Source organism: Prochlorococcus marinus XMU1404, assembly GCF_017696175.1.
In the GTDB taxonomy this organism is placed as follows: domain Bacteria; phylum Cyanobacteriota; class Cyanobacteriia; order PCC-6307; family Cyanobiaceae; genus Prochlorococcus_A; species Prochlorococcus_A marinus_X.
On record NZ_JAAORE010000002.1, the window covers coordinates 338,004 to 393,546 of the forward strand.

Consider the following 55,543-nt stretch of genomic DNA (forward strand, 5'->3'; position numbering starts at 1 on the left):
TACTTCTGGGAAAAAGTAATTTTAAAAAAATTTGGAAGTATGGAATTATTTTTCGAAAAGTGGAGATCGTATTGTAAAGAAAATCCTACTATTGATGATGAGATAATTGGATCTATTAGAAAGCTCGAGACTGAAGATTGGTTTGTATTCATAGCAAGTCAAATAGAGAAATCATGCTTAAACCTAATAGAAAAAAACTACTCAAGTAAAAACAAGGAAAACTACAAAAAAGGTATTAGATTTGAAAATCATTGTATGGAAATTCTCAAACAAAATGGCTGGGAAGTAAAAGAAACCCCTAATACAGGAGATCAAGGGGTTGACTTAATTGCTTCAATAAATGATTTGAGAATATGTATTCAATGCAAAGATCATGAAAAAGCTATTGGAAATAAGGCAGTTCAAGAAATTTCAGCTGGTAAATTATTTTGGAAAGGTACACATGCAATAATAGTTTCAAAATCTGGCTTTACAAAGTCTGCTTATCAACTAGCAAAATCAAATAAAGTGGAACTAATCAATGAATATCAATTAAAAGATTTAGAAAAGTTTATTGTTTAAATAGTTTATATCAATTGTGTTAAGCCCTCTTTGTAAAGCAAAAGTGTTGTAAAAATTCCTGAGGCCCACATTAAACCTCTAGCTGTTGGGATATTAAATACATATGCACCAATATATAAAAAACGAAAAATGGGATGAATAAATGCTGCAATTATTGCAATATTAGAGTCAGTTAAAGTAATCAAACATAGAAGACATGCGGGTGCATGTAGGGAAATACTTTCCCAACAATTTTGATGACACCAAACTGCTCTTTTTCCAAAAGAAGGTAATTCATCGAATAAAGCCCTTGGAGCAGTCATATTTTCAACAGAATATCCCGCTTTAACTCTCCCTATAGTTAATGGAATAATTGATAATAAAACAACACCAACTGATAGACAAAGACTCCAGGCAAAAGCTACTTGCATATGATTTAAATAATATTATTAGCTTAATAATTGAAGCTCGTTATCGTGATAAATGAAAAATCATTACCATAGATAAAACTTTGCAAAAAATGCTGTAATTTATATAAATAAAATCATTTATGGATATTTCAAAGATAGTTTTAATTTTTGGCATAAGTTTACTAATATATTTTGCTTTTCTATTTTTAGGATTTTTTCTTAAGAATAAAAATCTAAAGGCCCAGAATCTAAAAAAAGAAGAATAGATTAATAATGCCCCCCAAATTTACTATCTTCTGAATATTTTTATATCTTTTTGGATATATTTCATGGAAATAAAATTTGATCCAAATAATAATAAGGGATATTTGAAATTAAATAAGACCGTTGCTGGTATATGAAAAAATTTTATAAATTTCTTAAAAGTTTTCTATTCATATCACTTTGGCTTATTTTAACCTCATTTTTAACCCAATATTGGAATACCTTTCATTGGGAATATATTTACTTAAACTTCAGAATTATATTTGATAAAGAATTTTGGTTTGTTTTAGAAAAAATTCTTTTAGGATTTGATATTGGTTACTGGTTAGAAGAAGCATTAAAATTCTTAAGTTATGAAATACCTAAAGAATCTTTTAAATATTTTCCAATTTATTTCGTATTAAAGTCTATTTGGATAAAGAATTAATTTATATTTTTAAAGGAGAATATTTTAAAAAAGGACTATTAGAACTACTCCACCTAAGCACCCAAACACCCTGTAAATCATTTCTATCTTTGCTAAAGGAAAAATTATGATCAATTTCAAGTTTTTCGGCAATTGTCTGTATACTCTCTGAATTTGGAGATTTAAGAAGTAAATTTAATAAATCATCTTCGGATTCCATTTAATAATCGCTGAGCAAATAGATAAGGATAAATACTTACCTCCATGTGCTATATTCTACCCAGAATATGTTGATTTGATGACAAAGAGTTATTGGCTAAAGAAAATTTCAATTCCAAATGCTGATTTATTTCTGGAATATATAAGGACAGTATTGCCTTGGATTAAATCTGTGGGAGGAGTAATAGTAAAAAGAGATTTGATACAAGAATCAACTTCAAATGAATGGGATGGAGGGCAGCTTGGACTAGTAATAGAATTCGAATCAAAATTTGCCGCAAAAAAAGCATTTTATTCTGAAGTATTTCAAAAATATCTGCAGTCCAGAAATTTAATGGAACTAGTTACTATAAGTACTCTTTAAACAATCAATAGCGATCTCACACAAACAACTTATAAATACTTATAAGTATTTATTACTATTAAATTATTTATGTAATATTTATAACTTCACTAGCAATAATATATTTTGCAAAATTTAAGTGTAAAAGTAATTCGTTAATCAAATGAACTATTCAACAGAAAAAGATGATTATTTGATGACAACTCCATATACAAAAAAAATTCAGCAAAAATTTGAAAAGGTTAAATCTTTTTTAGAGCAAAACGGATTTAATCCTTCATCAGAGAGCTTAATGCAAGATATAGTTAGTTCAGAAGAATATATTGCTAAAAATGGCTTATAAAATATCAGAATATATTTAGAGTCCTTAAATAATAAAAACCGCCTATTAGAAAAGGTAATAATATTCCAATAAATAAATATATGGATTTTTTTGATTCGCCTTCTGATATGGGGTTAATTTCCGGTTCAATTGCGAAACCATTCTGTCTACCACCGCTTTCGGTTGTATAACCTTTTTTATTCATAAGAAAAATAATCTATGCAGATTATCTCATGTAAAAACTTATTTAAAAAGATTTTTTACATTTAGAATTAAACTAATTTTTAGATCTAATAATTGATTTCAATCTGAGATTTCAATTTGGCAGCTTTTTTTAAAAGGCCTACAACTTCCTTACGGCCAGTTGCAAACTCGGCCTTGTTGAGTAAGTCACTATATTTTTTTGTGATTTCTCTATGATTCATTTTTAATATTATCCTATGTAAATTATAAAGTTACTAAAAAAAATTTTTGTATAAAGGATATCAAAATAGAGTCTAAGTACCTTTACCTATTTAAACCAACCTTTTTTCTTTGGCTTAATCTCTTCTTTAACAACTTCTTTTTTTCTCCCAAATAATCCCTTTTTTTGGACTGGTAAATTCTCTTCAACAGGTTTAGATTTTCTGTTGAATAATCCTTTTTTAGGCTCTTTTTTTATTGATTCTTTTGTTTCTGAAATCTTTGTTTTTTTAGGATTTAATTTTGAATTTTTAGGTTTATTATCTGCAAATAATGTTTGATATACAAAAAAACCAAAAACAGCAAAGAAGCCTAATGCCTGTACTAAAGCAGTTCCAAGATTATCAAACATTTAGGCCTCAACTTTGTATAGTGATTCATTTTCTTTCGTATCTATACATTTTTTATCATCAGACAAGCATTCCATTTCTGCCTTCTTCTCAGTATGAGAACTGCAGCCACCTGCATTCGCATTAGATATTGAAAACAAAGTTAGTACCCCTAAAATTAAGGCACATGAGGTGTTAATAAGTTTCATTAGTTTTATTTTTATTATGGAAAAATAATTTCGCAATTGCGAAGATAATCTTCTTTTCTGCTAAAAGTATCTCCTTTTTATATATCTATTTGTAGTAATTAACTAAATCGATAATTAATATTGCTAGTAATGAAAAACCTAAAATGAAAGGTAAATAAGGATATTTATTTAAAATTTTATATAGTTGATTTTTCGATATTTGTTTTTCCTTTTTCTTTTCTCTAGGTGGTAAGCCTAACTCTTCCCTTCTCTTAGCTTCTCCCATAATTTTTTATACTATTTAAGACTATTTTATATACTTAGTAGTAGTAGTGTATTGTTATAGATTTAAATTATTAACGGTTAATTTAGTTTAAATTTTAGATATATTAAAAATATATAAAAAAATTACATGATAGAAGTAGTTTGGTCAGTAAATATAATGATTGCAATTCTGATTATTGGTGTTGCCTGGGTTCTTTATTACATATTTACTTATGATCAAAAATTTACTTCCTAGATAAATGTCAGATAAAGATCTAAGTAATTTTCTAAAAAAAATAGAGCAACTTAATCAAATTGCTGAGCTAATAAAAAATAATCCTAGTAAAAAGTTATCCCTTTCAAAATGCAAGAATCATGATGAAGTAATTAGATTAACCACTGAATGGGGTTTTGATATTGGTAAAAGGTGGGGAGAATATTAATTGATTTTATTACCTGCATTATTAAAATTACCATCAACTTCAAATTAAATTCCTAAGATAAATTAGTATTTCTTGTATTTGGAGTTATGAAAGAAATTGGAGAGATAAAGTCAAATATATACAAAATAGCTGCTGTTACAGATAGAGGGCAAAGATTAAATAAATTAATTTCTCCTATGTATGAGGAAAAAGCTAATGAAATGGATGCATTGATTGATGCTCTTAAAGACTTTAGTTTTGAAATATCAGAAAAATTATTGTCTGGAGAGTGGGAATTGATTTTTTCTAATGTTGAATTATTTCGAAGTTCTCCTTTCTTCCTTGCTATTGAAAAGGCATTAAATGATGAATTTAAAAGTAATCTTTTTTTTAAATTACATCAATTGCAAGTAGGATCCTTTGGCATATCAACTATTGGGAGAATTGCTCAAAAGATTGATTTTGACAAAAAAGAATTTATATCTACTTTTGACACTACAATATTTGGGCTTACAACAATTCCTATCTTAGGTTGGTTCAAACTATTGCCTACTTTTGGTGGAAGAGTAATAACCCTAGCAAGTAATTTGGTTTTAAGAAATAATTTACTTGATATGAACTTACAAAAGACAAAAGTTTCCAAAGTTGATGGACTTAATAAGATTCCATTATTTAGTGAATTACTTATGGATAGATGGTATCCAGTTAAAGAGGTATGGAATAAGTTACCTTGGAATAAGGAGTCGCCAAATTGCCAGATTTCAATTATATATTTAGACGATGAAATGAGAATTATGCAGGATATGTATGGGTCTATTTTTATTTATATAAGGCCTTCAATTTCCTTGTTGAATTCAAATACAATCTCTAATAATTAATTAAAACAATGAATAATATTTTTGTAATTTATGAATAAATCCATTAAAAATTTATTTTAAAGATTAATTAATAAAAACATCTCACATCTTAAATAGAAATAGGTTATGTTCATAATGAACATTTTTTTATTATGCTCAGAAATCAAGAAAAAAATTCAGTTGTTAGAGGAATATTCCTAATAGGAGGTTGGGGCTTAGGTCTAGACAGATTCTACGAAGGAGATAAAAAAGGTGGCTTTTTATCAATCATTGGTTGGAGTATCACATTTTTTAGCTTTATCTTTTTTAAATGTTCAGGTTATGAATATGTTGAGGGTGTGAAAAATTATTCAGATTATTCCCCTAACCCTTTAATAGTATTACCTTTACTGGCAGGAGCATATGGTGGCTTTCTAATAATTAAGAAGGCATTTAGATTAGCAAAGCAATTTGAGAATGCTGAATAATAATACCAGCAGGCAAAATCAAGATAATAATCCAGATCCTTTCAAATAAAATTTAAATAAAAGAATTATTAAAAGGTTTACTATTGCTAAGGCTACTAAACCATTTCTGTTTTTTACATCTAATTTCTTGACTAAATTAGAAAGATAAACGACTGGATTTTCTGGCTCTTTATTATCCAAATTTTATTTAAATATTAATTAGACAAGAAAATATCACAGTTTCATTTGAAGAATCAAAATTGTAAAGATGATTATCCAAAAAGAAATAAATAATTTCTAATCCATAATTCCTGCATTTCTTAAAAACGCTTTACCCATATTGCCAATTACAAAAAATAGAGACAAATTAATTAAAAGGATTATTAATAATGCCAACATTTTATAGTTTGGATTAGTTGAAATGCCATCAAATCCATTATTAAGAAATCTTTTAAAAAGTGATTTGTCAATTTTAAGTTTTTGTTGCTTGGAATCAAGTTTTACTTTTTCTTCTGATAAATCTTGATTACTTGCTTTCTCTAGAAATTCTGTAAATGCCTTAACATTATCCTCTTTTTTAGCCCCCTCATTAAGATCTTTATTCTCTTCATTCAGATTGGGAGACGATTCGATTGAATTATTTTCCTCAGGATTAAGTTTTGAATCTTCCAAATTAGTAGTAAATGCTAGGAGTATATTACACCATAAAAAAAACCCACCCGATCAAATGAGGAGAGGGTTAGCTAAGATTAAAGTTCCTACCTTGATAATAATTTATTTTAATTAAATTTGCGGTATTAGAATTATGGGGTTTTAAATTGTTTTATAGTCAAGGTGATTTTTTCAAATATGTTAGATAAGAATACCAAAAAAGCATGTAAAGATGATCCCTCAATAAGAGAAATTAAAATTAGAAATATAGAGCATGCTATTGAACAAGCAGAATTGATGATAAAAGAATCAAAAATGAACCAAGAAGAATTAATCTTCTTAAAAAGAAAAATATCGGACTCAAGACAGGATTTAGAGATACTTTATTTAATGAAAAATCAATGAATATAATATTTATTTATCCTTAGAAATGATTTAATTTTGCTAAGAAAATTAATTTGTATATTTGAAGACTTATAAAGTTTAAAGGGAATGTAAAAATTCTTAAAAAGGTTTCAGTTATGTCTAAAAATAATCTACATATTCCTTTAAAAGTTGTTCCATACATCTTTATTTCAATTACTGCGATAGTGATAACCGCAGTTACATACGTAATTACTTAGTTCTATCTGCTATGTAAAGTTTTAGATGTTAAATAAATTAAAATATTTGTAAAAACCAATTATATGAATAAAATCAAAATAGCGATTTTCACAATATCAATAATCATATTATCTCTTATTGGAATTAAAAAATTAATTTATATAAATCAAGTTAAAGATTTAAAAAATAAAGAAGAATCAATCTTAAATGAATCTATACGTGTTTTAAATGAATGCTTCGATCTAGAAAATAAAAATAAAAGAACTCTTAAAAAATCAATTGAATTAATTGAGTATTGCTTAGAGGAATATGGATATAAAAACTGATTTCAAGATTTGATGATGAATTTCCTTAATACTCCACTAATATGCAAGTAATCACTTGTTTTTGATCAATAATCTTGTTTCGTTCCATAAAATTTTTTTTTAATAATATTTTGCTAATTTAATTTTTTAAAATGACTAAAGTAAAATGTTCTTATTTAGGAAATTTAAACTGTGAGGCTATTCATCTACAATCTGGAAGTCTTATTAGAACGGATGCACCTTTAGATCACTGTGGTAAAGGTGAAAGTTTTTCCCCAACTGATTTATTAGCAACATCTTTAGGTACTTGTCTGCTAACCATTATGGCAATTAAAGCTAAATCGAAAGGATTTGATTTAAAAGGTATATATTTAAATATTGAAAAACTAATGACACAAAATAGCGAGAGGAAAATAAAAGAACTAATAATAGATATTTACATACCAGAGCGCACTTCTATTAAAACTATTGATTTTTTGAAAAAAGCTTCGAAAGAATGTCCAGTTACAAGAAATTTATCTCAAGAAATAGATATTAAAATTAGTTGGCATCATGATTAAATATCAAAAATAGTAATCACATAAAAAAAAAATGAAATACTCTATTGGAATAATCATTCTGTTATTTGGAATATATGTAATGACAGATTTGGCATTAAAGACTAGGTATAAAAGGAAAAGACTTTCAAAAGGAAAAAAGTAAATCTTTTAAATTTTACTATTGAAAATTCAGGAAATAGATTTATTTTTGTACTAACAATTAAGACACATTTTAGCTTTATTTTTTCACTATTTTTTGGTCAATCAAACTTAGCAAAGGGATCATGAAATTTACATTTATTCCAACAGTGCACCATGTATAAGTAATTAGAAAAATTATTTTTATAAATAAATTAGGGGGTAAGTTGAAAAATATTTTGAAAAACCCTCCAATGAATAATACCAATATTCCAATTTGAAAAAGACCTTTGATTATCCATTTAAGTCCATTTTTTTTAATGTTTATGTAAAACCAATAAAAAACAAAAATAGATAACAAAAAATATATAAAATTTATGATCATCTTTTTAGAGAAAATCTAATAAATTTGCCATTATCAAGGCATGATTATAATTATCACTTTTTAATATGCCGATTTTTTTTAATGACAGAAAAGTTATACAAAAAACAATAAAAATAAATTAATTTTTTGAACATTTATTCTTAAAACATTTTCGATTTTAATAAATCAACTCTTTTTTGATTCACTCCCAAATCACTTTCTCCAACTCTTGATTCTGATCTTATTAATAAAATGTTTGATTCAGGTAGAAAGGATACTTCTAAGTCGTCTACATACTTCATCCATTTACTGGTTGCCTCAGCATGGAGATAATCGCCATCAATTTCTACAATCTCAGTTCTTGGAGTGTTTTCGATAAATGTTTTTATCTCTTCAAAAGGTTTCGCAATATTGTTAACCTCCCATTCTTCTCGAACACAATGAGCAATCTCTACACAAGGTTTTAGCTCTATATGTGAGGCAAATGATGAAGAAGGGAATAAAAAGCTTGCACAAATTAAAATTGCTAAAAAAAGTATTTTCATAAACAGAGGAATTTAGTAGATCATAATCTAACTAATCAAGTGACTAATTTGTAATAGTGGTTCTTTTTATTTTTGGAGTAAACATACAATTATTTATATCCAATAATTAAATATATATTTCTAATAATTCATAAAAAAAAGATCTCTCTGAGAGAGATCTTTTAAAAATTGATTTAAAACAAGTGTTTCCTTGTTTCCACTGAATTAAATCAATTCCTCCTACACACATAATAAATTTTACATTAAATAAGAAAAATGTAATCCCTGCTGGACCTCTATCTTAACTGTCACATCAATAAAATACAAAAAGTACCCAAACATTGCTGTCGAGTACTTTTAAAGTTATCAGAAAAAAGTGTGTGAGGAGTTTCTGATATATTTAATCTACTCTGTGGCTAATTTAAAAGGCTACAGTATAAATTACTAATTATTTCAATTCTTCAAAAAAATTAGCTGTTGATGAAAAGAATAATCAGAAACATAAATAATTCATGAAAAGCATTTATAAAAAAATCATTTTTATTATATTGGCATTTGCTCTTTTTTCATTAATAGTGGGTGTTGTCAAATATTCACTTACTTATATTGAAAATAATCCTGAAAAATACTTACCTACACAAAAGTAAGACAAAAATTAAGTATAAATTCACTTCAAAAAATCTATAAAGTGTATTAAATATGTTCTACATACACAGCTTGTGTCATGAAAATAAAAAACACTTCAGTTCTTAATCAGAATAATTTTCATATAAGTCAATTTAAAAATAAGCATAAATATCAAATACTTGAAAATTACTGGAAGAAAAGAAAGAAAGAATGTGAAAAAAATCTTTCTAAATTTTGCTAAACGATGATTATGAATTTTATTTTTTCTTTTTTATTAGCATCTGTTATGTGGGTACAAGTTCCACAGTGGGAAGCTGACTGGTCAAAATGTGCTGTAGATGTTCCTGATTCATCATGTCACTGGTACGTAGCTGCTCCCGATAATACGTTTGGGGAAGGATTTAATTGGGAAAACGCTCCTTGGTTTGATGCTAATGGATTACAGGATGTAGCTAAGATTGAGAAAGAATCTGTAGTAGAAAAACTTCAAAATAACTAAAGTTTCTATTTCATCAATTAACTTTTAAAAGTATTTAAATCTAGTTGCTTAGTGGTTAAATTTTGATTAATTAAAAAATTTTTATGCGATTCAAAGTAAGTCTCCAAAAAAATGGAAAGGAATTTGATGAAGTTGTTATAGCTAATAATAAAAAAGAGGCTATGGAAGTAGCTTTAAAAAACAATCCAGAAGCTCAAGCATTAAACTCTGATTGGACATTTAAGATTTAATTATTTGCGAAGTTTAGGAATCAAAAGAGATGCGACACAAATAACACTAATTGCAGGCCCAGGCGACAAATTAAAAACTATAGAGAGAAAAAAGCCCAGAAGTGAGATGCATAATCCAAAAAATGAAGATCTCATCATTGCAATTCTTAAACTATGAGCCTTATTTAGCCCTAACAGAGTTGGGGTAGAAAGAAGAGCAATAACAAGAATTACTCCCACTGCCGACATTGAACTAACAATTACTAATGCAGTTGTAAAACTCAAAGCAAGATTTAATAAAGAAACGTTTATACCACTGGCGGATGCACCTTCTGGATCTAATCCCACATAAACAACCTTTTCATATCCAAAAGTCATTAAAAGTATAAATACTAAAAAAGCAATTATTGTTCTAAGCAAATCTCCAAAATTTGCTGTCAATAAGTCGCCAAATAATACTGCTTCCAAATCAATCCTTATTCCGAGTAGAGGGATAATTAGGACTCCAAACCCAAGCATTCCAGCGAGAATAGTATTCATAACTGCTTCATAATTTTCACTTTTTCTATTAGTTAAACTTTCCGCAATTACAGAACCTAAAAGACCGCTGATAACACCACCAATTGAGGGGTGAATGCCAACCGCTAAGGCTAAAGCAAGTCCAGGCAAAACACAATGAGAGATTAAATTAACTTGTAATAATCTCTTATGAGTGATTAATACAGTTCCCATTGCTGGACATAAGATCCCTGAGAAAATAGTTATTATTAATGGGACAAGCCACCAGTTGTTATTAATAAAAGACATTATTCGAATGATTCGGTATGATCAAAAATACGGGACAAAAAAAGATTTCGGAAACAATGGTAACTAAGTCTGACATTACCAAAAGACAAGAACAACTTCTTGAAGAACTTAATAAATGCGAGGATGAATTGAGTGGTCAAGAGTTGCATAGACAATTGATAGAAAGCGGAAAGGCTATGGGACTGACGACTGTTTACAGGAATCTTCAAGCTCTGATAAAGCATGGCTTAATACGTTCTAGACATCTCCCAACAGGAGAGGTTCTCTACACTCCCGTAGATAGAGATATTCATCATTTGACCTGTGTTCAATGTGGTGAGACATCAAAAATGGAAGGATGCCCGGTAAAAGATATTCAGACACCCAAAACAAACCCAAAGCAATTCCAATTGTTGTTTCATACCCTCGAATATTTCGGGCTTTGCCAAAACTGTTATCAAGCTCAGAATTAAAAAGGAACATTTTCTAATTACAGAAATTATTTTTCTTTATAGAGCTAATGTTTATTGCATCTAATTTATCTTTTATTAGATCAGGACTACCAACTGCCAAAACACTTTTATCAAGAACTATTACTTGATCATAGTTATTTAAAGACTCGCCCCAATCATGGCTACTTACAAGCAAAGAAAGTCCCGCATCCGCAAGTTGCCGAACAATTTTCAGAAAATCCTCTTTTGCGGGGGGATCCAATGCCGCACAAGGTTCATCAAGAAGAAATATTTTTGCAGGGGACATCAGAGTTTTTGCTAATAGAGCTCTTTGTTGCTGTCCTCCTGAAAGAGAATCGAGTCTTCTATTAGCCAAATTTGCAATGCCTACTCTTTGCAATGTCGCCTCTAATTCACAACATTTATTAATCCAAGAATTTGGATATGCCAGAAGAGTCTTAATTTGAAAGGGGTTATTACTTCTTGATTTTGAATACTTAATTTGACCAAGAGATACCAATTTTTCAACTGTAATGGGAAACTTCCAATTCATAGAACTTCTTTGAGGCATAAGTGCCACTAAAGCTCTAGATCTATATAAATTTTCACCGTCAATTTTTATTTCGCCTTTATCTGGAGTATTTTGTCCTTGCAATATTCTCAAAAGAGTGGATTTACCAGCACCGTTTGGGCCAACTAACGCTGTTAGAGTCCCAGGTTTAATCTCAACCGATACCTTATTTAAAACTGGCTTACTTTTTTTTGTGTATGCAAAGGTTAAATTTTCAGCGACTAAAGTAGCCATTAATTAATTTTTAAAAAAGTAACTTTATAAGCTTACCAATAATACAAGTTTCATATTATTTTCATAACATTTGATACCTCTGATTGCCAGGCACAATGAAAATGATTATCATTTTTAAGTATTTAATAATTTTTTATGTCAATTTTTAAAAGACTTTTATCAAATAAAACAGGTTCAAGTAAGTCAATTATTAAAACTTCCGTAATCGCTGGAACGATTATATTTTCTGGTTTTGGGCAGGATGTCATGGCTAAAGGGAAGTCATACGTAGCAGTAGAACCACTAGTTTGTGATTTAGTTAAATCAATTGCATTACCATCTGACGAAGTTACATGCTTAGTAGATAGAAAACAGGATGTTCATGACTTAAAGATCAATCCAAGGCAAGCTCAATTACTAAATAGCGCAGACAAAGTATTTACTCTTGGGAAAGAAATGACTCCAAGTATGAGAAATTGGGAAAATAAAAAGGATACTGTTGTTGTAGGTGTTAGTGCAATAGACGTAGATGATCATTCTGATCATGGCGGTCAAGATGACCACTCAGACCATGGTGGACATGACGATCATGCTGAACATTCAGCCAAGGTAGATGATCATTCTGATCATGGTGGACATGATGATCATGCTGAGGGTGCTTTCGAATGGGCAGGTAAATTCCAACTTTCTAAGGGTTCTTACAAATGGTCATTTGAAAAAGTCGATGGCGAATATGCAGATCCTGCAATGAAGATGGTGATTCTCAAATCAAATGATATAGAAGGGTCTGAAGATTTAGCTAAAGAATTATTAGGATCTAAAGACTCAATAAGCAGAAAAAATAATGGTACTTTGATTGCAAGTAATAAAGCTTTTGTTCTTAACTTTGATCAAAGAAAAGAAAGCACTGTTTTTAATGTGGATATCAAAGAAGATGGTGAATATATATTTTTTACTGAACACATGCCTTTTGAGTTTGAAGCAACTCAACACTTCTTTAAAGACGTTTTAAATAGTGATGTCGAGCCAATAGCACAAGTACCAGATGAAGGAGAGGGGCATCATCACCATCATGACCATGGAGGTCTAGATCCACATGTATGGCATGATCCACATAACATCATAAAAATGGGAGATGTTATAAGCAAAAGTTTAAAGAAAGATATTTCAGTTTTTAATAGAGGGGACAGAAAATTAATTAATGAAAGATTCGAAAAAGCTGATTCAATCTTAGAAGGCTTAGATCGTTGGATCGTCGAACAAGTAAGCTCTATTCCTGAGGAAAACAGAGTAATTGTTTCTAAACACAAAGCAATGGAATACTACGGTGATGCTTTTGGTTTTGAAACTATTAGTTTACTTGACTTTCTTGGAGACTCCTCAAGCTTAAGACCAGATAACATAAGTTCTACTTTGAAAATGTTAGATGAAGAGAAAGTTCAGGCAATATTTCCTGAACAGATTCCAGCATCTAAGTTATTAAGAAACTTAAGTAGGCAAAGTTCGGTCCCTTTAGCTTCTAATCAAATATTCGTTGATGGATTGATGATGGACGGGAATACGGTTTCAGTAGCTGTTCACAACACTTGCACAATTGTTGATTCATTAGGAGGAAGTTGTGATAAAGAATCTGGCTCCAATCTTGAGTCTGAATGGTACAAACTTTCAGATTAAATTTTTCCATTAAAAACGGTTATCATTGCCAATTTTTACTATTATTAAACTATTATTTATTTTGTAAAAATTAGTAAATGAGCATCAAAGATAGAGTTCCCGTAACAATCCTCACTGGATTCCTTGGTTCAGGGAAAACGACTCTTCTTAATAGAATATTAAGTGAAGAGCACGGGAAAAGAATAGCCGTAATTGAGAATGAATACGGAGAAGTGGGTATAGATCAAGGGCTCGTAATTAATGCCGATGAAGAAGTATTTGAGATGTCAAATGGGTGCATTTGTTGTACTGTTCGGGGAGATTTAATAAGAGTCCTTGGCAACCTTATGAAAAGAAGAGATAAGTTTGACTATGTTTTAGTAGAAACCACAGGATTAGCAGATCCAGGCCCAGTTGCTCAGACTTTTTTCATGGATGAAGAAATCAGTTCCGAATTTACTCTCGATGGAATTGTGACTTTAGTTGATGCTGCACATATTGATCAGCAATTAGGAAGAAGTGATGAAAGTGCAGAACAAGTTGCGTTTGCAGATGTTCTTGTCCTAAATAAAACTGATTTAGTTTCTGATGATGCTCTAGATACTCTTGAATCGAGATTGAGAGATATGAACCGAATGACTCGAATCATTCGAGCCGAGAATGCCCAAGTACCCATCGAAACAGTCCTAAATCTAAGTGCATTTGATCTCGATCAAATCCTTAAACGCAGACCAACATTTCTTGAACCAGAATATCCTTTTGAATGGACAGGTGTTTACGACCTTGCTGCAGGTAAATATGAATTAATGCTAGAAGAAGGTCCCGATCCAGAAATGTCATTAGTAGCTTTCGCTAATCAAGGTGAGAGTGAAGAAGAACTTAAAGATGGTGCTGAATCCTGCGTAAGACTTTATGCAGAAAAAGCTAAAAGCTTAGAACCTGGGAATATTATTCCATTTGGAGAACATATAAACCTTAAATTGGAGGATAAAGGAAATAAATCCTTCATCCTGAACATAGAAAAGCCTACAAAAATAGGTTTGTTTACACAGCACACCGCTGAAGAATTCAATATGAAAATCATTAAAAGTGAAGACAATAATTCAAAAGAGATCCCATTTAATATTGAAAGATTCTGGCAAGCCGAGCACGAGCACGATGATGAAGTAACGTCAATTGCAATTGAACGATTTGGAGATGTTGATCCAGAAAAACTTAATACTTGGTTGGGCAGACTTCTTTCTGAAAAAGGGGTGGATATATTTAGAACTAAAGGTTTCATTAGCTACTCAGGGAACCCACAGAGAATAGTTTTCCAAGGGGTGCATATGTTATTTACAGCACAACCTGATAAAGAATGGGGTAACGAACCCCGTAGAAACCAACTTGTTTTTATAGGTAGGAATTTGGACGAGAAAGAGATGCGAGAAGGTTTTGAAAAATGCCTGATATAGAATCATTTAGCCCAAGAGGTATGTTCCACGAGGGATGGACAGCTGAAGTTAATGATTATGCCATAGTTTGTGGTTGGGCTATTAAAGGAAAGTTATTCATTGTTGGGGATGTAGCAGGAGGTATTTTTGCCTTTGAAGGAGATACTGGGAAAATTATTTGGAAAAAAGAAAATACACACTCTGCTGGTCTATTAGCAATGTCCATTCATCCAGAAGGAGAGATTTTTGCAACTTCCGGTCAAGATGGAAATATTCAAATATATAATTGCCACGAAGGTAAAGTAATTAAAACTCTCGATCTTGGCAAGGCTTGGGTGGAGCATCTTAAGTGGTCAAATGATGGCTTATTTCTTGCAGCAGCTTCTTCAAAAAAAGTATATGTTTTTAATGAAATTGGTGAAGAGAAATGGACCTCAGAAGAACATCCAAGCACAGTAAGTGCAATAAAATGGTCAAATAATAATGAGCTAGCTACAGCATGCTATGGGAGAGTGACATTCTTTGACATATTAAATAATAAAACGAATCAAAAGCTCGAGTGGCAAGGATCATTAGTCTCAATGGAATTAAGTCCTGATGGTGATATAGTCGCTTGCGGGAGTCAAGACAATTCAGTTCATTTTTGGAGAAGATCAACAGGAATGGATGCTGAAATGACAGGATACCCAGGAAAACCTAGTCACCTTTCTTTTGATGACAGTGGAAAATTACTGGCAACTAGTGGCAGTGAAAGAATTACAGTGTGGAGCTTTATAGGTGACGGTCCCGAGGGAACTATGCCGGGAGAGCTATGGCACCATACCGAACCTATTTCTAGCCTAGCCTTTTCAAATAAAGGCATGCTTGTAGCTTCCGGATCTAGAGATGGTTCTGTTGTCGCAAGTTTTCTAAAAAAAGACGGTAATGGAGATCCTGTTGGGGCTGCATTCGCAGGCGATTTAGTGGGTGCACTTTCGTGGAGACCTGATGATTGTGCACTAGCTGCAGTTAACGCAAAAGGTGTGGTAAATGTTTGGAAATTTAAAGTTCGTACTAATTCTTTTTGAAGGAATTTAAGCAGGAAAATAAAAATCATTCAAACTACCAATAGTTTGCTTTTAAATGTCTTTCCATACAAATGATTTCACAGTCATTATCTATTCCTTTTGGGTGAATATCGCAATATGAAAGACATTGAAAATATTCGTCTATAGGATTAGGTTTATCATTTTTACTAACTTCTTTCGAATGATTCATAAAAGAGTTCCTCAATTATTTAAAATCAAGATAGTCGAATTAAATATTAAAAGAAATAAGCAAAACTTACTAAAAATATCCCAAAAAAATTAACGCAATAGATTACTACTTTCGGACATTTTTAATAAAAAAGCAATGCGTATAAAAACGGATTGTCTTTAGAGAAATATTTTCCTAATTTTATATTGTTGAGTTCTAGGAGGTCTTTCAAAATGATCGATAGCCTGCCTGAAATTTCGGAATAAACCGAACTAATTTAATTAACTGCTCCAATTATTTTTTATTAATGTCTAAGCTTACTTCTTCTGCATCGTTTAGGTGCCCTTTAAGAAACAAGCTTAATTCTAGAGTTTTTGCCCCAGTTAAAGACAATTAGTTGATTTTGGTGAGCATTAGCTTAACAGAAGTTAGCAACAAGGATCCATGATTTAGGTGCGTTATTAACTTCAGTAAAAAATATAAGTAAGAGATAAAAGAGGGCTTAAATAAGCCCTCTTTTTTTCATAATTATGACTTTCTTCTAGTTTTATGGATAATGATGATTAAAAGAATAAAATTAAAAAATGGTTCGATATTATTGCCCATATTGCAATCCTAAATATCAATTTCAAAAACAATCCTCAAAAGGTACTTTGATTTGTGGCTTGTGCGGAGAGGATCTTGTAAAAAAACCATTTATTAGGTTGAACCAGATAATTGCTTTAGTTGCTGCATCATCATTACTTCTACCATTAATATATACTTTTATTTTTTTAATTAAAAATCAAATAAATCCTCCTAATAAAAATTACCAAGCAAATAGTACTTTTTTGATAATTATCAAAGAAACAATTTGATAAAAAAATTTAAAAATCTCGAGAGGTCATCCTCTACATAGTGATTTATTTAAACAAGAATTTTTACTTTCAATATTTATTTGATCATCAAGATTAATAAATTTGTTTTTGTTGTTAATTACTTTAACTTTTTGCCCACAATGCTCTTTGCAACCACCATTAATAGGATTATGTGCATATAAATTAGAAATATCTATTAGAAATAAAATAAAAATTATTTTATAAATTTGATAAAAATAAGACTTCACTTTTAATATCATTTCGCCAGAATTAATAAATAAATAATATCAGTTAATTCCAAGGAGTGTTTATAAGTCCCCAGATATCGAAAAAGAAAAATAAAACTGCAATAACTACAAGATCCCATGCTCTTTCCCTAAAAGCCCAAGGCGCAATAAAAACTTCCCCAAGTCCGTGAAGAGCCGCCCCTACTGGTAGATGATCAAGAACCAGCAAACTGTGAGAGAGGATAAAAAGAAAGCTTGCGAAATATCTAAAAAAAACAAATTGCCAATTACTAGAAGTCATAACTTTTAGATTTTTAAGAAATATACTTCAATGATCAAAATAATGAAATAGATCGATTCGAGAGATATTATTTTTGGTAGCCATAAATACGAATAAAGATCTGAAGCTCAAGTAAAAATTATTAAAAGAAAAAATATATGTTTTCAAGTTATCGTCCTAAAAATAGTTTTGATGAGTACTTTAAGGATAATGTGAACTCTGCTAGAGAAATATTAATTCCACTTCTTTCTTCTTTAGACAATATGGGTCTCGAAGAATTGAATAGAAATCATTCTGCAGCAAAAAAATTATTACTAAGACATGGTGCAACTTTTAGATTAAATGATACTGGGTTAAAGGGGACTGAGAGAATACTACCTTTTGATCCGCTTCCAAGAATAATAAGTAAAGATGATTGGGAAAAATTAGAAAAAGGTTTAAAACAAAGGCTTGAGGCAATTGATTTATTCCTAGACGATATTTATAATTCCCAAAACATAATAAATGACGGAATAATCCCTAGAGAGTTAATAGAAAGTTCAGAAGGTTGGAGACCTCAGATGATAGGTTTTAAAACCCCATTAAATAAATGGTGTCAAATTTCAGGACTAGATTTAATAAGGGACAGAGAAGGGGATTGGCATGTTTTAGAAGATAATTTAAGGTGCCCTTCTGGGGTTGCTTATTTTTTAGAAAACAGATTAGTTATGAAAAATATTTTCCCTAATCTTTTCTCTGGAAGAATAGTAAAACCAATTGATGAATATCCATCATATCTATTAAAAACTCTTCAAGAACTTGCTGTTTGGACTGATACTCCAAAGATAGTTTTATTAACTCCTGGAATTTTTAACAGTGCGTATTTTGAACATAGTTATTTAGCTCAAGAAATGGGTATCCAACTAGTTCAGGGTCATGATTTAGTTTGTAATGATGATTATGTATATTTAAAAACCACCTCTGGATTAAAAAGAGTAGATGTCATTTACAGGCGAATTGATGATGATTTTTTAGATCCTCTCAATTTTAGAAAAGATTCCTGCCTTGGTGTTCCAGGATTACTCGATGTTTTCAAGGCTGGCCATGTTGCTTTAGCAAATGCACCTGGGACTGGAATAGCAGATGACAAAATGATTTATTCTTTTGTTCCAAAAATAATTAAATATTATCTTGATGAAGAAATGATTATTAAAAATGTAGAAACATTTATTTGCCACTACCAAAAAGATCGAGAATATGTTCTAGAAAATTTATCAAAACTTGTCGTTAAATCTGTTTCTGAAGCTGGTGGATATGGAATGTTAATTGGGCCTCACTCAACCGGAAATGAGATAGATGAATTCGCTAATAAAATTAAACAAAATCCTAGAAATTTTATTGCTCAACCAACATTAGAATTATCCACTGTGCCATCGTTATGCGATGGAGAGCTTTATCCATGTCACGTTGATTTAAGACCATATATATTAAGAGGAAAAGATTCATGGGTAAGCCCAGGTGGGCTAACGAGGGTAGCCTTAAAAAAAGGATCTTTAGTCGTAAACTCTTCTCAAGGTGGAGGATGCAAAGATACTTGGGTAGTAGGTAAATAATATGCTTTTAAGTCGTGTAGCGGAATCTCTTTATTGGATAAATCGTTATTTAGAACGCGCAGAAAATATATCTCGATTTGTGGAAGTAAGTGAAGCAATGTCATTAGATTGTCCACCAGGGAGTGCAGAACCATGGCTCCCTTTAATTGAAGCCTCAAGTGACAGAGAATCTTTTGATAAAAGATTCCCAGAGAAGAAACCTGATGACGTTATTAATTTTTTAATAAGAGATCGTTTGAATCCAAACAGCATAATTTCTTGCATTCAAATGGCAAGAGAAAATGCAAGACAAATCAGAGACGTCTTAACCACAGAAATGTGGGAACAAATTAATATTTTGTATTGGAATATGCAAGAAGGAGAGGCAATATGGAATAAACCAAAACAAGAACAATTAAGTGAAATAAGGAGGGAGTGCCAGCTTTTTTATGGAATTACAGATGCCACTCTCAGCAAGGACCTTGCCTGGAGATTTAGTATTCTTGGAAGATTAATTGAGAGAGCTGACAAAACATCGAGAATTCTAGATGTTAAATATTATTTACTTTTACCCAGCTTAGATGAACTTGGAGGAGTTCTTGATGAGTTGCAATGGATTGCACTTTTACGATCAGCTGGTGCTTATCAAATGTTTAGGAAAGCAGAACAAAATTCTATAAAGCCTAATTCAGTTGCAAGATTTCTTTTACTTGATCCAATTTTTCCAAGATCAGTAAGATACTGTCTTGATGGGATAAGCAATACTCTTAAGATGATTGATACCTCTCCACCACAAGAAAATCCTTCAGAATTAGAATGCATGAGAGGATTGCTTAAAGCAAAGTGGAGTTATATCAGAATTGAAGATATAATCAATGATGGTTTACATGAGGCAATCGACTCATTGCAAATTGATTTAAATAAATTAAATGATCTCATTCAAGAAAAATATTTTATTAATTAAGAAATTTATTAATGAGAATTAAATACATTCACAAACTTGAATATAAATATGAAGACGCTGTTCAATTAGGCGAGCATAGATTATGTATCAAACCAAGATCAAATGGATTCCAAAAATTGAAGGATTTTGAATTAAAAATAACTCCAGAACCAGAAATTATTTATCCATTACTAGCTGCCAGTGGAGAAGAAATTAATAGAATCAGATTCAATGGATTTACAGATAACTTAATTATTGAATCAATAAGCGAAGTTGAGACTATTAAACATCCAAACATTATCGATGGTGTTAAAAATAGAGATTTAACATTACCTTTTTGTAGAAGTATTATTAATAGAGATTTACAGGGAGCACTCGAAGGGTGGATGCCAAATGGGCAACACGACCCTTCTGCCGTTGAACTTGCTCAGGAAGCTTTGGCAGGAAGTATTAATAACGCCTTATCATTCACCTACCAACTAATAGAGATCATTCAAGATAGAGTTAAATATACTAAAAGGCACACAGGTCCTGCATGGCCAGCGAGTAGAACACTTAGAGAACGTATAGGTTCATGCAGAGATTTAGCAATGCTCATGGTTGAAGCTTGTAGGTCTATTGGTATCCCTAGTAGGTTTGTAAGTGGTTATCATTTCGAAGATCCGTTGCCTTCTGATCTGGATTTACATGCTTGGGCTGAGTTATATATTCCAGGTGCAGGTTGGAGAGGTTTTGATCCAAGCGGAAAAGGATTAATAGATGAAAGATATTTAACATTGGTATCCTCTTCCAAATCTAATTTAACTTCTGTAATTACAGGAAACTTTATAGGAAAAAATAATCTAGAAAATTCTTTATCATGGGAAATCAAACCTATTGAAATAAAATAAAACTTAAAATATATATTTAATATTTAACCTCCTAAAAAACAATAAGAAAAGATAAATAAAAGTATGTTTCCTTTTTAGTGTTAATTGATACGTTCTAAGAGATATATATCTGTTTTCATTTGTTTAATCTTTAAAAAAAATTGAATTCAAGTTTAGAAATTCCAGTAATCAAACCAAACAAATCAAAAATGTTTGAATTGATAAGTTATGAAAAATTTCGCGACACAAAAGATGTCAGATTTTTTGATATTAGTATTAATGAATCAAATTATAGAGATCTAGTTATTCACAGTGGGGCTGCAGTTAGTCCGCCAAATGATGAAGATTTTGAAAATTGGCAATTTTACATTCATCACAATCAAGAAGATAATCTATTGGCTATCTCTGGGGGTAGAACTTTTTTTCTTGTTAATTTTGGGTGGGATTATCCTTTTTATAAAGTTAGATTAGAATCTTGCGGCTACATTCTAAAAATACCTAGAGGAACTTTTCATAGATCAGTATCTGACGAAAATGGTTCCATAGTTTTAAATCAAGCCATTAGAGATAAATCCGGGACTGTAGAATCTGAATTCAAGGTTACGAATAGCAAAGATAACAAAAAACTTCTAGATTGTATAACTAATTTAGAGCCTAGATTTAAAATTTATAGTATTAAATAATCTTAAAAAGGAGTTCCAAATTTAGATATCAATTTTAAAATTTATCTAATTGTTATAAAATAAGATAATTCAAAGTTTTAATATGAAATTTTTTAGTTTTCTAAGATATTTTTTATGCATAATTTGTTCTTTCTTAGTTTTTTCATCTCCAGTTTTTGCTGGGGCGAATGTTGCTGTTAAGGGAGAAGGAGATGAAGTCCCAAGTTATGTAAGATCTAATATTACAGGATTTGATTTCCATGGAGAGGATCTTCATTTGTCTTCTATAGCTGGAGCAGTTGCTAGAGACGCAGATTTTAGTGATGTTGATTTACATGGAACTACATTAACCCTATCTGATTTAAAAGGTTCTAATTTAAATGGAATCGACTTGACCGATACTCTTTCTGATAGAGTTAATTTCCAAAAAACAGATCTTAGAAATGCTGTTTTAATAAATATGATTGCATCAGGCAGCAGTTTTGCAGGTGCTCAAATAGAAGGAGCAGATTTTTCTTACGCCATACTTGACAGCGAGGATCAAAGAAATCTTTGTCAAATTGCTGATGGGATCAATCCAACAACAGGAGTTTCAACAAGAGAAAGTCTTGAATGTAGTTAACGATAAATATTATAAGTAAACTTTCTTACCATTATTAAATTTATAAATCCTTTGTTCATCGTCTTGAAATATCATTTCTCCATTTAATTTGGATTTTTTAAATTTTGAAAGTCTTGCTCTGTGTATATTGGATTTTCTATTTATATTTTCTTCATTATCATATGCTCCAATATAAATATTTATATTTGGATTTGAGAAGGTTTTTTCTTCTTCCCTTAGAAAGATTCTTTCAATATTTGTTTGCGTGCTCTGCAGTTTATTTTTAAATTTGTCTAATTTTAAGTTCTTTGGTTTTTTAGATTTAACTTTTTTGTAGACTAAAAAAATAATTCCTGAAATAAGAAAAATTACAAATATATTCATTACCTAATTAATTTTTATTTTGATATCTACGCCTAAGTTACTTTTAGTCGTTAATATTTCTTTTTTTAAGATTCCATAAGTAAAAATTCCAGATAAAGTTTTCAAAGATTTAAAAACTAGAAAAACAGTAAATAAAAAGAAAAAAATAAGGTTTTCTACAAGAATATTTTTATTTTTATTATCTAAGTTGCTCATGAAAGTGTTAGTTCAATTATTTTTTATCATTATTTGCATATGGGCCGAAAAATTCACTAGCATCTCTTCCCATTACTTTAGCAAGATTTAAACTTTTATCTATATCCCATTTAGATGCCATTCCATAAAGAAAACCAGCAGCAAAAGAATCGCCACATCCATAAGAATCAACCTTTAATTTTTTATTTTTAAGAGCCTTATATCTTCCTCCCGGAAATATTAAACCTCCCTTCTCTCCCTCGGTTTTAATAGTATATTTGGGTTTTAACGATAATTCAGAAAATGAAAAATCTTCACCGGGATCAAGATTACTGCCTATTAATCCATCTAAAAGGACATTTGATTTATTAATTGTATTTAATCCTACCCTTGGTGTTGTACACAGTATTGAAGCTGATCTAGCCATTTTAAAAATCTCTGAATCAGATGCAGTAATAAAAATTCCGTCCATTTTTTTTAAAATGTCCCATTCTAACTTGTCTTTATAAGTTGGAGCTAACCTTTCTCCAATAACTGTTATTGCTCTTTCACCTTGAGAGTCAATTAAACTAAACCCTCTTCTGGTTGCTTTATCACGCCAAGCCACATGCAACTTAATTCCCATTTTTGAGAGAATCTTGAAACACTTATCTCCATAATCATCATTACCTAATGAAGTAAAAAAATGAATTTGGTTTAAAGTTAAATCAGAAAGTATTTTCGCAATAATAGAGCCCCCGCCAGCTGGATATTCAATAGACTTTGTAGAATGAGAGATGATTCCTGGCTTCGGCAATTTATCTACTCTTAAGAAATTTATCCACTCAATATGGCCAACTACAGCCAAATTTAAATTCCCTTTTTTAAATTTATATCCTTCAAATTTATTTTTCTTTTCAACAGCCATAAGCTTTTAAATACTATTATTAAAAGAAATATTTTGAAAAAGTGAATTTATTAAACATTCTAAAAGATAACAAACAGATCCTATCTTATCTTTACCTTTTTCTATCTATTTTAGGAGCTATCCTTCCAATGATGTCAAATTTCGAATTTGCCAAAGAATATGGAAATAGTTTTGATATCAATAACTTCATTTCCTTAGCTAACGCAAACCCTGCAGCTCAGTCAATTTCTAGAGACTTATTAGTGGGAGCTAGCGCTATTTTCATATGGATAGTGAACGAATCAAAAAAATTGAATATGAAGAACATGTGGGTTGTTTATATTGGAACTTTTCTTATAGCTTTTGCATTTTCTGCACCTTTTTTCTTATTTCTAAGAGAAAGAAGAATTATTGAATTAGAAAAAAATTAACTTTTAAAGATTAATTAAAATAATTTCCTAAATAAAATTGCAAATATAATAAAGCAACAAATTGAAATGGCAAGCCAGATTATTGAAGCATAACCAAATATATCTAAAATGCGTCCCGAAATAAATGGTCCAAAAAAATAACCCATTGCGAAACATTGTGATAATATTGCAAGCGCAAAACCTTTCTTGTTTGAAGGAGCTATTCTGAAAACAACATCTGTTGATGTTGGAAGAAATGAAGCAGTACCTAAACTAACTAATATCAATGCCAAAGAAATAAAATAAAAAGCTAGTATATTTAAATAACTAGATATGAATAATAAAAATGAAGCAAAAGAGAAGTTTATCAAACTAAATTTCAATCCAAATAATCTTTCTTTCTTTGATATCCAAGAACCTACAGGCCATTGTAAAAACAACAATAAAATTAACTGAATAGAAATTATAAGACTAGTAATTTCTTTACTTAATGGATTCCGATATACTCCACCTTTAACAAGATCTAAAGGCAAAGTTACTTGAATCAAAGCTAAAGAAGTGGTTATCAATAAAATAGATAAAATTATCATTGTTGAATTTTTATTCCATTTCAATTGTCCCTGATTAATTGGATCTACTATTTTTTTTTGAAATTTTTCTAAGTTTCTTTTAATAGAAGAACTATTTCTAGAAATTAAATATGTGATAACTAACATGCAAAATATATCATTAATAAAAATTGATTTGGAATACAAAAAGTTCGTCATAAAACCACCTAAGAATACCCCTAGAAATATTCCTAAAGCCTCCGAACTTCTAACAAGAGCATAAGCTTTGCGTGTATCCGTGGGATGGCAAAAATAGGGAACCCCAAACTCGGCTGCAGGCCAATATATACCTGCAGCCGCCCCAACAAATGACTGTCCAATTATGTAAAAAAAAGTATCTTTTGAAAAGATGAGGCATAAGCTAGCAGCAATACTTAGTATTGATGAAGCTATTAATGGAAATTGTATCTCCCCTGTTTTATTTAGATAATTGCCTGTGATAAGTCTCGTTACGGTACCTATTATTGCTGAGATGGTAAACCCCAAGCCAATATCTGTTGCCGTTAATCCAATATTATTAAAAATTAGTGAAGTTAAATAAATAACACCTCCTGCACCAAATGCAGAGTAGAATCTTATTTTGGTTATTAACCTCAAATGATATGGAAATTGAATCCACCAATTTTTGCTAATTTGAAAACTATTTGGACTGATCACAAGTGAAAAACTTTTTTATAATTTTTTTAGGTTTTTGTGGTTTATTTTTTAATAATGGTTCAAAGGCTGCTGAAAAAATAAATATTAAGTTTGAAGAGATGAAAATCCCTCTTACTATAGAACAATTATCAAAATTAGAAAAATACAAAGATGATTCAACAGAATTAATAGATTGGTTAAAAAAAAATGATTTAATAAGATTTTTTGAATTTTCCAAATTTTTAAAATTTCCAGTTTTCAAGGAAGAAGGATTAAATAGAGAAGTATTAAGAAGTTGGATAGGGCGTAAAATTCTCACGGAGTTAAGCAAAACTATTACAGTTCCAAATGATAATAATGGGACAGAAATTTATAACACTATAGAAAATTTATTAGATGAAAAAAAAGAAATTTCAATTTTAGAAATCATAAAGGCATTACCTTCTGAAGATATTTCACTAGATTTTGATAATTTAATCTTAATAATTTCATCTTGGAAAAATGAATTATCAAAGCAACAAGATCTTATATCCAAATTAAATAATCTTGAAAGAACGAACAAAAATAACTTTAAAAATACTAAAGAAAAATCATTTCAAAATCTAATAAAGATTGACAAAAAAATTTATGCTCCTCATCGATCAAAACCTTTTCAAATTGAAATATGGAAAAGTAATAAAACGAATGATAAAGAACTGATAATTTTTATGCCAGGACTTGGAGGTGAAATTAATAATTTCAAATGGATAGGCAATGAATTAGCAAAAAGGGGGTGGCCAATAGCCTTCTTAGATCATAGAGGAAGTAATTTAGAATCCTTCGTAGAAGTACTTGAAGGTAAGGAAGCAATCCCAGGAAGTGCAGACTTTTTCTTATATAGAATTAAAGATTTAGATGCTTTAATAAAAGCTCATGAAAATGGGGAATTTGGTTTTCCTAATGATTCTTATATTTTGATGGGGCATTCACTTGGTGCTTTAATAGCACTTTTGTATGAAGGTAATAAACCGACAGATCAACTAGAAGAAAAATGTGATTCGGCATTAAAAGACCTTGCGGTAACAAATTTATCTAAATTACTTCAATGTCAATTGAGCGAAATACCATTCCCTGAGAAAAATAATACTAATAAGGCCAGTGCGATAATAGGTTTTAATGCATTTGGCAGTCTATTATGGCCAACAGAAAAAGATTCTGGTATTAAAATACCAACTCTCCTTATAGGAGGTACATATGATCTGATTACGCCTTTAATAAATGAACAATTTGTAGTTTTTTCCGCTTTAAATAATTTATCAAATAGGTTTCTAATTATTGAAGGCGCAAGTCATTTTTCTCCCATAAGAATTAATGATGGTTATAAAGAAAATAATGATGTCTTCAAAATAAGTGAATTTTTTATTGGTTCAGATCCAATATTAGTTCAAGATTTATCTGCAAAATTTATAGTTGAATTTTTAAAAAATATTAAGGACCAAAAGATCCCTACCGTAGTCAAAAACCAAAGAGATTTCGGACTTGATTTCCATCTTTTAGATCTTGAAACTATTAAAGAAGTTTCTAAAAATTAGTACTCTATTCTTGGGTCTAAATAGGCAATTAAAATATCCACGAACAGATTTAAAGAAACTATAAGCATGGAAGTAAAAATTACAATCCCTTGAACCAAAGTATAGTCTCTCTGAGAAATAGCTTCATGTAATCTTAAAGCTATACCTGGCCATGAAAAAGTTACTTCGAACAATAGAGCACCGCCTGCTAATGAGGCCAAAGTCAAGCCAGAAATAGTGACAATTGGCAATAGAGCATTGGGCAATGCATGGTTTAAAAAGATCTTTTTACTTGATATTCCTCTAGATTTAGCAGCATTTACGTAATCACTTTTTAATGTCTTATCCAAATTCACTCTTAATGATCTACTGAATATACCACTTAATAAAAAGCCAAGGGTAATAGAAGGAAGTGCGAGATGATAAAGGCTATCTTTCAAAGCAATAAAATTATTTGAAAGAATACTATCTAAAACTAGAAAACCTGTAATTTGAGGTTGTTGCTGAAATATTGGAAATCTACCCCCAATTGGGGAAATATTAAAAAATACAGAAAATATTAATTGCGCTAACATTGCACCCCAAAAAGGTGGGATAGCATATGTGGCAATTCCTAATATTCTCGCAATATAATCAGTCTTTTTACCTCTATTTCTCAAGCCAATAAATCCCAATGGGAATCCTATTAATGTGGCACTTAATATTGAAAAGAATCCAAGCTCAAGACTTGCAGGCAATGACTTAAGAATAATATTAAGGACTGGCTCTTCGGTACTAAGAGATTGACCAAAATCTAAGTGCAATATATTTTTAATATATAAAAAATATTGATTTATTAAAGGTTGATTTAGCCCCAACTTATTTCTTAGAATTTCCCTTGAAACCTCATCGGCACCAGATCCAAGTATGGCATCAACAGGATCCCCTGGAGCAACTCTCAATAAAATAAAAACTAATGAAGAAATTATCCATATCATTATTGGTATTAATGAAATTTTTAATAAGGAATAATTTAGTAGTTTATTTAAATTTCTACTCATCAATTAACCTAAGATCACTCAATGAAATTATTCCTGCGCCATTAAAAATAGGTTTTGATATTTTATTTTGAGACCATGCTTTTTGAGAGGATATCCAAATAGGAATATAAGGGATTGATTTTGCTGCTATTTTTTCAATTTCAACAAGTTTTTCTAATCTTTTAATTCCACTTATTTTTTCACTCTCAATAAATAAACTTTCCACTTTATTAGATCCCCAAAAACTTCCGCTATAAACTGATTCTCCTTTTTTACATATTCCCTCAACTATTTTATTACAACTTAAAAGAGGTGTGAGATAGGCTTCTGGGTCTGAATAAGCACCCGTCCAATCGAGAATAACTGCTGTATAAATTCCTAAACTTAGATTCTTATAAACTGTAGTAGATTCAACCCCATTGAGTTCAATGTAAATACAATCTTTCAAAGAATTTTTAATTTCTTCCTGCCATGTCAGGGCAATAAGCTTATCAGCTGGCACATTAGATCTATAAGTAAGAGGTATTTTCAGAATATTTCCATTACAATAATTTTCTTTTTGCAATAACCTTCTCGCTTCTAAATAATCATATTTAGGCCACAGTTCTTGATTATCTTTTTTTAATATCGGAGGAATAATTGATCTAGATGGTTTCCTTAATCCATAACTTATTTTCTCACTAATTAATTTTCTATTAAGACTTTTTGCCAAAGCCAGTCTTAAATTAAGATTACTTAAGGGATAAGAACTAGTTTTAAGGCTTATAAAACTTAATTCAATGAAAGGGCTATTACCTTCTTTAAACTTTTTATTTTTACTTAAATTATTTAGACTTTTTCTCTGAATATCATCAATTGAGTTTGATAAGAGCACGTCAATTTGTTTACTTTTTAAAGCCCCAAAAAGAGATGATGAATTTGAATATCCCACAAAATTAATGCCCTTATTTAAAGGTTTTTCGCCCCAATAATTCAAATGCGGATCAATTGATTGAACTTCATTAGAAAAACTGGTTAACACATACTTACCAGTCCCAACGAATTTTTCATTTAGAAACTTGTCAGAATATTCTTTGTAAAATGAGGGAGATATTGGAGTTAAATTTACTGATGTAAGTAAACCATTTAAAGAACTTGATGGTTTATTCAAATTTATTATGACTGAATATTCACTTGGTGTTTCTATTGATTTAATCTTATTTCCTAAAATATAGTTCATCGTTCCAATTTTTTTGAATCTATCAAAAGAAAACTTTATTGCATTTGAGTTAAATGAAGTTCCATCATGAAAAAAAACATTTTTTCTTAAATTGACAATTATTTGAAGTCTATCCTTTGAAATAATTGGCATCCCCGAGGCTAATTCAGGTATTAATTCTCCTTTAGAATTTAATTCATATAATGTGTCTCCCAGAGAACTGATTAATTGAATTGCTTTAAGAGTATTAGCTCTAGCTGGATCTAAAGATTCAATTTTCCCAGAACTTGCTACTATGATTTTTTTTGATATTCTTTTTGAGCCACAAGAAGTCTGTAAAAAAGAAATTAAAATAATAAACATTAATAAAACACCTTTTTTTTTCATATTTCTTAAGTACTTAATTATTCTGAAGAATTATTAGAGCAGAAAATTTGTAAGGTTATTTGACTTATTTCTAAAGCAAATGTTTTATTAGAATTACAGGCAAAAGGCCACTCTCTTACCCAACAAATTTTTTTACCTATATTTATACCAATTACTTGAAAAGTCTTATTACTATTTTTAATTTTTACACAGGCACCTTTGTAAAGGTTTTCAGAGCAAATTATATTATTTTTTTCATTTTTATTGCCTAATAGTTTTGAATTAATCATTAAGGTGCTAAAACCAAACACTTACTTTCTTCGGTTTAACAAGCTATAAAGAAATTTGCAAACTATTTTTTTAAATACAACTTAATTGACTTGCAATAATTTTTACTTCATTTAGCGAATTAATTTCATCTTTCGATTTCTCAAAATCTCCATTATGCACCTCATGAGTAATAACGACAATTTCAGCTTTGTCCACACTTGCATCTAGTTGAACAATTGATTCGATGGATACATTATTCTTTCCAAAAACATCTCCAATCTTTCCTATTACACCTGGACTATCAAGACAGATAATTCTGAGGTAATTTTTTTTATTTATTTTTGAAGATCCTATGATATGACATTTTCTCCAGAAATCAAAAGATAATAATGGATCGATTGAATTATTATTTTTTACTGAGGTGGCATGCAGATTTAATATATCTGATACTACTGATGCCGCAGTTGGGCCACTCCCTGCACCTGGACCATAAAACATTATCTCTCCAAGAGGATCAGCCTCTATCAATAAAGCATTGTTAACTCCCTTAACTGTTGCCAATGGATGAGATTTTGGAATCAAAGAAGGTCCTACCCAAATATTTAAAGCAAGTGAATCATTACTATTAATTTGTCCCCTTTCGGAGAGCGCTAAAAGTTTTATTTCAAATCCTAATTTATTGGCATACTCGATATCCTTTAGATTAATTTTACTAATGCCCTCAGAATTTATCTCCTCTCTTCTGATTTTCCCTCCAAATGCAAGTTCACTAAGAATTGAAATCTTATCAGCAGCATCATGGCCTTCAACATCTGCAGTTGGATCAAATTCTGCATAACCGAGGCTTTGTGCCAATTTTAAGGTCTCCTTATAATCAGCTTTTTCATTTGTCATCTTTGAAAGAATAAAATTTGTTGTGCCATTTATTATCCCAACCATTTTTTTTATGCTGTTACTTTTTAATGATCTTTTTAATGGTTCAATTATAGGAATCCCCCCGCAAACTGCCGCCTCTGACAGTACATAAACTCCTTCTTTAGATGCAGTTTTATATATTTCTTCTCCATATCTTGCAATGACTGCTTTATTTGCAGTAACCACAGATTTACCTGATTTTAATGATTGCAGAATAATATCTTTCGCCAAATCAACCCCTCCCATTACTTCAACAATTACATCTATGGAGGGGTCATTAATTAATTTAAATGGATCATCAGTTAATAAATTATTATCTAGCTCAATATCCCTTTTTTTATTAAGATCTTTAACTGCTATTTTTGCAATTTCTATTTCTTTTAGAATTGGATGTGAATCAATTTCAGAACTTAATATTTTATAAATCCCTGAACCTACAGTTCCAAAACCTACAATTCCAATTTTGCATTTTCTCATTTTTTATTTCTTTTAACTTTGAGTTTAATTTTATATTATTAGACCTACAAAAATTCATTTGCTTGAGACTGCATTTTCAATAATATATTTAAAAAACCATTTGATCGTGAAGGAGTTAAGCTTGCTTTTAAACCAGTATCTTCAATAAATTTCTTATTTATTTTAACAACCTCATTTGGTGTTAATTCATTTAGGCCAGTAATTAAAAATGCTAATAAACCCTTGGTTATTAGGGCATCAGAATATCCTTCCCAAAATAATTTACCACCTTTAATATTTGCCTTAACAAAAACTTCTGAAACGCATCCCCTAACTTTATTTTCCTCAACAAGGATTTCACTATTTGGTTCTTTCAATTTTTTGCCTAACCACAAAATGTACTCATATTTTCTTTTCGGATCTTCTGATTTCTTCAACTTTTCTACTAATTTTGATAAATTATTGTATTTTTCCTGAATTTCCATTTTTAAAACTATAAATTTGTCACTTTATTAATGTTCTATTATACAAATATTTCTTTTTCTGTGATGTAGCCTGATAAAGGAATATCCCACTCAGCTCTGGTTAATGGGATCTTACTTACACAATTAGAAGTTAATACTCCAATGCATGGAACATTCCTCCAATTTTTATCTCTTCTTAATTTATCAAAATAACCTCCTCCATAACCTAATCTTGTTAAATTTTTATCAACAGAAAGACATGGAACAAGTATCATGCTTATCTGAAAATGACTTAAAGGGAAAGAGTTATTTGGACTTAGTATCCCCTCAGAATCTTTGGTAAGGGGTCTTTCATCCCATCGATAAAATAACAACTCTTTTTTATCTTCACATCTAGGCAAAGCTAATGAAATTTTTTCCTTAAGACTCCTTATATCTACTTCATTTTTCAGAGGCCAATATATTGCTATATAACCAATATTTTTATATCCCTTAACAAATGAATCCACATACAACCTTACATTCTTTTCTACATTTTCTCTTTGATTAAGAGAAATCTCATCTCTTAGTTTTCTAAACTTGTCCCTCTCCAATTTCTTTTTTACAAAGATAGTCATATTAAATTTTCAGTTAAAGCCATCTTCGTTTAGTTTTGTTAGTGCTATGGCCAATGCATCTGCGGAATCATCAGGTTTTGGAGGTTTTTTAAGTTCTAAGTTATACATAACAGCCTCAAGAATATCTTTTTTAGATGCCTTTCCAGAACCAGCAATGGTTAATTTAATCTGAGCGGGTGAATATTCACTAACATGAATTTTTTTAGAGGCCAATACCATCATAATCACGCCTCTAGCCTGCACCACACTAATGGTAGTGCTTGATCTATAAAAGAAAAATTTTTCTACCGCCGCTGCAGTTGGGTTCCAATGATTTATTAATTCATTAATATCTTGGAATATCTCATAAAGTCTATCTTCTTCTTTTTTATTTTTACATGTCTCAATAACACCGCAATCTAACAATATCTTTTTTTCATTTTCTATTTCAATAATTCCATAACCAACTCTTGCTAATCCGGGGTCAATCCCAATTATTCTCACTGTTATTAAGCTTCAGCTGACAATTGAAATTTTGAAATATTTTCTTTTTCATCTAAATCGAATACTTTACAAAAAGCTTGAATGACTCTTTCACCTGAATCAACTTGTTCTAAAGGATCTTTTCTTAGTCTATGTCTTAAAGAACAAGAAATGACCCTCGCTATATCATCTTCTTGCACTTCAGTTCTGCCCTCAAAGGCTGCAATTGCCCTTGCCGATCTATTTGTGACAATATCTCCACGTAAACCATCAACATCTAGTTCTCCGCAGATTGCAGAAATATTCAATCTTAGATCATCGTCCATTTGAACAGAATTTAATATTTCTTGTGCCTTAATAACCTTTTGTTGAAGTTCATCCTGCTGTTTCTCAACACTCAATGAAAACTCATCTGGATTATCATCAAAAGAAGTTCTTTGATCTACTACTTGAACTCTTAATTCAGCATCTCTTACTGTTTTGACTTCTACACTCATTCCGAACCTATCCAGTAGCTGTGGTCTTAACTCACCTTCTTCTGGGTTACCTGATCCAATGAGGACAAACCTAGCAGGGTGTCGAACTGAGACTCCCTCCCTCTCAACTGTATTCCATCCTGAAGCAGCCGAATCCAAAAGTACATCAACCAAATGATCATCAAGCAAATTGACTTCATCAACATAGAGTAGACCCCTATTCGCTTTTGCTAATAACCCTGGTTCAAATGCCTTAACACCTTCACTCAAGGCCTTCTCAATATCGATAGTTCCACAAAGCCTATCTTCAGTAGCTCCCAAAGGTAAGTCAACCATAGGGACTTGTTTTTGAATAATCTCTAGATTTTCTCCTTGGACAATTTTTTCCAAAACTTCTTTACTCTGCAAATCAGGATCAATTAGAGAACTATTATATGGATCATCTTTAACAACATCAATTGCTGGCAACAAATCAGCTAAGGCTCTGATTGTAGTAGACTTTCCCGTCCCTCTATCACCCATTATCATCACTCCTCCAATTCTTGGATCAATAACATTTAACAATAGTGCTAATTTCATTTCTTCCTGACCAATTACAGCTGTAAAAGGAAAAACTCTTCTTTTCTTTGTTGCAGTCACAGTTTTTGTTTTCTTTAATATTCAAATAATCAATAGATGTTACTTCAGAAAATGTTTTTAGTAAATATCCTTATCAAATTAAAACTACAAAAAACAAAATCTAATTAAATTAATTACGTAGCTAATTTATTTTTGAATTGTTCAAAAACCACTTTATTTGATGAACAATTCCCCTTAATAAATTTATTTCGTGGGTTGATGTATTTGTCCTTAAAATATAATTTTTGAATTTATCAATTTTTGCTCTAGAGGTATGTTTTAAAAGATATCCAACTTCCAGAAGCAATTCCTCTATCTCCACAAACGAATCATGAATTTGTTTTGATGATGCAAGATTAAAAACTTCTAATTCTTGATTAAAATTTCTTTTTGGAGATTTATACAACTCATACAAAGCTATTGAAACTGCATGAGAAAGATTTAAAGAGGGATTATTCTTAGATGTAGGAATATTAAAAGTCTTATTTGCCAGAAGTAATTCATAATTAGTCAAGCCTCTATCTTCTCTTCCAAAAACAATTGCTAAATTATTTATCTTTTCAAAAGATGAAACCCAGTTAAATATTTCTTCAGAAGATTCAAAAAATGAATCTTTACCTACATCAATCCTTCCACAAGATGCGAGAACTAAATCACAATCAGATATTGCTTTTTCAAGATTTTCAAAAATCTTACAATGATCAAGATATTTTTTACCTCTAAGAGCCATTTTTTTTGCTTCTAAAGAAAATATTTCGCATTTTGGAGAAACAATTCTTAATTCTTCAACTTCAAAGTTTGAACATAATCTTGCAACACTCCCAACATTTAAAGGACCATGAGGTTCAACTAATATGACTTTTAAATTAGAAAAATTCTTCACCAAAATTATTCAAGACTATGTAGATATTTTAATAAATTAGACATATTTAAAGGATCAATTTCAAAACTTGGCATGGGAGGTGTAAGCCCGCCAGTAACTTGTTTTATTATCTCTTTGTCATTTAAACGTTGAGTTATTGAGTGTAAATCTGGGCCCACCAATCCTCTTGCTGTAATTCCATGACAACCAACACAATTCATCTTAAAAAGAGCATCTCCTTCCTCAGTAGATCCACTAAGCTCGAGAGTTTCAAGAATATATTTATTATCTTCAGGCTGATTAATGAAAAATATTGAAAAACATACTAAGAAAACAGCTAAAACAATAAGAAACTTTTTCAAGAATTCTTTTTTAAGATCTTTTTCTGCTGCAGATGATGAAGATGTTGACACAAAAAATAATCTCTATGTAACAATTGTGAATAAGAAATTCAAAAAAGGCAAAAAAATGATCGAGCCTCTTCTATGTGGAATTGTTTTAGGGTTAGTTCCCATAACTCTTCTAGGATTATTCGTTAGTGCATGGAATCAATATAGAAGAGGTTCAGGAATGTTAGACATTGATTAAGAATGTTAATCTAGACTGACCATAGTCCCTAACATCTATAATCTCCCATAAAGCACTTTTTTCAATATTTAGGTTTGGAGAATGTTCACAAATAACTAATGAATCCTTTTTCAAAAAATTACAGTTAAATATTTGATTTAAAACTAATTCATAGAAATCAACGTCATATGGTGGATCTAAATAAATAAAATCAAATTTTAATTTGTTCAAATCCATAATTCGAGAAGACAAGTTCCTATCGTAATTTGGTTTTGTCCAATTCAAAACGTCTTTACAAATAACATCAATATCATTTTTTCTATTATCTGCATCTTGCAAAGAAAGTAGATTTTTTAAACAAATTTTTGAGTTATTTTTGTTTTTTTCTATTGCAATAATTTTTCTTGCTCCATGGTTATATGCTTCACAAGAAATAGCTCCTGTTCCACTAAATAAATCTAACCAATTACTATTCTCAACTCTATCATTCAAAATATTAAATATTGCCTCTCGAACCCTCAAAGTTGTTGGTCTTGTATAAATATTCTTTGGACTTTGTAGTTTTTTACCACCTATTAATCTTAAGTTTGTCTTCATCAGTAATTATCAGTTATTGAATATTGCTAAGCCATCTTCTCAAAAGTTTTTCTCCTGTTTTACCAGATTTTTCTGGATGAAATTGACATGCCAATAAATTTTCATACTCAATTATCGCTGTTAATTTTTCAGGACCATAATTGACCTGTGCTGCAATAATATTGTAGTCATCTGGGATTGCATGATAAGAATGTACAAAATACACCCAATTATTTAATTCTTCTAAACCTAATAGAGTATTTGTCTTTGTAGGTAAAAGTTGGCACCAACCCATATGGGGAATTCTTTGGTTAACTAAAGTTGGTATTTTATGTATTTTCCCATTTAAAACGCCTAATCCTTGAACTTTTCCCTCATCACTAGATTCAAAAAGGAGTTGAAGGCCTAGACAAATACCTAAAAAAGACTTCCCACTTTTAATCCAATTTTTCAAATCAGTTATCAAGTCCGTATTTATAAGATTTATCATCGCAGGATCAAATGATCCAACTCCAGGGAGTATTATGGCCTTACAAACATTTGCTTCAGTAAAGTTTTTAATTAAAAGTATTTCTTCTCCAAGACTTTCAAGAGATTTGGTGACGGAATGAATGTTTCCCATCCCATAGTCTATAAGTCCAATTTTATGCAAAGCTCTTTATTTTATAAATGCTTAGTTAAGGTGCTCGAAAGCGTTGCTTTTGGTACAGCCCCAACTACAGTATCAACCTTTTGACCTCCTTTAAAGATCATTAATGTTGGAATACTCCTAATTCCATATTGACTAGCAACATTCGGGTTCTCATCTGTATTTAATTTGAAAACTTTAATTTTCCCTTCAAAGTCTTTTGAGATTTCTTCTACAACAGGTGCAACCATCCTACATGGACCGCACCATGGTGCCCAAAAATCGACTAATACTGGTAGATCACTTTGTAGTACTTCCTTGTCAAATGAAGAATCAGTTACGGCTGGAGCTGATGACATAATTTAAATATTCCTTTAGAGAATTTAGCAGGCAATTCTTTTAAGTGATGATTTCATTACAGATAAAATAATATAAGTAACAAAATATCAAAAAAAAGCCCGATTAATCGGGCGATTAAGTGTGTGAGGAGTATGGGGTTTCCCCCATTTTTTAATGATAACTCCTAATGTGAAATTTGTTCAATTTAAATAATTAAATCACTAAGGTTTTATAATTTTACCTAAATAAACTACTTACCCATTCCTAACTGTTGAGCTTTTTGATAAACCTTACCCTCAGTAAGAAGAGATGGTGCAATAACTATTTCAACCTTTTGCATTTCTTTGATATTTTTAGCCCCAAGAGTGCTCATTGATGTTCTAATAGCCCCTAATAAATTATGAGTCCCATCATCAAGCAAGGCAGGTCCTTTAATTATCCTTTCTAATGATCCTGTAGACCCAACTTCAATTCTTGTACCCCTTGGCAATATAGGACTTGGAGTGGCCATGCCCCAGTGAAATCCTTTACCAGGAGCATTTGAGGATTTAGCTATTGGTGAGCCAATCATTACAGCATCTGCGCCACATGCTAAACATTTACAAATATCTCCTCCAGTCACAATTCCTCCATCTCCAACAATAGGAATATAACGACCACTTTCCTTAAAATAATCATCTCTTGCAGAACTACAATCAGCAATTGCAGTTGCTTGAGGAATCCCAATTCCTAAAACACCTCTTGAAGTACATGCCGCTCCAGGGCCTATTCCAACCATTAATCCTGAAACACCAGATTTCATAAGAAGTTTGGCAACCTCATAAGTAACACAATTACCAGCTACAACTGGGACTTTCAAAGATTGACAAAGTTCTTGAATATTGAGGGTCTCTTTACCTTCTTTACCATGATGCTCAGTTGAAACGACTGTCCCTTGAAGGAAAAATAAATCTATTTTCGAATTGTTTAGTGTTTCTTTAAATTTAATTGCTGCTTGAGGAGTACCACTAAAGGCAGCAATACCTCCTCTTTCTTTAACTTCGTTTATTCTCTTAATAATTAATTCTTTCTTAACGGGTTCACTATATAGCTTTTGCATTAAAGGGACAAAATCATTTTTCCCTACTGATGCTATTTGATTTAGTATTTCATCTGAATTTTCATATCTAGTTTGTATACCCTCCATATTAATAACACCTAGGGCACCTAATTTAGTGAGTTCTACGGCCGTATTAACATCTACTACGCTATCCATAGCACTTGCCACAATTGGGATTTCTCTCTTTATCTCACCTATTTCCCAGGAAGGGTCAGTCAAATCATAATCAAGTGTTTTTCTACCAGGGACTAAAGCTATTTCGTCAATGCCATAAGCCCTTCTGACTTTTTTGTTTAAACCAAGTTCAATATTCACGGAATTTTGCCTTTATTTTGATTAAATTAACAACTAAAGGGGTAATAAGCCAAGGTTTATTCAAAAACAACAGGTTTTTTTTTAATTTGTGTGTAAATGTGAGTATTTGGGAATTAAATATATATTTTTTTTTATTCATTATGACAATCAGGGATTATTATTAAAGAAAGGTTTTTTGTATGTCTGATATTATAGATTCCGGCAAATCTGGATATAGCGAAGATAACGATCGAATTATTCAGACCGACCTAAGGAATGAGATGTCTCGCTCTTATCTTGAGTATGCAATGAGCGTGATAGTTGGTCGTGCGCTTCCAGATGCAAGGGATGGATTAAAGCCTGTGCATAGAAGAATTCTTTATGCAATGTATGAACTTGGATTAACTAGCGGAAGACCTTACAGGAAATGTGCAAGAGTTGTTGGAGAAGTTCTTGGTAAATACCACCCTCATGGAGACACTGCTGTCTATGATGCTTTGGTTAGAATGGCACAGGATTTTTCCATGAGGATGCCACTTATAGATGGTCATGGAAACTTTGGTTCTGTAGATAACGATCCTCCTGCAGCTATGAGATATACAGAATCGCGCCTACAGTCCCTTACAGATGAAAGCTTATTAGAGGATATTGAATCTGAAACTGTAGATTTTGCCGATAACTTTGACGGTTCTCAACAAGAGCCAACAGTTTTACCCGCTAGGATTCCTCAACTACTCTTAAATGGATCATCTGGAATAGCCGTAGGAATGGCGACTAACATTCCACCCCATAACCTAGGAGAATTAATTAATGGTCTCAAATCAATAATTAAAAACCCTGCTATTGAAGATAGAGAACTTTTTGAATTAATTAAGGGTCCTGACTTCCCTACTGGAGGTCAAATTTTAGGAAGAGAGGGTATCAGAGAAACCTTCAAAACAGGAAGAGGTTCAATAACCATGAGAGGTGTAGCCAATATTGAGCAAGTTAAATCTGCTGGAAGGGTAGAAAAAGATGCAGTAATAATTACAGAACTTCCTTTTCAAACTAATAAAGCAGCATTGATAGAGAGAATTGCTGACTTGGTTAATGAGAAAAAATTAGAAGGTATTTCTGATATCAGAGATGAAAGTGATCGAGATGGTATGAGAATTGTTATCGAGCTAAAAAGAGATGCATACCCCCAAGTAGTTTTAAATAACTTATTTAAGTTAACTCCTCTACAAAATAACTTTAGTGCAAACATTTTAGCTTTAGTTAAAGGAGAGCCAACGACTCTTTCACTAAGGAAAATGTTAGATGTATTTCTAGATTTTAGGGTAGAGACAATAAAGCGTAGAACTCGATTTTTATTAAAAAAGGCAGAAGAAAGAGATCATATTGTAAAAGGCCTTTTAGTAGCACTGGAAGCTATGGACGCAATTATCAATCTTATAAGATCCGCAAAAGATACAGCTTCAGCTCGAGAAAAATTGCAATCTGATCATGAGCTATCTTCTACCCAGGCAGAAGCAATTTTACAAATGCAGTTAAGAAGATTAACAGCTTTAGAATCAGATAAAATCAAAAGCGAACATGATGAATTAACTCAAAAGATAATCCAATATCAGCAAATATTGAATAGTAAAGAACAAATTTTCGAAATCATTCATGAAGAACTTAATAAAATCAATGAAAGATTTTCTTCTCCAAGAAAAACAGAAATACTTGATTTAGGTGGTGGTTTAGATGATATAGATCTTATAGCTAATGACAGATCTGTTGTTTTATTAACTGAAGCAGGTTATTTAAAAAGAATGCCTGTTAATGAGTTTGAATCTACCAGTCGTGGGTCAAGGGGTAAAGCGGGCACAAAGACCCATGAAGATGATGACGTAAAACTTTTTATAAGCTGTAACGATCATGATACTCTCTTACTTTTCAGCGATAGAGGGGTTGCTTATGCCCTCCCGGCATATAGAGTTCCCATGAGCAGCAGAACTGCAAAAGGTACGCCATCAGTTCAACTTCTCCCAATACCAAGAGAAGAAAAAATAACTTCACTTGTCGCAGTGGATTCTTTTGAGAATGACTGTTATCTATTAATGTTAACAAAGGCTGGATTCATAAAAAGGACATCACTTTCTGCTTTCTCAAAAATTCGCTCGAATGGATTAATCGCCATTAATCTTGAGGATGGAGACGCCCTAACATGGGTCAGATTATCAAAAGAAGGTGATAGTGTTTTAATTGGATCAAGAATCGGAATGGCAATTCATTTCAGACTAAATTTAAACGAATTAAGGCCACTTGGCAGGACAGCTAGGGGGGTCAAATCAATGAACCTTAAAGAGGGAGATAATCTTGTATCCATGGATGTTTTGACATCTGATTTAGTTGAACAATTAGCTAAATTTGACGATATTACTAAAGAAATTGATGAGAATCTTGAAGTTAACTCTTCAGATGGTCCGTGGGTATTAATAGCCAGTGCATTTGGACTAGGCAAAAGAGTACCTGTAACCCAGTTTAGATTACAAAAAAGAGCAGGCATGGGTTTGAGAGCGATAAAATTCAGAATTAAAGATGATGAGCTGGTTTGTTTGAAGGTACTTGGCGAGGGAGAAGAATTACTTTTTGTCACCGAAAAAGGTGTAATAGTCAGAACAAACGCCGATAAAATCTCCCAGCAATCCAGAGCGGCTACTGGAGTAAAATTACAAAGATTAGACGAAGGTGATCATTTATCTGAAGTGGTATTGGTACCTCGAGAACAATTAGATGAAAAAGATCAACTTAGCTCTGGGGAAGGAAATTAAAAAATCAATTATTAATTAAATTATATGGAAATACTTGATATTTTAATTTTAGGTTCCGGTCCTGCAGCATTATGTTTAGCTTCAGAATTAGCCAAGCAGGATCTTAAAATTAAGGGAATATCAACTAAATCTCCAAATGAAAAATGGGAGAATACATACGGTATATGGGCATCTGAATTAGAGGAATTAGGATTAGAGTCTTTGTTATCTCACCGATGGTGTAAAACAGTTAGTTTTTTTGGTAATGGTGAAAATAAAAAAGGTGATACTCCAACAAAACACAACTACGATTATGGTTTAATAAATCAAGAAGCCTTTCAAAATGAACTTTTAAAAAAATGTAAAGGGATTGAATGGTTGAATGAAACAGCAAAAGATATTAAAGAAAAAAATAAACTATCTGAGGTAATTTGTTTTTCAGGTTTAAGAATAAAAGCAAGGTTAGTTATTGACGCAAGTGGCCATAAAACTAATTTCGTAAAAAGACCAAATCAAAATGAAATTGCTCAACAAGCTGCTTACGGAATCGTCGGTAAATTTACATCCCCACCTGTTAATAAAGAACAATTTGTTTTAATGGATTTTCGTTCAAATCATTTAAATAATGAAGAAAAATTAGCATCTCCATCCTTTCTTTATGCAATGGATCTTGGAAATGAAACTTTTTTTGTTGAAGAAACCTCACTAGCTAGTTATCCTGCATTATCGCAAGAAAATCTTAAAAAAAGACTTTTTAAAAGACTCAATAGTAAGAGTATTAAGGTAAGTGAAATTTTTCATGAAGAGAATTGCCTTTTTCCTATGAATTTACCCCTGCCATTTAAAAAACAATTTGTACTTGGTTTCGGAGGGGCCGCAAGTATGGTTCATCCTGCATCAGGATATATGATCGGATCTTTATTAAGGAGGGCTCCACTCCTTGCAGAAAAATTAGCAATCTTCTTAAAAGACACTAATTTAAGTTCTATAGAGCTAGCGACAAAAGGTTGGGATATCCTATGGCCTTACGAATTAATACAAAGGCACAAACTTTACCAATATGGTCTAAGACGATTAATGAGTTTTGACGAAAGTAAATTAAGAAGCTTTTTTTCAAATTTCTTTAGATTATCGACCAATGAATGGGTAGGTTTTCTTACTAATACACTTCCACTTCCAAAACTGATTTACGTGATGAGTAAGATGTTTATAAATTCACCTTTAAAAGTAAAACTAGGAATGCTTAAGTTAAATTAGTATTTTTATTTTTGCCAATCATCAATATTAATATCTGGGAAAACATTATCTTCTTTCTCAATATCTTCAAGAAGTTTTAAATTAATAATGGAATGATTTTTAATCATTTCAACCAATTTCCAGAACCTGAATAAGTGTCTCTCTATCCTCTCTTTTGCAAGTTCAGTTGTGGTCCCAGCTCTTAGAATAAAACTCCAATCTGAGGATTCAGAAAGAAGTAGTTCTCTTGCAGCTTGCTTTAAGAGTCTTGAAGATAAATCATTATTAAAATTTTTCGAGCATAATTGAACAAATGTTGAGCCTGCTTTTGTGATTTCTGGAACGATCCATGCATTTGCATCGTTAATCCAATAATTATGGTAACCACCTTGTCCCCAGCTTGACGGCGAAGGGTCACAAATCTGAATATTTGGCTTCTGCATTAAGAATTCTTTTAAATTTGTAAGTTTAATTGAATATTTACTTGATTTCTTTAAAATATTTTCAATAAAAAAAGGTCCCTCATACCACCAATGACCAAATAACTCTGCATCAAATGGAGCTACCAATAAAGGCTTAAAGGAAGAGGATAAAGTTAATTTTTCTAATTGTTTGGATCTCGCTAAAAGATAAGTATCAGCATGTTCTGCAGACTTATTTTTGGCTTCATTTTCTAAATAAAACTTCTTTTTCCCTAATGGTGCGCTTTCATCTGTAATCTTATGAAACTTTAAACCCAAGGGTCTTTGTGTTGAAATGCCTTTCTTTTGGAGCTTAGAGACAGGTAATTCCCACCCCAAATCTTTGTGAAATTCCCTATAGACTTTATTGCCCGGGAATCCATCCTTAGCTGACCAAACGGGTAAGGTTGACTCACTATCTCTTCCAAAAAATGCAACTCCTTTTTTTGAGCATATTGGTGCATATACACCATACCTAGGCCTTGGTCTGGAATTAAGAATCCCATGACCATCTAAGATTGTATATCTAATTCCAGAATTAAATAGTATTTCATCTAAATTTTCATAATATGCGCATTCAGGTAACCAAATACCTAAAGGCTTTGTTCCAAAAATATTTTCATGGCTTCTAATAGCTGTATTAATTTGTCCTTTAATAGTTTCAGGATTCTCCCTTAGAATTGGCAAATATCCGTGAGTAGCCGCACAAGTAATAATATCCAAATTTCCAGAGTTATTTAAAACCCTAAACTTCTCAATTAAATTTCCAGAACAATTTTGCCAATATAAGTATTTTTCATTAAGATTCTTCATTAAAAATGCAGAGGCATTTTTTTCTTCTAGTGGCAATTCGTTTAAGAAATCATTCCTTGTTTCAATCCAGCTTGGGAAAGTTTCTTGAATTTGTTTATTATTTAGAAGTGATAGTAACGTTGGAGACAAACTAATAGTAAGTTTTGTATTGTCAGGATTTTCATTTTTGGAAGATTCTATTGATTGAAGTAGTGGTATATAACATTCCAAAATCGCCTGAAATAACCAATCCTCTTCTAAGGAGTTTTTTTCATTTTTTCTGACATAAGGGAGATGAGCATGTAAAACTATCGCTAACTGACCTAAAACATTTTTTTTGGGGTATTGCCCATTCATACTTTGTTATAGTTTATGCCTTTAATTCTATAAAAAATCAAAATTAACCTTCTATAAAAAGGAAGCTTTAATCCTAAAAGAATACTTTAATAATTAAAAAATTTTATTTTTTTTTCAGAATTTTAACCAATATTGTTAAGTTATAAACTTGCATCAAATTTTTATTGAACAAAATCTAGTCAAATTTTTTTAATTAGCTTAAAATAAGTTTAAATTACTCCATCTTATGTCAAAAGATCCCGGAAGAATTTTGATATTTGATACAACTCTTCGAGATGGAGAGCAATCTCCTGGTGCCAGTTTAAATCTTGAAGAAAAACTTGCTATCGCCCATCAATTAGCAAGATTAGGAGTTGATGTTATTGAGGCTGGATTCCCTTTCGCAAGTCCAGGTGATTTTAAAGCCGTTAATAAAATTGCCAATGCCGTAGGGAAAGAAAATGGCCCTATAATTTGTGGTTTAGCTAGAGCGTCTAAAGGAGATATAAAAGCATGTTACGAAGCAGTAAGTCCAGCTCCCAAGAAAAGAATACATACTTTTATTGCCACAAGTGATATTCATCTTAAACATAAACTTAAAAAATCCAGAAAAGATGTTCTTCAAATAGTTCCAGAAATGGTTAATTATGCAAAATCATTGGTAGACGATATTGAATTTTCTTGTGAAGATGCTTCGAGGAGTGATCCTGATTTTTTATACGAAGTAATTCAACTTGCAATTTCTGCAGGAGCTACAACAATAAATATTCCTGATACTGTTGGATTCACAACTCCTAGTGAATTTGGCAAATTAATTGCCGATATAAATAAAAATGTCCCAAATGTTGATGAGGCAGTAATTTCGGTTCATGGTCATAATGATTTAGGTTTAGCGGTAGCCAATTTTCTAGAGGCATTAAAAAATGGAGCAAGGCAACTAGAATGTACTATTAATGGAATAGGTGAAAGAGCCGGGAATGCCTCTCTTGAAGAATTAGTAATGGCACTGCACGTTAGGAAAAGTTTTTTTAATAGTTTTTTCAAAAGAAATCCAGATTCACCAACTCCACTTACTGCTATAAGAACAGAAGAAATAACAAAAACCTCCAGACTTGTTTCCAACCTTACTGGAATGACTGTACAACCTAATAAAGCAATTGTGGGAGCAAACGCCTTTGCACATGAGTCAGGCATTCATCAGGATGGGGTTTTAAAAAATAGGCTAACTTATGAAATTATCGATGCAAAAACTGTTGGATTGAGTGACAACAAAATATCTTTGGGAAAACTTAGCGGAAGAAGTGCAGTAAGAGCAAGATTAGAAGAGATGGGATATGATTTGAGTCGAGAAGATTTAAACGATGCTTTTGCTCGTTTTAAGGATTTAGCTGACAGGAAAAGAGAAATCACTGATAGAGACTTAGAAGCAATTGTTAGTGAACAAGTACAGCTCCCAGAAGCCAAATTTCAATTAAGTCTTGTACAAGTAAGTTGCGGTAACGCATCTAAACCTACTGCCACCATTACGCTTCTAAACACAGAAGATAATACTGAGGATACTGCCGTATCAATAGGGACTGGACCCGTTGATGCTGTATGCGAGGCTTTAAATAAATTAGCAAAAGTTCCTAACGAATTAATCGAATTTTCTGTTAAATCAGTAACAGAAGGAATTGATGCTTTGGGCGAAGTAACAATAAGAATTAGAAGGGATAATAAAATATATTCTGGTCACTCTGCTGATACGGATGTTGTAGTTGCTGCAGCGAATGCTTACGTTAATGCTTTAAATAGGCTTGTATTTTCCGAGAAAAAAAATTCAATTCACCCGCAATTTGATAATCTAGAAAACCCGAATAAAACATTTCTATCTAATTACACCAATTAAGTTATTTCTTAAGAATATAAATTATTTCTTAGGAATATTAAGTAGCATTAAAAATAGTCTCTTAATATTGTAGATTAATCTAATAGTTAAAGCAGTAAATAATGAGAGAAAGGTTATTAGGATATTGGGTACTTTCATGGGTTGGGTTAATCAGCAATATAACTGCACTTCCAATAATCGCATTAATAATTAGTTATGGACCTCCACTAAAAGTTGCGAATATAACTCTTGCCATAAGTCTTGGATGGCCTGCTGCGATCGTTGGAATAGTTTCATCAGCAGCTCTTTTAGCAGAGAGAAAATGGGGAGTAACATTAACTTTAGTATCACTATCAATGGTAATTTCAGGAACAGGTCCTTATTCAGTGGTAAGACTCATAACCCTTAAAGACATTTTTGGAATTGGTGGGTTTACTCTTTTAACAACTATATTAAGCACGTTAGCTCTTTTTTATTGGTGTAATCCAAAACATCGAAGAAGTATTAGGCTATAACCAAACAACCTAAAAGAAAATCAAGAAAAAGTATTGTTCTTGCTTGTTGGATACTGAATTCTTCTATGTCTAATTCTTTTCCATACATTTAAAAACGCTCTTCTTATTAAAAAAATTTCACCTTTCGACAAATTACTATCGTCTAATTGACCATCTTTTTGACGTGAGTAGATAATTTTAGATATTATTTCTAAAGCTTCTTTATCTGATGCATTAATATTCATAGCTCTTAGTGCTGCTTCACATCCATCAGCAAGCATTAAAATAGCTGTTTCTTTTGACTGAGGAACAGGTCCTTTATATCTAAAATCATTTTCATTAATATTGAGATTTTTTTCTTTAGCTTTATGAAAAAAATATCCCATTTTTAGAGTGCCTTGATGTTCTGGGATAAAATTTGCTATTGGTTTAGGTAGTCTATTTTTTCTTGCATAGTTTAATCCTTCATCAACATGCGCTTGTAAAACTTCTGCACTTCTAATAGGATCATCTATTTCATCATGTGGATTTTTTGAACCATCCTGATTCTCTATAAACCAATTAGGGGCATGTAACTTACCAACATCATGATATAGCGCTCCAGTTTTAATTAGATCAATATCACCTCCAATCATTCTTGTTGCTTCCTCTGCTAAGCCACATATAAGTAGAGTATGTTCAAAAGTACCGGGAGCTTCAAGAGACAATCTTCTTATAAGAGGTTTCTCCTTATCAGCCAATTCGAGTAATCTTGCTTTAGTTAATAATCCAAAGATCGATTCAAAAATAGGAATAAATAAAATAGTAAAAAGCATTACTATTGCCAATAGTAAGGAATCAGAAAATATGTCCCGGTTAGCTAAAACAAAATCTTGCTTATTAAAAAAATAAATTTTATCTTTACCTATTAATACCCATTGACTCAATAATGATCCTATGGGGACAAAAATAGATAGTTGAAGTAATTGAGCTCTACTTCTTATTCTTCCTCCAAGAAGAGATACTACTGAAGCGCAAATTAACAAAATAAAAAATAAATTATTATTTATAGTAACTGCTGGGTCTGGCCAACTAAGGCTTGCTATTGATACCCAAGCTAAAGCTGTTATGCTTCCCATTCCTTGAGATATTATTAACGCAGGAGGAATTATCATAGATAATGGACTTATGGTAGAAGCTAAGACTAATTTCGCAGTTTGTACTGCTAAAAGAAGAGTAATGATCAAGATGATCTGTCTTGAAGAGATTGTGGGATTCTCCTTTTTTGAAACTAATATCAAAATTCCGGAACTAATAAGTATTTCAGTAAAGGTCCAAAGCCAAGAAAAAATATCTGTGATATTTAAAGGCGAGATAAGAAGAAGTTTATAAGAAGAAATTATAGAAATTAAAATGCATACTAAAAAAATTATGAGATTATCTATTCTTGAAACTTTAATTGGTTCTTTTAGTGGAACTTGACTCCTCCTCCACAGATAAAACATTTTTTTCAGGGTGGTTGTTATGTTTTGCACAGAATATAAATAAATCTATTTGAATAATTTAAAATTATAGGCATGCTAGGTGTAAAAAGGAGATCTTTTTCTAAATGTCATTAAAATTAGACGGTAAAAAATTATCTCTTAAAATTGAAGAAAGATTAAAAGATTATATCTCTAGTAATAAAAAAATTGCACAAAGAGCTCCCGGTTTAGCTGTAATAAGAATAGGCGAAGACCCTGCGAGCGGTGTTTACGTTAAGAACAAAGAAAAAGCATGTTCAAGGATTGGAATAAAAAGCTTTATCTTTCATCTAAAAGATGCTGTAGAGCAAAAAGAAGTTGAACAATTAATAATCAAACTTAATTCAGATAAGGATATTGATGGAATGTTGCTACAACTTCCCATCCCAAAGAAATTTGATGAGCAAAAACTGATAAGTCAAATTAATCCAAGCAAAGATGTAGATGGATTGAATGAGATAAACATCGGCAAATTAGTAAAAAATGAGCCTGCAATGAGATCATGTACACCCGCAGGAATTATTAATTTATTAAGATCCCAAAATATTACAATTGAAGGAAAGAAAATTGTTGTTATCGGAAGAAGTTTACTTGTTGGGAAACCCCTATCGCTTATGTTGTTAAATCTGAATGGCACGGTAACAATGACTCATTCAAAAACATTAAATTTGAATAAAGTCTGTAAAGAAGCTGACATACTAATTGCGGCTGCAGGAAAACCCAATCTTGTAGATTCGAGTTTTGTGAAAGAAGGAGCAGTAATTATTGATGTTGGAATACATAGATTAAAAAGTTCGGATAAAAATCAATCCAGATTATGTGGAGATGTATTATTAGAAGATATCATTTCTAAAGTATTTGCTTACACACCTGTACCTGGAGGTGTTGGACCAATGACAGTAACAATGTTACTTGTAAATACTATTTTTAGCTGGCAAAAACAATTTGGTTTATCATCAAATCTTAATGACCTTTTGCCATAAACTCCAAGATGAAAAAAATTTTACTAAAGTCATAAAATGATTGAAGTCATAAATAGTATTTCTGATTTTGAAGAATATCTTAAAAACACAAAAAAGGTTGTAGAAGAAGCACTTGATTTTTCTTTGGGCCCTGAGAATCCAGAAATTTTAAGAGAATCAATGAGATATTCCCTCTTAGCCGGAGGGAAAAGGATACGTCCAATTTTATGTTTAGCATCTTGTTCACTGGCCGGAGGAGAACCATCTCTAGCTGTTCCTACTGCAGTAGCGATAGAAATGATACATACAATGTCCTTGATTCATGATGATCTGCCCGCCATGGATAATGATGACCTGAGGAGAGGCAGACCAACGAATCATAAAGTATATGGAGATGCAATAGCTATTCTTGCGGGCGATGCTTTATTAACAAGGGCATTTGAAATGGTCTCCTTAAGAAGCCCTGGAGTCGATCCAACTAGATTATTAAGTGTAGTTGGTGAATTATCCCTTGTTGCAGGTGCACCAGGCCTAGTCGGGGGACAAGTTGTTGATTTAGAATGCGAAGGTAAAGAAGTTGACCTTGAAACTCTTGAATATATACATCTTCATAAGACAGGAGCTTTATTAAAGGCCTGCGTAAGAACGGGCGCTATGATCGCAGGCGCTAATGAAAAAATATTACAAGCTCTAACAACATATGCAGAGGGAATTGGTTTAGCCTTCCAAATAATAGATGATATTCTTGATTTAACTTCCAGTAGTGAAAAGCTTGGTAAAACAGCTGGCAAAGATCTTTTAGCTGACAAAACTACTTACCCTAAATTGCTTGGAATGGAGGAGTCAAAGAAAAGAGCATTTGATTTAGTTGAAAAAGCAAAAAAAGCCATTGAACCTTGGGGAACAGATGCAAAATACTTAATATCATTAGCCGACTTTATTACAAATAGAGACAGATAAATAGTTTTAATTTATGTCAGAGTTTTTTGCCTTTTTTAATAATTCAGTTCTTTTCTGGAGCTTATTATCCTGCTTACTAGCTCAATTTTTTAAAATTTTATTCAATTTCTTTTCAACAGGAGAGATAAGATTCGGAATTATGTTCGAGACGGGTGGTATGCCTTCAAGTCATTCCGCCTTAATAACTGGTGCTTCATCTGGTATAGGTTATGAATTAGGATTTGATAGCTCAATATTCGCATTATCAGTCGCTGTTGCACTAATAGTTATGTATGACGCTAGTGGTGTGCGAAAATCAGCTGGAATTCAAGCTGCTGAAATCAATAAACTATCAAAAAAACTAAACCCCCAATCTGAATTACTTTTAAAAGAAACCCTTGGCCATTCAAAAATTGAGGTCATGGTGGGGAGTTTTTTAGGACCGTTAATTACTTTGCCTGGAATGTTTTTTTTAGGTTCTCCTACCAAAATAATTAATTTGATAATAAATTAAGAATCCTTTGAAATAGTTATTTGAGTGGCATCTATAAAGTTTTTTGCAACTTCTGGAGAACTTGGCAAATGTAAGTGAATCCAACTTGCATGTAATTTTTCATCAAAAAAACCTTCATTTTTGTATTCAGTATTCCAAGATTTAATTTTCCATGGACAAGAAAGTTTCTTACCATGCTCAGCTTTTATTAAATCAAGTTCAGATAAATTATTTTCAATTTCCCAATAATGAAATTCATGTCCTCTAGTTAATTGATTTTGTTTGATGATCGGAGTATCTTTTAAACCCTCAATGTATCTATAACCTACTGAAAGTTTACTTTTTTTTGATCTGAAAGGCAGGATCCCACTCATTTTATGATTATTACCATTTTCATCTTTTATAAAGTCTCCTAAGATCATCATCCCTCCGCACTCTGCATAAATAAATCCATTTTTGCGGAATTTCCTTAACGAATTTAAACTTTTTTTAGAGTTACTTATATGATTAGCATATTTTTCAGGGAAACCCCCAGGAATAATTAAAGAAGATGCCTCATTAGGTATTTCTTCATCATCATAAATACTCCATGAAATCAATGGAATTCCTATTTCACTCAAAAACTCCTTAGTTTCAGGGTATTGAAAATGAAAGATTTTATCCTCTGCAATTGCGATGGGTTTAATTTTGTCTATTTTAATATCTTCAAAACTGACAGAATTATATTTTCTCTTTTGAGGAGATTTCAGGAATTTAATAAGAGAAAATACATCAAGATTTCTTTCGGCAAAATCTGCAAAATATTCAACATCAATTTCTTTACCATTATCCAATGGAGATATCAAACCCAAACTAGCTTTTTTTAAAGTTATTTTTGAGTCAGATGGTAAAAAACCAAAAATTTCGATATTTTCATTTTTAAAAACTTCTTCGATTAATTTTTTATGTCTATCTGAATTAACGTTATTAAATATAATTCCTGCTATTGACAACTTACTATCGAAATCTCTAAAACCTCGAACAGTCGCCAAAAGAGAAGCTACTTGACCTCTAGCATTAACAATAAAAATTACTGGGGCACTAAGAAGTTTTGAGATATTTGCTGTGCTTGAGTAGGTTGTTGACCCTAATCCATCAAATAGGCCCATTGCTCCTTCAATTAATGAGAATTCATATTTAAAAGAATGTTTAAAAAAAATTTCTTGCACCCATTCCTCACCACTTAAAAAAATATCTAAATTCCTACAAATAGGTTGGCCAATTGAACTAAGTTGTTGTTGATCAAGATAATCTGGGCCAACCTTGAAAGTTTGTATCTTTATACCTTTTGAGAACGCCCAACAAGATATCAAAAGTGATAATGTAGTTTTCCCACTATCAGTTGAAGGAGAAGAAATTACACAAGGCATTTATTAGTTATTAAAACCATTAAATATTTGAAGGGCTATTTTAATAGAATTTTCAAAAAGAGGACTTGTATCACCTCTACTACTTCCCAATAATTTACTAACGTCATACTCTGATGAGGAAAAAGAATTTGGAACAACTTGTTCTATTAATTCCATATTAGCCATTCCCCCTGCTTCAAGTCTCATACATTCCACTGATTCACAGCCTAGTATTACACAAGTGTTATTTTTTTGAACCTCACTAATTTTTGAAATCAACCTCAATCCAATAACTTGTCCTAGATGAATACTTGGATTCCCCAAAGATAAGGGATTAATTGAGGCAGAAATTATTTCGCCATTAATTCTTTCAAATTCTATTTTTGTTGATTCTTTATCACTTTCAACTCTTAGAAAAGACCAACCAAGTTTATCGCTAATCCATGAGATCAAAAACAAAGCTTGAATAATATGATCTCCTGCTATATCAATATCAATATCAGTAATATGATCTAAAATTGGTCTCCTCGAAGGCGGATCAAAAATCATTGCCAATGATTCCCTCCAATTTTTCAACCTAACCCAATTCAAATCATTTATAGCTTTATTTGAATTATTTAATTGATCTAAAACTTTTAAACATCTTTTAGGAGATCCAAGAGCAGTATCAATTATTAACCTTAGACCATAATTAGTAAAATATTCGAAAATTTCAGGTGATTCATCCAAGCTTCCATTCCACCACAACCAAGAAGGTAATTCATCAATAGATAATTCATCAATTATTTTTAATCCTTTATGAGATATTGAGGCTGAGTCACCCCTAACAACAACTAAATCCCCACATATAGGTTGCATAGCTGGAGTATCACTTAATGGACAGTAAGCGGAAACAAAAGTTTTGATATCTGAATTTTTATTTAACGTTGGCGCTAAAGTTATTAATCTTCTTGGGTTCAATATACTTATTGATGATTCAAAAAATTGTCCTCTAAAGTCTTCAAAGTCTTTATTAGATAAATTTTCCTTCAACAAATTTAGTAATTCTTCACTATTAAGAGAAGTAGTAATAGGAAGTCCTTGATCTAATATAAATTTTTTAGCAACTTCAATTATCTCTGGACTTAAATTTCCAGTAATTGGTCCATTTACTAATCCTTTTTGAACCAAACATTGTTCTAACCAAGCAGGCTGCCAGACTATTAATGTAAAAGTATTAGCTCCAGTATTATCTTTATCTTCTGAAATCCATAATTTATTAAGGTAATTAGAAATTTCCTGATAAGGTAGCTCTAATGGGGTTTGGAGTGTTAGTTGAGGTTTCATTCTTAAGGTCTGCGCCAGAAAATATTATCTTTTGAAAGTAATTGATCAGATTCAGGAGGTCCCCACGTCATTGATTCATAATTATAAATAGGCAACTTCCAGGGAGAATTATCCATCAATTCTATTAATGGCGTATAAAGTTTCCAGGCTGCCTCTACTTCATCACTTCTAGTAAATAAGGTTGGATCAGAAAGCATTGCATCAGCCAATAATCTTACATAGCCTTCATCTGAGGGTTCTCCAAATGATTCATCATAAGAAAATTCCATCTCAACAGGTCTAGATTTCATTCCAGAACCAGGAGATTTTACCTCAAATTTGAACGTAGCACCTTCATTTGGCTGAATTCTAAGGATAAGTTGATTTGGAGCAGGATTTATTATTGTTGATTCAAATAAATGTACAGGAACGTCTTTAAAAGTCAAGACTATTTCTCCAAGTCTTTTAGGGAGTCTTTTCCCTGTTCTCAAATAAAAAGGAACCCCTTGCCAACGCCAGTTATCAACGAAAACTTTTGTCGCGATATAAGTTTCTGTTGTGCTATTACAATTAACACCATCTTCCTGCCTATATCCTTTGAGTCGATTTGAGATATTTCCTCCTTCTCCATATTGACCTCTTATGCAACAATTCCAAGGTTCATTTTCGTCAGCAAGTTTTGAAGCTTGAAGAACCTTAGCTTTTTCATTTCTTATTGCTTCTGGTTCAAATTTCCCTGGAGGTTCCATAGCAGTAACAGCAAGCATTTGTGTCATATGATTTTGAAGCATATCTCTTAAAGCACCAGAGCTTTCGTAATAACCTGCTCTATCTTCAACACCTACTGTTTCAGATGATGTGATTTGAACACTTGATATATAATTCCTGTTCCAGATTGGTTCAAAAATAGTGTTAGCAAACCTCAAAACAAGAATGTTTTGAACTGTCTCTTTACCTAAATAATGATCAATCCTATAAATCTGACTTTCTTCAGCACAATTTTGAACGATCTTATTCAATTTTTTTGCACTTGAATAATCTCTTCCAAAAGGTTTTTCAATCACTAAACGACTTTTCTTAGGGTCATCTAAAAGGCCAGCTGCTTTTAGAGCTTTACATCCACTTGCATAGAAATTCGGAGATACTGATAAATAAAATGTTCTATTTCCATGAGTAGCTTGTGTTTTATCAATTTCATTTAATCTTTTAGAAAGCCTTATAACATGATCACTTTGTTGTAAATCGACTGGTTCATAGAAAAGATAATTAGAAAATTGTTCCCATTCCTTTTCTTTCCCAGATATTTGCTTGGAGAGCTTTACTTTCATCTTTTCTCTAAATTCATTATCAGTCCAAGGTCTTCTCGCACAACCAACTATTCCAAATTCACTAGGAATTCTCCTTTGCAAATAGAGTTCAAATAAGGCTGGTATTAATTTTCTATGAGTAAGGTCTCCACTAGCTCCAAAGATTACTAAGCATTGTGGGGTTATGACTCTTTCCTGCCGTAAACCTAATCTAAGAGGATTACTTAAAATTGAAGGCATACTTTTAATATTCTATTTTTAAAATCCTATTTTTTTCGAAGATTAGCTACATATTGTGTCTAAACCAAAAAGTATCTTGAAAATTATATATCAAAGATTTAGTAGGTTTCTACGTGCCATCTTCCTGCTTTCTTTAGTTGTGGTCTTAATTCTGACCAGTTCAAGCCTTTTTCTTCTGCAGCCTTTGTCATAGCTTCATCTATTCCAGGCTCCATACCCTTTAATCCACAAAGATAAATATGTGTCTTATCATCTTCAATCATGTTAAAAAGCTCGTTTGCTGATTCTAAAACTCTATCTTGAATGTACATTCTTCCTCCTTTTGTATTTTGCTGCTCACGACTAATAGCCTTAGTGTATTTAAAATTATCTGGATAATCAGTTAAATATCTCTGAAGATCTTCCTCGTATAACAAATTAGCTGATTTTGGAGCACCCATAAATAACCAAGCTTTACCTTTAAAATTCCAGTTGTTTTTTTCTTTTTCGGTTGCCTCAAACATTCTTCTTAAATAAGCTCTCATAGGTGCTATTCCAGTTCCAGTAGCCAACATTACGATATTCGCATCCTCTTCATCTGGGAGGAGCATCTCTTTACCTACAGGACCTGTAATTTTTACTTTATCTCCTGGCTTAATATCGCATAAATAAGTGGAGCAAACGCCATTTATAGTTTCTCCATCTTTTTCGTACTGAAGCTGTCTAACACAAAGGGAAACAGTGTTTCCATTAAAATTATCCCCATGTCTAGTACTTGCTATTGAATAAAGTCTTAACTTATGAGGTTTCCCATTCGCATCTTCCCCAGCAGGCATTATACCTATACTTTGACCTTCAACATAATTTAAGAATGGATCACTATCTTTGAGATCGAAAGTTATGTGGTTTACTCTACCAATTGCTCCCTCTTTAAGAAGACTATAATTTTCAATTACTGTACCTTCATATGGTGTTTTAGGCCTGTAAATATTTACTGGAACGTCTGCATGTTTTTTCTTCACTAATTTTGGAGCTTCTGTTTTTGGAGCTTCTGTTTTCAATACAGAGACTTTTTTAGGTTCCACTCCTTTTGAGTCAAGTTTTTTTGTTTTATTTTCTTCAACAAATTTTAAGGCTCTTTTATTAAAAGTCGTGAGTATAAAATAAAAAACAGCTATTACTACTGGTATATGAGCTAATCCGCCTGCGATTACTTTTGCTTGTGAATACATTTTTAAGATTTCTTTTATAAAAGATTATCAATTTGTAGTTTAATTTGTAGTGATTTTATAAAAATGGTTACGTT

Annotated in this window: 70 protein-coding genes (1 of these 70 running past the window's edge); 31 read left to right on the forward strand and 39 right to left on the reverse strand. The window is 31.5% G+C overall.

All coding sequences use genetic code 11. The annotated features are described in order from the left end of the window. Window positions 1-561: the 3' portion of a restriction endonuclease gene (locus HA144_RS05575; RefSeq protein ID WP_209043123.1), read on the forward strand. The gene continues 309 nt to the left of window position 1, outside the view; 561 of the gene's 870 nt are visible here — the last part of the coding sequence; its start codon lies beyond the left edge, outside the window; the stop codon is at window positions 559-561. A gap of 5 nt (window positions 562-566) precedes the next feature. On the opposite strand, the gene HA144_RS05580 is transcribed toward HA144_RS05575, so the two are convergent. Next, window positions 567-971 (reverse strand): MAPEG family protein, encoded by a 405-nt coding sequence (locus HA144_RS05580; protein WP_209043124.1) that lies wholly within the window; start codon window positions 969-971, stop codon window positions 567-569. Between the two features lie 671 nt (window positions 972-1,642). Further along, window positions 1,643-1,840 carry a hypothetical protein gene (locus HA144_RS05585; protein WP_245152843.1) on the reverse strand — a complete coding sequence of 66 codons (198 nt, stop codon included), beginning with the start codon at window positions 1,838-1,840 and terminating at the stop codon, window positions 1,643-1,645. Between the two features lie 78 nt (window positions 1,841-1,918). Here HA144_RS05585 and HA144_RS05590 point away from each other — a divergent pair, with 78 nt between their 5' ends. Continuing rightward, window positions 1,919-2,203, forward strand: a complete 285-nt coding sequence (locus tag HA144_RS05590; RefSeq protein ID WP_209043125.1) for a DUF1330 domain-containing protein — start codon at window positions 1,919-1,921, stop codon at window positions 2,201-2,203. Between the two features lie 142 nt (window positions 2,204-2,345). Further along, complete coding sequence (locus HA144_RS05595; RefSeq protein ID WP_011863071.1) at window positions 2,346-2,525, forward strand: hypothetical protein; 180 nt, start codon at window positions 2,346-2,348, stop codon at window positions 2,523-2,525. 4 nt (window positions 2,526-2,529) lie between these two features. Here the strand turns inward: HA144_RS05595 and HA144_RS05600 are convergent, their stop codons facing one another. The 5 genes from HA144_RS05600 to HA144_RS05615 all read right to left on the reverse strand — a co-directional run bounded on the left by HA144_RS05600 (window position 2,530) and on the right by HA144_RS05615 (window position 3,769). Further along, window positions 2,530-2,709: a hypothetical protein gene (locus tag HA144_RS05600; RefSeq protein WP_209043126.1), complete on the reverse strand. Its 180-nt coding sequence runs from the start codon at window positions 2,707-2,709 to the stop codon at window positions 2,530-2,532. 85 nt (window positions 2,710-2,794) lie between these two features. Then, window positions 2,795-2,929, reverse strand: a complete 135-nt coding sequence (locus HA144_RS09585; RefSeq protein ID WP_257470529.1) for a hypothetical protein — start codon at window positions 2,927-2,929, stop codon at window positions 2,795-2,797. Window positions 2,930-3,015: 86 nt separating this feature from the next. Further along, a complete protein-coding gene (locus HA144_RS05605; RefSeq protein ID WP_209043127.1) occupies window positions 3,016-3,318 on the reverse strand; it encodes a hypothetical protein in 303 nt (100 codons plus the stop codon). Then, complete coding sequence (locus tag HA144_RS05610; protein WP_245152844.1) at window positions 3,319-3,504, reverse strand: hypothetical protein; 186 nt, start codon at window positions 3,502-3,504, stop codon at window positions 3,319-3,321. An 85-nt stretch (window positions 3,505-3,589) separates the two neighbouring features. Then, window positions 3,590-3,769, reverse strand: a complete 180-nt coding sequence (locus HA144_RS05615; protein WP_209043129.1) for a DUF2839 family protein — start codon at window positions 3,767-3,769, stop codon at window positions 3,590-3,592. 238 nt (window positions 3,770-4,007) lie between these two features. On the opposite strand from HA144_RS05615, the gene HA144_RS05620 reads away from it, so the two are divergent. The 3 genes from HA144_RS05620 to HA144_RS05630 all read left to right on the forward strand — a co-directional run bounded on the left by HA144_RS05620 (window position 4,008) and on the right by HA144_RS05630 (window position 5,493). Further along, window positions 4,008-4,190 carry a Nif11 family protein gene (locus HA144_RS05620; protein ID WP_011863077.1) on the forward strand — a complete coding sequence of 61 codons (183 nt, stop codon included), beginning with the start codon at window positions 4,008-4,010 and terminating at the stop codon, window positions 4,188-4,190. Window positions 4,191-4,276: 86 nt separating this feature from the next. Beyond that, entirely contained in the window at window positions 4,277-5,047 is a 771-nt protein-coding gene (locus tag HA144_RS05625) for a pilus assembly protein (protein ID WP_209043130.1), read from the forward strand. Window positions 5,048-5,178: 131 nt separating this feature from the next. Then, window positions 5,179-5,493, forward strand: a complete 315-nt coding sequence (locus HA144_RS05630) for a hypothetical protein (protein WP_209043131.1) — start codon at window positions 5,179-5,181, stop codon at window positions 5,491-5,493. Window positions 5,494-5,511: 18 nt separating this feature from the next. Here HA144_RS05630 and HA144_RS05635 read toward each other — a convergent pair whose 3' ends face one another. Both HA144_RS05635 and HA144_RS05640 read right to left on the reverse strand, forming a co-directional pair. Then, window positions 5,512-5,673: a hypothetical protein gene (locus HA144_RS05635; protein ID WP_209043132.1), complete on the reverse strand. Its 162-nt coding sequence runs from the start codon at window positions 5,671-5,673 to the stop codon at window positions 5,512-5,514. 96 nt (window positions 5,674-5,769) lie between these two features. Continuing rightward, entirely contained in the window at window positions 5,770-6,144 is a 375-nt protein-coding gene (locus HA144_RS05640; protein WP_209043133.1) for a hypothetical protein, read from the reverse strand. Between the two features lie 177 nt (window positions 6,145-6,321). Here HA144_RS05640 and HA144_RS05645 point away from each other — a divergent pair, with 177 nt between their 5' ends. The 3 genes from HA144_RS05645 to HA144_RS05655 all read left to right on the forward strand — a co-directional run bounded on the left by HA144_RS05645 (window position 6,322) and on the right by HA144_RS05655 (window position 7,591). Next, on the forward strand, window positions 6,322-6,528 hold the full coding sequence (locus HA144_RS05645; protein ID WP_209043134.1) for a hypothetical protein: 207 nt from the start codon (window positions 6,322-6,324) through the stop codon (window positions 6,526-6,528). Window positions 6,529-6,809: 281 nt separating this feature from the next. Beyond that, entirely contained in the window at window positions 6,810-7,052 is a 243-nt protein-coding gene (locus tag HA144_RS05650) for a hypothetical protein (protein ID WP_209043135.1), read from the forward strand. Between the two features lie 131 nt (window positions 7,053-7,183). Beyond that, window positions 7,184-7,591 (forward strand): OsmC family protein, encoded by a 408-nt coding sequence (locus tag HA144_RS05655; protein WP_209043136.1) that lies wholly within the window; start codon window positions 7,184-7,186, stop codon window positions 7,589-7,591. Window positions 7,592-8,233: 642 nt separating this feature from the next. Here HA144_RS05655 and HA144_RS05660 read toward each other — a convergent pair. Then, the gene (locus HA144_RS05660; RefSeq protein ID WP_209043137.1) at window positions 8,234-8,617 is read right to left on the reverse strand and encodes a DUF1499 domain-containing protein; all 384 of its coding nucleotides are present in this window, start codon (window positions 8,615-8,617) and stop codon (window positions 8,234-8,236) included. A gap of 856 nt (window positions 8,618-9,473) precedes the next feature. Here HA144_RS05660 and HA144_RS05665 point away from each other — a divergent pair. Together HA144_RS05665 and HA144_RS05670 are read left to right on the forward strand one after the other, a co-directional pair. Continuing rightward, the gene (locus tag HA144_RS05665; protein ID WP_011376589.1) at window positions 9,474-9,722 is read left to right on the forward strand and encodes a hypothetical protein; all 249 of its coding nucleotides are present in this window, start codon (window positions 9,474-9,476) and stop codon (window positions 9,720-9,722) included. Between the two features lie 83 nt (window positions 9,723-9,805). After that, a complete protein-coding gene (locus tag HA144_RS05670) occupies window positions 9,806-9,952 on the forward strand; it encodes a hypothetical protein (protein ID WP_209043138.1) in 147 nt (48 codons plus the stop codon). Here the strand turns inward: HA144_RS05670 and HA144_RS05675 are convergent, their stop codons facing one another. Further along, window positions 9,953-10,738 (reverse strand): metal ABC transporter permease, encoded by a 786-nt coding sequence (locus HA144_RS05675; protein ID WP_209043139.1) that lies wholly within the window; start codon window positions 10,736-10,738, stop codon window positions 9,953-9,955. It lies immediately after the preceding gene. 17 nt (window positions 10,739-10,755) lie between these two features. On the opposite strand from HA144_RS05675, the gene HA144_RS05680 reads away from it, so the two are divergent. Then, the gene (locus HA144_RS05680) at window positions 10,756-11,190 is read left to right on the forward strand and encodes a Fur family transcriptional regulator (protein ID WP_209043140.1); all 435 of its coding nucleotides are present in this window, start codon (window positions 10,756-10,758) and stop codon (window positions 11,188-11,190) included. Between the two features lie 13 nt (window positions 11,191-11,203). Here the strand turns inward: HA144_RS05680 and HA144_RS05685 are convergent, their stop codons facing one another. After that, window positions 11,204-11,974, reverse strand: coding sequence for an ABC transporter ATP-binding protein (locus HA144_RS05685; RefSeq protein WP_209043141.1), 771 nt, complete (start codon window positions 11,972-11,974; stop codon window positions 11,204-11,206). 135 nt (window positions 11,975-12,109) lie between these two features. Here HA144_RS05685 and HA144_RS05690 point away from each other — a divergent pair, with 135 nt between their 5' ends. The 3 genes from HA144_RS05690 to HA144_RS05700 all read left to right on the forward strand — a co-directional run bounded on the left by HA144_RS05690 (window position 12,110) and on the right by HA144_RS05700 (window position 16,106). Next, on the forward strand, window positions 12,110-13,627 hold the full coding sequence (locus HA144_RS05690; RefSeq protein WP_209043142.1) for a metal ABC transporter solute-binding protein, Zn/Mn family: 1,518 nt from the start codon (window positions 12,110-12,112) through the stop codon (window positions 13,625-13,627). Between the two features lie 77 nt (window positions 13,628-13,704). Then, entirely contained in the window at window positions 13,705-15,060 is a 1,356-nt protein-coding gene (locus tag HA144_RS05695) for a CobW family GTP-binding protein (RefSeq protein ID WP_209043143.1), read from the forward strand. Next, entirely contained in the window at window positions 15,048-16,106 is a 1,059-nt protein-coding gene (locus HA144_RS05700) for a WD40 repeat domain-containing protein (RefSeq protein WP_209043144.1), read from the forward strand. The genes HA144_RS05695 and HA144_RS05700 overlap by 13 nt, the downstream gene beginning before the upstream one ends. Before the next feature lie 34 nt (window positions 16,107-16,140). Here HA144_RS05700 and HA144_RS05705 read toward each other — a convergent pair whose 3' ends face one another. Continuing rightward, window positions 16,141-16,296 (reverse strand): hypothetical protein, encoded by a 156-nt coding sequence (locus HA144_RS05705; protein WP_209043145.1) that lies wholly within the window; start codon window positions 16,294-16,296, stop codon window positions 16,141-16,143. Window positions 16,297-16,859: 563 nt separating this feature from the next. On the opposite strand from HA144_RS05705, the gene HA144_RS05710 reads away from it, so the two are divergent. Beyond that, entirely contained in the window at window positions 16,860-17,132 is a 273-nt protein-coding gene (locus HA144_RS05710) for a DNA gyrase (protein ID WP_209043146.1), read from the forward strand. 26 nt (window positions 17,133-17,158) lie between these two features. Here HA144_RS05710 and HA144_RS05715 read toward each other — a convergent pair whose 3' ends face one another. After that, a complete protein-coding gene (locus HA144_RS05715; protein WP_348535044.1) occupies window positions 17,159-17,380 on the reverse strand; it encodes a hypothetical protein in 222 nt (73 codons plus the stop codon). Window positions 17,381-17,423: 43 nt separating this feature from the next. Further along, window positions 17,424-17,660: a hypothetical protein gene (locus tag HA144_RS05720; protein ID WP_209043148.1), complete on the reverse strand. Its 237-nt coding sequence runs from the start codon at window positions 17,658-17,660 to the stop codon at window positions 17,424-17,426. 137 nt (window positions 17,661-17,797) lie between these two features. On the opposite strand from HA144_RS05720, the gene HA144_RS05725 reads away from it, so the two are divergent. The 5 genes from HA144_RS05725 (at window position 17,798) to HA144_RS05745 (ending at window position 22,306) form a co-directional block, all read left to right on the forward strand. Continuing rightward, window positions 17,798-19,231: a circularly permuted type 2 ATP-grasp protein gene (locus tag HA144_RS05725; RefSeq protein WP_209043149.1), complete on the forward strand. Its 1,434-nt coding sequence runs from the start codon at window positions 17,798-17,800 to the stop codon at window positions 19,229-19,231. Window position 19,232: 1 nt separating this feature from the next. After that, on the forward strand, window positions 19,233-20,174 hold the full coding sequence (locus HA144_RS05730; protein WP_209043150.1) for an alpha-E domain-containing protein: 942 nt from the start codon (window positions 19,233-19,235) through the stop codon (window positions 20,172-20,174). A gap of 11 nt (window positions 20,175-20,185) precedes the next feature. Continuing rightward, window positions 20,186-21,043 (forward strand): transglutaminase family protein, encoded by an 858-nt coding sequence (locus tag HA144_RS05735; protein ID WP_209043151.1) that lies wholly within the window; start codon window positions 20,186-20,188, stop codon window positions 21,041-21,043. Between the two features lie 188 nt (window positions 21,044-21,231). After that, on the forward strand, window positions 21,232-21,705 hold the full coding sequence (locus tag HA144_RS05740; RefSeq protein WP_209043234.1) for an HNH endonuclease: 474 nt from the start codon (window positions 21,232-21,234) through the stop codon (window positions 21,703-21,705). An 82-nt stretch (window positions 21,706-21,787) separates the two neighbouring features. Next, window positions 21,788-22,306, forward strand: a complete 519-nt coding sequence (locus tag HA144_RS05745) for a pentapeptide repeat-containing protein (protein ID WP_209043152.1) — start codon at window positions 21,788-21,790, stop codon at window positions 22,304-22,306. Between the two features lie 9 nt (window positions 22,307-22,315). On the opposite strand, the gene HA144_RS05750 is transcribed toward HA144_RS05745, so the two are convergent. Genes HA144_RS05750 through HA144_RS05760 form a run of 3 tightly spaced genes read right to left on the reverse strand, consistent with a single transcriptional unit; the run spans window position 22,316 to window position 23,750 of the window. Beyond that, window positions 22,316-22,669 (reverse strand): hypothetical protein, encoded by a 354-nt coding sequence (locus HA144_RS05750; RefSeq protein ID WP_209043153.1) that lies wholly within the window; start codon window positions 22,667-22,669, stop codon window positions 22,316-22,318. 3 nt (window positions 22,670-22,672) lie between these two features. After that, window positions 22,673-22,864, reverse strand: a complete 192-nt coding sequence (locus HA144_RS05755; RefSeq protein ID WP_209043154.1) for a hypothetical protein — start codon at window positions 22,862-22,864, stop codon at window positions 22,673-22,675. 16 nt (window positions 22,865-22,880) lie between these two features. Further along, window positions 22,881-23,750, reverse strand: a complete 870-nt coding sequence (locus HA144_RS05760) for a carbohydrate kinase family protein (protein WP_209043155.1) — start codon at window positions 23,748-23,750, stop codon at window positions 22,881-22,883. Window positions 23,751-23,791: 41 nt separating this feature from the next. Between HA144_RS05760 and HA144_RS05765 the strand changes: the two genes are divergently transcribed. Next, window positions 23,792-24,160 (forward strand): DUF2834 domain-containing protein, encoded by a 369-nt coding sequence (locus HA144_RS05765; protein ID WP_209043156.1) that lies wholly within the window; start codon window positions 23,792-23,794, stop codon window positions 24,158-24,160. Between the two features lie 14 nt (window positions 24,161-24,174). Here HA144_RS05765 and HA144_RS05770 read toward each other — a convergent pair whose 3' ends face one another. Then, entirely contained in the window at window positions 24,175-25,404 is a 1,230-nt protein-coding gene (locus tag HA144_RS05770; RefSeq protein ID WP_209043157.1) for an MFS transporter, read from the reverse strand. Between the two features lie 2 nt (window positions 25,405-25,406). Here HA144_RS05770 and HA144_RS05775 point away from each other — a divergent pair, with 2 nt between their 5' ends. Continuing rightward, window positions 25,407-26,954, forward strand: coding sequence for an alpha/beta hydrolase (locus HA144_RS05775; RefSeq protein WP_209043158.1), 1,548 nt, complete (start codon window positions 25,407-25,409; stop codon window positions 26,952-26,954). Here HA144_RS05775 and HA144_RS05780 read toward each other — a convergent pair. The 10 genes from HA144_RS05780 to HA144_RS05825 form a co-directional block, all read right to left on the reverse strand. Continuing rightward, window positions 26,951-27,973 (reverse strand): ABC transporter permease, encoded by a 1,023-nt coding sequence (locus HA144_RS05780; protein ID WP_209043159.1) that lies wholly within the window; start codon window positions 27,971-27,973, stop codon window positions 26,951-26,953. The genes HA144_RS05775 and HA144_RS05780 overlap by 4 nt on opposite strands. After that, window positions 27,966-29,537 carry an ABC transporter substrate-binding protein gene (locus HA144_RS05785; protein ID WP_209043160.1) on the reverse strand — a complete coding sequence of 524 codons (1,572 nt, stop codon included), beginning with the start codon at window positions 29,535-29,537 and terminating at the stop codon, window positions 27,966-27,968. The genes HA144_RS05780 and HA144_RS05785 overlap by 8 nt, the downstream gene beginning before the upstream one ends. 17 nt (window positions 29,538-29,554) lie before the next feature. Then, entirely contained in the window at window positions 29,555-29,806 is a 252-nt protein-coding gene (locus tag HA144_RS05790) for a hypothetical protein (RefSeq protein ID WP_209043161.1), read from the reverse strand. A 70-nt stretch (window positions 29,807-29,876) separates the two neighbouring features. After that, complete coding sequence (locus HA144_RS05795) at window positions 29,877-31,178, reverse strand: homoserine dehydrogenase (protein WP_209043162.1); 1,302 nt, start codon at window positions 31,176-31,178, stop codon at window positions 29,877-29,879. A 44-nt stretch (window positions 31,179-31,222) separates the two neighbouring features. Continuing rightward, on the reverse strand, window positions 31,223-31,642 hold the full coding sequence (locus HA144_RS05800) for a SufE family protein (protein WP_209043163.1): 420 nt from the start codon (window positions 31,640-31,642) through the stop codon (window positions 31,223-31,225). Window positions 31,643-31,680: 38 nt separating this feature from the next. Continuing rightward, window positions 31,681-32,238, reverse strand: coding sequence for a 5-formyltetrahydrofolate cyclo-ligase (locus HA144_RS05805; RefSeq protein ID WP_209043164.1), 558 nt, complete (start codon window positions 32,236-32,238; stop codon window positions 31,681-31,683). 9 nt (window positions 32,239-32,247) lie between these two features. Then, window positions 32,248-32,721, reverse strand: coding sequence for a crossover junction endodeoxyribonuclease RuvC (ruvC, locus tag HA144_RS05810; protein ID WP_209043165.1), 474 nt, complete (start codon window positions 32,719-32,721; stop codon window positions 32,248-32,250). 5 nt (window positions 32,722-32,726) lie between these two features. Then, window positions 32,727-33,815 (reverse strand): magnesium chelatase ATPase subunit I, encoded by a 1,089-nt coding sequence (gene bchI, locus HA144_RS05815; RefSeq protein WP_209043166.1) that lies wholly within the window; start codon window positions 33,813-33,815, stop codon window positions 32,727-32,729. 121 nt (window positions 33,816-33,936) lie between these two features. Beyond that, a complete protein-coding gene (locus tag HA144_RS05820) occupies window positions 33,937-34,686 on the reverse strand; it encodes an RNA methyltransferase (protein ID WP_209043235.1) in 750 nt (249 codons plus the stop codon). Beyond that, window positions 34,683-35,069 (reverse strand): c-type cytochrome, encoded by a 387-nt coding sequence (locus HA144_RS05825; RefSeq protein ID WP_209043167.1) that lies wholly within the window; start codon window positions 35,067-35,069, stop codon window positions 34,683-34,685. Before HA144_RS05825 ends, HA144_RS05820 begins: the two co-directional genes overlap by 4 nt. A 55-nt stretch (window positions 35,070-35,124) precedes the next feature. Here HA144_RS05825 and petG point away from each other — a divergent pair, with 55 nt between their 5' ends. Continuing rightward, window positions 35,125-35,244, forward strand: a complete 120-nt coding sequence (petG, locus tag HA144_RS05830) for a cytochrome b6-f complex subunit V (RefSeq protein ID WP_011376619.1) — start codon at window positions 35,125-35,127, stop codon at window positions 35,242-35,244. Here the strand turns inward: petG and rsmD are convergent. The 4 genes from rsmD to HA144_RS05850 form a co-directional block, all read right to left on the reverse strand. After that, window positions 35,230-35,820, reverse strand: a complete 591-nt coding sequence (gene rsmD, locus HA144_RS05835; protein ID WP_209043168.1) for a 16S rRNA (guanine(966)-N(2))-methyltransferase RsmD — start codon at window positions 35,818-35,820, stop codon at window positions 35,230-35,232. The two genes, petG and rsmD, sit on opposite strands and share 15 nt — an antisense overlap. Before the next feature lie 13 nt (window positions 35,821-35,833). Beyond that, entirely contained in the window at window positions 35,834-36,451 is a 618-nt protein-coding gene (gene hisH / locus HA144_RS05840) for an imidazole glycerol phosphate synthase subunit HisH (RefSeq protein ID WP_209043169.1), read from the reverse strand. A gap of 11 nt (window positions 36,452-36,462) precedes the next feature. After that, entirely contained in the window at window positions 36,463-36,786 is a 324-nt protein-coding gene (gene trxA / locus HA144_RS05845) for a thioredoxin (protein WP_209043170.1), read from the reverse strand. Window positions 36,787-37,016: 230 nt separating this feature from the next. Continuing rightward, complete coding sequence (locus HA144_RS05850) at window positions 37,017-38,180, reverse strand: GuaB3 family IMP dehydrogenase-related protein (RefSeq protein WP_209043171.1); 1,164 nt, start codon at window positions 38,178-38,180, stop codon at window positions 37,017-37,019. 179 nt (window positions 38,181-38,359) lie between these two features. On the opposite strand from HA144_RS05850, the gene gyrA reads away from it, so the two are divergent. Continuing rightward, on the forward strand, window positions 38,360-40,957 hold the full coding sequence (gene gyrA / locus HA144_RS05855; protein ID WP_209043172.1) for a DNA gyrase subunit A: 2,598 nt from the start codon (window positions 38,360-38,362) through the stop codon (window positions 40,955-40,957). Between the two features lie 24 nt (window positions 40,958-40,981). Continuing rightward, entirely contained in the window at window positions 40,982-42,193 is a 1,212-nt protein-coding gene (crtL, locus tag HA144_RS05860; protein ID WP_209043173.1) for a lycopene beta cyclase, read from the forward strand. A 5-nt stretch (window positions 42,194-42,198) separates the two neighbouring features. Here crtL and HA144_RS05865 read toward each other — a convergent pair whose 3' ends face one another. Then, window positions 42,199-43,782 carry a glycoside hydrolase family 57 protein gene (locus tag HA144_RS05865; protein ID WP_209043174.1) on the reverse strand — a complete coding sequence of 528 codons (1,584 nt, stop codon included), beginning with the start codon at window positions 43,780-43,782 and terminating at the stop codon, window positions 42,199-42,201. 226 nt (window positions 43,783-44,008) lie between these two features. On the opposite strand from HA144_RS05865, the gene HA144_RS05870 reads away from it, so the two are divergent. Further along, window positions 44,009-45,649 carry a 2-isopropylmalate synthase gene (locus tag HA144_RS05870; protein ID WP_209043175.1) on the forward strand — a complete coding sequence of 547 codons (1,641 nt, stop codon included), beginning with the start codon at window positions 44,009-44,011 and terminating at the stop codon, window positions 45,647-45,649. A 101-nt stretch (window positions 45,650-45,750) separates the two neighbouring features. Further along, entirely contained in the window at window positions 45,751-46,143 is a 393-nt protein-coding gene (locus tag HA144_RS05875; protein WP_209043176.1) for a hypothetical protein, read from the forward strand. A gap of 20 nt (window positions 46,144-46,163) precedes the next feature. Here the strand turns inward: HA144_RS05875 and HA144_RS05880 are convergent, their stop codons facing one another. Then, window positions 46,164-47,636: an HDIG domain-containing metalloprotein gene (locus HA144_RS05880; RefSeq protein ID WP_209043177.1), complete on the reverse strand. Its 1,473-nt coding sequence runs from the start codon at window positions 47,634-47,636 to the stop codon at window positions 46,164-46,166. Window positions 47,637-47,710: 74 nt separating this feature from the next. Between HA144_RS05880 and folD the strand changes: the two genes are divergently transcribed. Genes folD through HA144_RS05895 form a run of 3 tightly spaced genes read left to right on the forward strand, consistent with a single transcriptional unit; the run spans window position 47,711 to window position 50,039 of the window. Beyond that, window positions 47,711-48,607, forward strand: a complete 897-nt coding sequence (folD, locus tag HA144_RS05885) for a bifunctional methylenetetrahydrofolate dehydrogenase/methenyltetrahydrofolate cyclohydrolase FolD (RefSeq protein WP_209043178.1) — start codon at window positions 47,711-47,713, stop codon at window positions 48,605-48,607. 36 nt (window positions 48,608-48,643) lie between these two features. Beyond that, window positions 48,644-49,546 (forward strand): geranylgeranyl diphosphate synthase CrtE, encoded by a 903-nt coding sequence (gene crtE / locus HA144_RS05890; RefSeq protein ID WP_209043179.1) that lies wholly within the window; start codon window positions 48,644-48,646, stop codon window positions 49,544-49,546. A 13-nt stretch (window positions 49,547-49,559) separates the two neighbouring features. After that, window positions 49,560-50,039 carry a divergent PAP2 family protein gene (locus HA144_RS05895; protein ID WP_209043180.1) on the forward strand — a complete coding sequence of 160 codons (480 nt, stop codon included), beginning with the start codon at window positions 49,560-49,562 and terminating at the stop codon, window positions 50,037-50,039. Here HA144_RS05895 and HA144_RS05900 read toward each other — a convergent pair. The 4 genes from HA144_RS05900 to HA144_RS05915 form a co-directional block, all read right to left on the reverse strand. Then, window positions 50,036-51,427, reverse strand: coding sequence for a cobyrinate a,c-diamide synthase (locus tag HA144_RS05900; RefSeq protein ID WP_209043181.1), 1,392 nt, complete (start codon window positions 51,425-51,427; stop codon window positions 50,036-50,038). The genes HA144_RS05895 and HA144_RS05900 overlap by 4 nt on opposite strands. 3 nt (window positions 51,428-51,430) lie before the next feature. Beyond that, on the reverse strand, window positions 51,431-52,732 hold the full coding sequence (locus tag HA144_RS05905; RefSeq protein ID WP_209043182.1) for a glucose-6-phosphate dehydrogenase assembly protein OpcA: 1,302 nt from the start codon (window positions 52,730-52,732) through the stop codon (window positions 51,431-51,433). Window positions 52,733-52,734: 2 nt separating this feature from the next. Further along, complete coding sequence (gene zwf / locus HA144_RS05910) at window positions 52,735-54,258, reverse strand: glucose-6-phosphate dehydrogenase (protein WP_209043183.1); 1,524 nt, start codon at window positions 54,256-54,258, stop codon at window positions 52,735-52,737. 98 nt (window positions 54,259-54,356) lie between these two features. Beyond that, complete coding sequence (locus tag HA144_RS05915) at window positions 54,357-55,469, reverse strand: FAD-binding oxidoreductase (protein WP_209043184.1); 1,113 nt, start codon at window positions 55,467-55,469, stop codon at window positions 54,357-54,359. Window positions 55,470-55,543: the final 74 nt, after the last annotated feature.

Excerpts from the sequence above, each read along its gene's own strand:
- HA144_RS05655 (WP_209043136.1), top strand. The coding sequence starts at position 7,184 with ATGACTAAAGTAAAATGTTCTTATTTAGGAAATTTAAACTGTGAGGCT.
- crtL (WP_209043173.1), top strand. The coding sequence starts at position 40,982 with ATGGAAATACTTGATATTTTAATTTTAGGTTCCGGTCCTGCAGCATTA.
- HA144_RS05805 (WP_209043164.1), bottom strand. The coding sequence starts at position 32,238 with ATGACTATCTTTGTAAAAAAGAAATTGGAGAGGGACAAGTTTAGAAAA.
- HA144_RS05670 (WP_209043138.1), top strand. The coding sequence starts at position 9,806 with ATGCGATTCAAAGTAAGTCTCCAAAAAAATGGAAAGGAATTTGATGAA.
- HA144_RS05650 (WP_209043135.1), top strand. The coding sequence starts at position 6,810 with ATGAATAAAATCAAAATAGCGATTTTCACAATATCAATAATCATATTA.
- HA144_RS05720 (WP_209043148.1), bottom strand. The coding sequence starts at position 17,660 with ATGACTTCTAGTAATTGGCAATTTGTTTTTTTTAGATATTTCGCAAGC.
- HA144_RS05630 (WP_209043131.1), top strand. The coding sequence starts at position 5,179 with ATGCTCAGAAATCAAGAAAAAAATTCAGTTGTTAGAGGAATATTCCTA.
- HA144_RS05590 (WP_209043125.1), top strand. The coding sequence starts at position 1,919 with ATGACAAAGAGTTATTGGCTAAAGAAAATTTCAATTCCAAATGCTGAT.
- HA144_RS05605 (WP_209043127.1), bottom strand. The coding sequence starts at position 3,318 with ATGTTTGATAATCTTGGAACTGCTTTAGTACAGGCATTAGGCTTCTTT.
- HA144_RS05600 (WP_209043126.1), bottom strand. The coding sequence starts at position 2,709 with ATGAATAAAAAAGGTTATACAACCGAAAGCGGTGGTAGACAGAATGGT.
- HA144_RS05610 (WP_245152844.1), bottom strand. The coding sequence starts at position 3,504 with ATGAAACTTATTAACACCTCATGTGCCTTAATTTTAGGGGTACTAACT.
- HA144_RS05595 (WP_011863071.1), top strand. The coding sequence starts at position 2,346 with ATGAACTATTCAACAGAAAAAGATGATTATTTGATGACAACTCCATAT.
- HA144_RS05620 (WP_011863077.1), top strand. The coding sequence starts at position 4,008 with ATGTCAGATAAAGATCTAAGTAATTTTCTAAAAAAAATAGAGCAACTT.
- crtE (WP_209043179.1), top strand. The coding sequence starts at position 48,644 with ATGATTGAAGTCATAAATAGTATTTCTGATTTTGAAGAATATCTTAAA.
- HA144_RS05695 (WP_209043143.1), top strand. The coding sequence starts at position 13,705 with ATGAGCATCAAAGATAGAGTTCCCGTAACAATCCTCACTGGATTCCTT.
- HA144_RS05905 (WP_209043182.1), bottom strand. The coding sequence starts at position 52,732 with ATGAAACCTCAACTAACACTCCAAACCCCATTAGAGCTACCTTATCAG.
- HA144_RS05865 (WP_209043174.1), bottom strand. The coding sequence starts at position 43,782 with ATGAATGGGCAATACCCCAAAAAAAATGTTTTAGGTCAGTTAGCGATA.
- HA144_RS05750 (WP_209043153.1), bottom strand. The coding sequence starts at position 22,669 with ATGAATATATTTGTAATTTTTCTTATTTCAGGAATTATTTTTTTAGTC.
- HA144_RS05730 (WP_209043150.1), top strand. The coding sequence starts at position 19,233 with ATGCTTTTAAGTCGTGTAGCGGAATCTCTTTATTGGATAAATCGTTAT.
- rsmD (WP_209043168.1), bottom strand. The coding sequence starts at position 35,820 with ATGAAGACAAACTTAAGATTAATAGGTGGTAAAAAACTACAAAGTCCA.
- HA144_RS05645 (WP_209043134.1), top strand. The coding sequence starts at position 6,322 with ATGTTAGATAAGAATACCAAAAAAGCATGTAAAGATGATCCCTCAATA.
- HA144_RS05800 (WP_209043163.1), bottom strand. The coding sequence starts at position 31,642 with ATGGAAATTCAGGAAAAATACAATAATTTATCAAAATTAGTAGAAAAG.
- HA144_RS05795 (WP_209043162.1), bottom strand. The coding sequence starts at position 31,178 with ATGAGAAAATGCAAAATTGGAATTGTAGGTTTTGGAACTGTAGGTTCA.
- HA144_RS05710 (WP_209043146.1), top strand. The coding sequence starts at position 16,860 with ATGGTTCGATATTATTGCCCATATTGCAATCCTAAATATCAATTTCAA.
- HA144_RS05735 (WP_209043151.1), top strand. The coding sequence starts at position 20,186 with ATGAGAATTAAATACATTCACAAACTTGAATATAAATATGAAGACGCT.
- HA144_RS05870 (WP_209043175.1), top strand. The coding sequence starts at position 44,009 with ATGTCAAAAGATCCCGGAAGAATTTTGATATTTGATACAACTCTTCGA.
- petG (WP_011376619.1), top strand. The coding sequence starts at position 35,125 with ATGATCGAGCCTCTTCTATGTGGAATTGTTTTAGGGTTAGTTCCCATA.
- HA144_RS05745 (WP_209043152.1), top strand. The coding sequence starts at position 21,788 with ATGAAATTTTTTAGTTTTCTAAGATATTTTTTATGCATAATTTGTTCT.
- HA144_RS05895 (WP_209043180.1), top strand. The coding sequence starts at position 49,560 with ATGTCAGAGTTTTTTGCCTTTTTTAATAATTCAGTTCTTTTCTGGAGC.
- HA144_RS05740 (WP_209043234.1), top strand. The coding sequence starts at position 21,232 with ATGTTTGAATTGATAAGTTATGAAAAATTTCGCGACACAAAAGATGTC.
- HA144_RS05580 (WP_209043124.1), bottom strand. The coding sequence starts at position 971 with ATGCAAGTAGCTTTTGCCTGGAGTCTTTGTCTATCAGTTGGTGTTGTT.
- HA144_RS05755 (WP_209043154.1), bottom strand. The coding sequence starts at position 22,864 with ATGAGCAACTTAGATAATAAAAATAAAAATATTCTTGTAGAAAACCTT.
- gyrA (WP_209043172.1), top strand. The coding sequence starts at position 38,360 with ATGTCTGATATTATAGATTCCGGCAAATCTGGATATAGCGAAGATAAC.
- HA144_RS05785 (WP_209043160.1), bottom strand. The coding sequence starts at position 29,537 with ATGAAAAAAAAAGGTGTTTTATTAATGTTTATTATTTTAATTTCTTTT.
- HA144_RS05675 (WP_209043139.1), bottom strand. The coding sequence starts at position 10,738 with ATGTCTTTTATTAATAACAACTGGTGGCTTGTCCCATTAATAATAACT.
- HA144_RS05665 (WP_011376589.1), top strand. The coding sequence starts at position 9,474 with ATGAATTTTATTTTTTCTTTTTTATTAGCATCTGTTATGTGGGTACAA.
- HA144_RS09585 (WP_257470529.1), bottom strand. The coding sequence starts at position 2,929 with ATGAATCATAGAGAAATCACAAAAAAATATAGTGACTTACTCAACAAG.
- HA144_RS05685 (WP_209043141.1), bottom strand. The coding sequence starts at position 11,974 with ATGGCTACTTTAGTCGCTGAAAATTTAACCTTTGCATACACAAAAAAA.
- HA144_RS05585 (WP_245152843.1), bottom strand. The coding sequence starts at position 1,840 with ATGGAATCCGAAGATGATTTATTAAATTTACTTCTTAAATCTCCAAAT.
- HA144_RS05615 (WP_209043129.1), bottom strand. The coding sequence starts at position 3,769 with ATGGGAGAAGCTAAGAGAAGGGAAGAGTTAGGCTTACCACCTAGAGAA.
- HA144_RS05760 (WP_209043155.1), bottom strand. The coding sequence starts at position 23,750 with ATGGCTGTTGAAAAGAAAAATAAATTTGAAGGATATAAATTTAAAAAA.
- HA144_RS05705 (WP_209043145.1), bottom strand. The coding sequence starts at position 16,296 with ATGAATCATTCGAAAGAAGTTAGTAAAAATGATAAACCTAATCCTATA.
- zwf (WP_209043183.1), bottom strand. The coding sequence starts at position 54,258 with ATGCCTTCAATTTTAAGTAATCCTCTTAGATTAGGTTTACGGCAGGAA.
- HA144_RS05900 (WP_209043181.1), bottom strand. The coding sequence starts at position 51,427 with ATGCCTTGTGTAATTTCTTCTCCTTCAACTGATAGTGGGAAAACTACA.
- HA144_RS05680 (WP_209043140.1), top strand. The coding sequence starts at position 10,756 with ATGATCAAAAATACGGGACAAAAAAAGATTTCGGAAACAATGGTAACT.
- HA144_RS05625 (WP_209043130.1), top strand. The coding sequence starts at position 4,277 with ATGAAAGAAATTGGAGAGATAAAGTCAAATATATACAAAATAGCTGCT.
- trxA (WP_209043170.1), bottom strand. The coding sequence starts at position 36,786 with ATGTCATCAGCTCCAGCCGTAACTGATTCTTCATTTGACAAGGAAGTA.
- HA144_RS05690 (WP_209043142.1), top strand. The coding sequence starts at position 12,110 with ATGTCAATTTTTAAAAGACTTTTATCAAATAAAACAGGTTCAAGTAAG.
- HA144_RS05875 (WP_209043176.1), top strand. The coding sequence starts at position 45,751 with ATGAGAGAAAGGTTATTAGGATATTGGGTACTTTCATGGGTTGGGTTA.
- HA144_RS05725 (WP_209043149.1), top strand. The coding sequence starts at position 17,798 with ATGTTTTCAAGTTATCGTCCTAAAAATAGTTTTGATGAGTACTTTAAG.
- HA144_RS05790 (WP_209043161.1), bottom strand. The coding sequence starts at position 29,806 with ATGATTAATTCAAAACTATTAGGCAATAAAAATGAAAAAAATAATATA.
- HA144_RS05780 (WP_209043159.1), bottom strand. The coding sequence starts at position 27,973 with ATGAGTAGAAATTTAAATAAACTACTAAATTATTCCTTATTAAAAATT.
- HA144_RS05700 (WP_209043144.1), top strand. The coding sequence starts at position 15,048 with ATGCCTGATATAGAATCATTTAGCCCAAGAGGTATGTTCCACGAGGGA.
- HA144_RS05915 (WP_209043184.1), bottom strand. The coding sequence starts at position 55,469 with ATGTATTCACAAGCAAAAGTAATCGCAGGCGGATTAGCTCATATACCA.
- folD (WP_209043178.1), top strand. The coding sequence starts at position 47,711 with ATGTCATTAAAATTAGACGGTAAAAAATTATCTCTTAAAATTGAAGAA.
- HA144_RS05660 (WP_209043137.1), bottom strand. The coding sequence starts at position 8,617 with ATGAAAATACTTTTTTTAGCAATTTTAATTTGTGCAAGCTTTTTATTC.